Source organism: Zhongshania sp., assembly GCF_041584495.1.
In the GTDB taxonomy this organism is placed as follows: Bacteria; Pseudomonadota; Gammaproteobacteria; order Pseudomonadales; family Spongiibacteraceae; genus Spongiibacter.
In genome coordinates, this window is the sequence record NZ_JBFHDY010000001.1 from 1 (window position 1) to 57,671 (window position 57,671).

Annotated in this window: 53 protein-coding genes (1 of these 53 running past the window's edge); 26 read left to right on the top strand and 27 right to left on the bottom strand. The window is 52.6% G+C overall.

The genetic code is table 11. The features are described 5' to 3' along the window. Positions 1-352 precede the first annotated feature (352 nt). Positions 353-502: a DUF2986 domain-containing protein gene (locus ABYP33_RS00005; RefSeq protein WP_373086824.1), complete on the bottom strand. Its 150-nt coding sequence runs from the start codon at positions 500-502 to the stop codon at positions 353-355. A gap of 269 nt (positions 503-771) precedes the next feature. Between ABYP33_RS00005 and ABYP33_RS00010 the strand changes: the two genes are divergently transcribed. The 3 genes from ABYP33_RS00010 to cynS all read left to right on the top strand — a co-directional run bounded on the left by ABYP33_RS00010 (position 772) and on the right by cynS (position 3,462). After that, the gene (locus ABYP33_RS00010) at positions 772-1,908 is read left to right on the top strand and encodes a methionine aminotransferase (protein ID WP_373086825.1); all 1,137 of its coding nucleotides are present in this window, start codon (positions 772-774) and stop codon (positions 1,906-1,908) included. 28 nt (positions 1,909-1,936) lie between these two features. Continuing rightward, a complete protein-coding gene (locus tag ABYP33_RS00015) occupies positions 1,937-2,698 on the top strand; it encodes an amidohydrolase (RefSeq protein WP_373086827.1) in 762 nt (253 codons plus the stop codon). Positions 2,699-3,021: 323 nt separating this feature from the next. Next, on the top strand, positions 3,022-3,462 hold the full coding sequence (cynS, locus tag ABYP33_RS00020) for a cyanase (protein ID WP_373086829.1): 441 nt from the start codon (positions 3,022-3,024) through the stop codon (positions 3,460-3,462). Positions 3,463-3,542: 80 nt separating this feature from the next. Here the strand turns inward: cynS and ABYP33_RS00025 are convergent, their stop codons facing one another. The 5 genes from ABYP33_RS00025 to ABYP33_RS00045 all read right to left on the bottom strand — a co-directional run bounded on the left by ABYP33_RS00025 (position 3,543) and on the right by ABYP33_RS00045 (position 8,203). Further along, positions 3,543-5,261 carry a protein kinase gene (locus ABYP33_RS00025; RefSeq protein WP_373086831.1) on the bottom strand — a complete coding sequence of 573 codons (1,719 nt, stop codon included), beginning with the start codon at positions 5,259-5,261 and terminating at the stop codon, positions 3,543-3,545. A gap of 55 nt (positions 5,262-5,316) precedes the next feature. After that, the gene (locus ABYP33_RS00030) at positions 5,317-6,129 is read right to left on the bottom strand and encodes a formate/nitrite transporter family protein (protein ID WP_373086832.1); all 813 of its coding nucleotides are present in this window, start codon (positions 6,127-6,129) and stop codon (positions 5,317-5,319) included. Positions 6,130-6,420: 291 nt separating this feature from the next. Next, entirely contained in the window at positions 6,421-6,681 is a 261-nt protein-coding gene (locus ABYP33_RS00035; protein ID WP_373086835.1) for a hypothetical protein, read from the bottom strand. Positions 6,682-6,818: 137 nt separating this feature from the next. Further along, positions 6,819-6,956 (bottom strand): TetR family transcriptional regulator, encoded by a 138-nt coding sequence (locus tag ABYP33_RS00040; RefSeq protein ID WP_373087007.1) that lies wholly within the window; start codon positions 6,954-6,956, stop codon positions 6,819-6,821. Positions 6,957-7,303: 347 nt separating this feature from the next. Continuing rightward, positions 7,304-8,203, bottom strand: coding sequence for a LysR family transcriptional regulator (locus ABYP33_RS00045; protein WP_373086837.1), 900 nt, complete (start codon positions 8,201-8,203; stop codon positions 7,304-7,306). A 117-nt stretch (positions 8,204-8,320) separates the two neighbouring features. Here ABYP33_RS00045 and ABYP33_RS00050 point away from each other — a divergent pair, with 117 nt between their 5' ends. From ABYP33_RS00050 to selD, 10 genes are all read left to right on the top strand, one after another. Further along, positions 8,321-9,418: an NADH:flavin oxidoreductase gene (locus ABYP33_RS00050; protein ID WP_373086840.1), complete on the top strand. Its 1,098-nt coding sequence runs from the start codon at positions 8,321-8,323 to the stop codon at positions 9,416-9,418. 201 nt (positions 9,419-9,619) lie between these two features. Then, complete coding sequence (locus ABYP33_RS00055) at positions 9,620-9,742, top strand: DUF3185 family protein (RefSeq protein WP_373087010.1); 123 nt, start codon at positions 9,620-9,622, stop codon at positions 9,740-9,742. A 61-nt stretch (positions 9,743-9,803) separates the two neighbouring features. Continuing rightward, on the top strand, positions 9,804-11,072 hold the full coding sequence (locus tag ABYP33_RS00060) for a DUF2254 domain-containing protein (RefSeq protein WP_373086843.1): 1,269 nt from the start codon (positions 9,804-9,806) through the stop codon (positions 11,070-11,072). An 85-nt stretch (positions 11,073-11,157) separates the two neighbouring features. After that, positions 11,158-11,691: a (2Fe-2S)-binding protein gene (locus ABYP33_RS00065; protein WP_373086845.1), complete on the top strand. Its 534-nt coding sequence runs from the start codon at positions 11,158-11,160 to the stop codon at positions 11,689-11,691. Position 11,692: 1 nt separating this feature from the next. After that, positions 11,693-13,978 (top strand): molybdopterin cofactor-binding domain-containing protein, encoded by a 2,286-nt coding sequence (locus ABYP33_RS00070; protein ID WP_373086847.1) that lies wholly within the window; start codon positions 11,693-11,695, stop codon positions 13,976-13,978. A gap of 145 nt (positions 13,979-14,123) precedes the next feature. Further along, on the top strand, positions 14,124-15,245 hold the full coding sequence (gene mnmH, locus ABYP33_RS00075) for a tRNA 2-selenouridine(34) synthase MnmH (RefSeq protein ID WP_373086849.1): 1,122 nt from the start codon (positions 14,124-14,126) through the stop codon (positions 15,243-15,245). 32 nt (positions 15,246-15,277) lie between these two features. Next, on the top strand, positions 15,278-16,144 hold the full coding sequence (locus tag ABYP33_RS00080; RefSeq protein WP_373086851.1) for a putative selenate ABC transporter substrate-binding protein: 867 nt from the start codon (positions 15,278-15,280) through the stop codon (positions 16,142-16,144). Then, a complete protein-coding gene (locus tag ABYP33_RS00085) occupies positions 16,134-16,808 on the top strand; it encodes an ATP-binding cassette domain-containing protein (protein WP_373086853.1) in 675 nt (224 codons plus the stop codon). Before ABYP33_RS00080 ends, ABYP33_RS00085 begins: the two co-directional genes overlap by 11 nt. Continuing rightward, positions 16,808-18,298, top strand: coding sequence for a PhnE/PtxC family ABC transporter permease (locus ABYP33_RS00090; protein ID WP_373086855.1), 1,491 nt, complete (start codon positions 16,808-16,810; stop codon positions 18,296-18,298). Before ABYP33_RS00085 ends, ABYP33_RS00090 begins: the two co-directional genes overlap by 1 nt. A 36-nt stretch (positions 18,299-18,334) precedes the next feature. Next, positions 18,335-20,626 carry a selenide, water dikinase SelD gene (gene selD / locus ABYP33_RS00095; protein ID WP_373086857.1) on the top strand — a complete coding sequence of 764 codons (2,292 nt, stop codon included), beginning with the start codon at positions 18,335-18,337 and terminating at the stop codon, positions 20,624-20,626. 24 nt (positions 20,627-20,650) lie between these two features. Here selD and ABYP33_RS00100 read toward each other — a convergent pair whose 3' ends face one another. Next, positions 20,651-21,190, bottom strand: a complete 540-nt coding sequence (locus tag ABYP33_RS00100; RefSeq protein WP_373086860.1) for a PepSY-associated TM helix domain-containing protein — start codon at positions 21,188-21,190, stop codon at positions 20,651-20,653. An 84-nt stretch (positions 21,191-21,274) separates the two neighbouring features. After that, a complete protein-coding gene (locus ABYP33_RS00105; RefSeq protein ID WP_373086862.1) occupies positions 21,275-22,303 on the bottom strand; it encodes a transporter in 1,029 nt (342 codons plus the stop codon). Positions 22,304-22,469: 166 nt separating this feature from the next. On the opposite strand from ABYP33_RS00105, the gene ABYP33_RS00110 reads away from it, so the two are divergent. Together ABYP33_RS00110 and ABYP33_RS00115 are read left to right on the top strand one after the other, a co-directional pair. Next, positions 22,470-23,720, top strand: a complete 1,251-nt coding sequence (locus tag ABYP33_RS00110; RefSeq protein WP_373086864.1) for an ATP-binding protein — start codon at positions 22,470-22,472, stop codon at positions 23,718-23,720. After that, complete coding sequence (locus tag ABYP33_RS00115; RefSeq protein WP_373087012.1) at positions 23,711-24,256, top strand: response regulator transcription factor; 546 nt, start codon at positions 23,711-23,713, stop codon at positions 24,254-24,256. Before ABYP33_RS00110 ends, ABYP33_RS00115 begins: the two co-directional genes overlap by 10 nt. Positions 24,257-24,309: 53 nt before the next feature. On the opposite strand, the gene ABYP33_RS00120 is transcribed toward ABYP33_RS00115, so the two are convergent. Together ABYP33_RS00120 and ABYP33_RS00125 are read right to left on the bottom strand one after the other, a co-directional pair. Beyond that, entirely contained in the window at positions 24,310-27,207 is a 2,898-nt protein-coding gene (locus ABYP33_RS00120) for a choice-of-anchor I family protein (RefSeq protein WP_373086866.1), read from the bottom strand. A gap of 176 nt (positions 27,208-27,383) precedes the next feature. After that, positions 27,384-28,604, bottom strand: a complete 1,221-nt coding sequence (locus tag ABYP33_RS00125) for an argininosuccinate synthase (RefSeq protein WP_373086868.1) — start codon at positions 28,602-28,604, stop codon at positions 27,384-27,386. 228 nt (positions 28,605-28,832) lie between these two features. On the opposite strand from ABYP33_RS00125, the gene ABYP33_RS00130 reads away from it, so the two are divergent. From ABYP33_RS00130 to ABYP33_RS00165, 8 genes are all read left to right on the top strand, one after another. After that, on the top strand, positions 28,833-29,915 hold the full coding sequence (locus ABYP33_RS00130) for an ABC transporter ATP-binding protein (RefSeq protein ID WP_373086870.1): 1,083 nt from the start codon (positions 28,833-28,835) through the stop codon (positions 29,913-29,915). Then, positions 29,866-30,831 (top strand): ABC transporter permease, encoded by a 966-nt coding sequence (locus ABYP33_RS00135; protein WP_373086872.1) that lies wholly within the window; start codon positions 29,866-29,868, stop codon positions 30,829-30,831. Before ABYP33_RS00130 ends, ABYP33_RS00135 begins: the two co-directional genes overlap by 50 nt. Then, positions 30,821-31,597 carry an ABC transporter permease gene (locus ABYP33_RS00140; RefSeq protein WP_373086874.1) on the top strand — a complete coding sequence of 259 codons (777 nt, stop codon included), beginning with the start codon at positions 30,821-30,823 and terminating at the stop codon, positions 31,595-31,597. The genes ABYP33_RS00135 and ABYP33_RS00140 overlap by 11 nt, the downstream gene beginning before the upstream one ends. Before the next feature lie 29 nt (positions 31,598-31,626). Then, entirely contained in the window at positions 31,627-32,685 is a 1,059-nt protein-coding gene (locus tag ABYP33_RS00145; protein ID WP_373086877.1) for a spermidine/putrescine ABC transporter substrate-binding protein, read from the top strand. A gap of 114 nt (positions 32,686-32,799) precedes the next feature. Further along, the gene (locus ABYP33_RS00150) at positions 32,800-33,084 is read left to right on the top strand and encodes a ComEA family DNA-binding protein (RefSeq protein ID WP_373086879.1); all 285 of its coding nucleotides are present in this window, start codon (positions 32,800-32,802) and stop codon (positions 33,082-33,084) included. 181 nt (positions 33,085-33,265) lie between these two features. Then, on the top strand, positions 33,266-34,300 hold the full coding sequence (gene pyrC, locus ABYP33_RS00155; RefSeq protein ID WP_373086881.1) for a dihydroorotase: 1,035 nt from the start codon (positions 33,266-33,268) through the stop codon (positions 34,298-34,300). A gap of 7 nt (positions 34,301-34,307) precedes the next feature. Further along, complete coding sequence (gene rnt, locus ABYP33_RS00160) at positions 34,308-34,940, top strand: ribonuclease T (RefSeq protein WP_373086884.1); 633 nt, start codon at positions 34,308-34,310, stop codon at positions 34,938-34,940. 99 nt (positions 34,941-35,039) lie between these two features. After that, positions 35,040-35,624, top strand: coding sequence for a superoxide dismutase (locus ABYP33_RS00165; RefSeq protein ID WP_373086887.1), 585 nt, complete (start codon positions 35,040-35,042; stop codon positions 35,622-35,624). 161 nt (positions 35,625-35,785) lie between these two features. Here the strand turns inward: ABYP33_RS00165 and ABYP33_RS00170 are convergent, their stop codons facing one another. After that, complete coding sequence (locus ABYP33_RS00170; RefSeq protein ID WP_008251881.1) at positions 35,786-36,388, bottom strand: peroxiredoxin; 603 nt, start codon at positions 36,386-36,388, stop codon at positions 35,786-35,788. A gap of 235 nt (positions 36,389-36,623) precedes the next feature. On the opposite strand from ABYP33_RS00170, the gene ABYP33_RS00175 reads away from it, so the two are divergent. Together ABYP33_RS00175 and bfr are read left to right on the top strand one after the other, a co-directional pair. Then, on the top strand, positions 36,624-36,821 hold the full coding sequence (locus tag ABYP33_RS00175) for a bacterioferritin-associated ferredoxin (protein ID WP_008251883.1): 198 nt from the start codon (positions 36,624-36,626) through the stop codon (positions 36,819-36,821). A 412-nt stretch (positions 36,822-37,233) separates the two neighbouring features. After that, positions 37,234-37,710: a bacterioferritin gene (gene bfr, locus ABYP33_RS00180; RefSeq protein WP_373086890.1), complete on the top strand. Its 477-nt coding sequence runs from the start codon at positions 37,234-37,236 to the stop codon at positions 37,708-37,710. 133 nt (positions 37,711-37,843) lie between these two features. Here the strand turns inward: bfr and ABYP33_RS00185 are convergent, their stop codons facing one another. From ABYP33_RS00185 to ABYP33_RS00220, 8 genes are all read right to left on the bottom strand, one after another. Continuing rightward, positions 37,844-38,212, bottom strand: a complete 369-nt coding sequence (locus ABYP33_RS00185) for a cupin domain-containing protein (RefSeq protein WP_373086892.1) — start codon at positions 38,210-38,212, stop codon at positions 37,844-37,846. Then, positions 38,205-38,882: a cysteine hydrolase family protein gene (locus ABYP33_RS00190; protein WP_373086894.1), complete on the bottom strand. Its 678-nt coding sequence runs from the start codon at positions 38,880-38,882 to the stop codon at positions 38,205-38,207. The genes ABYP33_RS00185 and ABYP33_RS00190 overlap by 8 nt, the downstream gene beginning before the upstream one ends. Positions 38,883-38,904: 22 nt before the next feature. Then, positions 38,905-40,416, bottom strand: a complete 1,512-nt coding sequence (locus ABYP33_RS00195; protein WP_373086896.1) for an ABC transporter ATP-binding protein — start codon at positions 40,414-40,416, stop codon at positions 38,905-38,907. Further along, positions 40,413-41,099 (bottom strand): cysteine hydrolase family protein, encoded by a 687-nt coding sequence (locus ABYP33_RS00200; protein WP_373086899.1) that lies wholly within the window; start codon positions 41,097-41,099, stop codon positions 40,413-40,415. The genes ABYP33_RS00195 and ABYP33_RS00200 overlap by 4 nt, the downstream gene beginning before the upstream one ends. 33 nt (positions 41,100-41,132) lie before the next feature. Then, on the bottom strand, positions 41,133-42,050 hold the full coding sequence (locus ABYP33_RS00205; RefSeq protein WP_373086901.1) for an ABC transporter permease: 918 nt from the start codon (positions 42,048-42,050) through the stop codon (positions 41,133-41,135). A 61-nt stretch (positions 42,051-42,111) separates the two neighbouring features. Then, the gene (locus ABYP33_RS00210) at positions 42,112-43,155 is read right to left on the bottom strand and encodes an ABC transporter permease (RefSeq protein ID WP_373086903.1); all 1,044 of its coding nucleotides are present in this window, start codon (positions 43,153-43,155) and stop codon (positions 42,112-42,114) included. A gap of 29 nt (positions 43,156-43,184) precedes the next feature. Beyond that, complete coding sequence (locus ABYP33_RS00215) at positions 43,185-44,318, bottom strand: BMP family ABC transporter substrate-binding protein (RefSeq protein WP_373086905.1); 1,134 nt, start codon at positions 44,316-44,318, stop codon at positions 43,185-43,187. Between the two features lie 43 nt (positions 44,319-44,361). After that, complete coding sequence (locus tag ABYP33_RS00220) at positions 44,362-45,180, bottom strand: outer membrane protein OmpK (RefSeq protein WP_373086908.1); 819 nt, start codon at positions 45,178-45,180, stop codon at positions 44,362-44,364. A gap of 392 nt (positions 45,181-45,572) precedes the next feature. On the opposite strand from ABYP33_RS00220, the gene ABYP33_RS00225 reads away from it, so the two are divergent. Further along, the gene (locus tag ABYP33_RS00225) at positions 45,573-46,244 is read left to right on the top strand and encodes a GntR family transcriptional regulator (RefSeq protein ID WP_373086911.1); all 672 of its coding nucleotides are present in this window, start codon (positions 45,573-45,575) and stop codon (positions 46,242-46,244) included. 105 nt (positions 46,245-46,349) lie between these two features. On the opposite strand, the gene atzF is transcribed toward ABYP33_RS00225, so the two are convergent. The 8 genes from atzF to ABYP33_RS00265 form a co-directional block, all read right to left on the bottom strand. Next, positions 46,350-48,086 (bottom strand): allophanate hydrolase, encoded by a 1,737-nt coding sequence (gene atzF, locus ABYP33_RS00230; protein WP_373086913.1) that lies wholly within the window; start codon positions 48,084-48,086, stop codon positions 46,350-46,352. 86 nt (positions 48,087-48,172) lie between these two features. Next, a complete protein-coding gene (locus ABYP33_RS00235) occupies positions 48,173-49,588 on the bottom strand; it encodes a sigma-54-dependent transcriptional regulator (protein WP_373086915.1) in 1,416 nt (471 codons plus the stop codon). Then, positions 49,585-52,563 carry a CHASE domain-containing protein gene (locus tag ABYP33_RS00240; RefSeq protein ID WP_373086917.1) on the bottom strand — a complete coding sequence of 993 codons (2,979 nt, stop codon included), beginning with the start codon at positions 52,561-52,563 and terminating at the stop codon, positions 49,585-49,587. The genes ABYP33_RS00235 and ABYP33_RS00240 overlap by 4 nt, the downstream gene beginning before the upstream one ends. Positions 52,564-52,573: 10 nt before the next feature. Beyond that, positions 52,574-53,443 (bottom strand): ABC transporter ATP-binding protein, encoded by an 870-nt coding sequence (locus ABYP33_RS00245; RefSeq protein WP_373086920.1) that lies wholly within the window; start codon positions 53,441-53,443, stop codon positions 52,574-52,576. Beyond that, entirely contained in the window at positions 53,440-54,297 is an 858-nt protein-coding gene (locus tag ABYP33_RS00250; protein WP_373086922.1) for an ABC transporter ATP-binding protein, read from the bottom strand. The genes ABYP33_RS00245 and ABYP33_RS00250 overlap by 4 nt, the downstream gene beginning before the upstream one ends. After that, complete coding sequence (locus ABYP33_RS00255) at positions 54,294-55,139, bottom strand: ABC transporter permease (RefSeq protein ID WP_373086925.1); 846 nt, start codon at positions 55,137-55,139, stop codon at positions 54,294-54,296. The genes ABYP33_RS00250 and ABYP33_RS00255 overlap by 4 nt, the downstream gene beginning before the upstream one ends. Continuing rightward, the gene (locus ABYP33_RS00260; protein ID WP_373086927.1) at positions 55,136-56,149 is read right to left on the bottom strand and encodes an ABC transporter permease; all 1,014 of its coding nucleotides are present in this window, start codon (positions 56,147-56,149) and stop codon (positions 55,136-55,138) included. The genes ABYP33_RS00255 and ABYP33_RS00260 overlap by 4 nt, the downstream gene beginning before the upstream one ends. Positions 56,150-56,160: 11 nt before the next feature. Next, positions 56,161-57,671: the 3' portion of an ABC transporter substrate-binding protein gene (locus ABYP33_RS00265; protein WP_373086929.1), read on the bottom strand. 109 nt of this gene lie beyond the right edge of the window; 1,511 of the gene's 1,620 nt are visible here — the last part of the coding sequence; its start codon lies off the right edge, out of view — the gene reads right to left on this strand; it ends in the stop codon at positions 56,161-56,163.

Genomic DNA, 57,671 nt, shown 5'->3' on the forward strand with positions numbered 1-57,671 from the left:
AATATTCAAAGGTAATTTTGATCTGAAATCAGATCGATTAGGCTGGAAGTGATTCTATTACTTATGAAGTACAGGACGAAAACTACAGACAGGACTTCGAAATGGTGTACATAAATATAGGTCGAACTTTCTAGCTGCGATTGAGTATATAGAGATTTCAGGCCGTGTCTACCCCCTATTACCAGTTATTCACTAGGGAATAAACCTATAAGCTCTGGATATTCATCGTTTTATCTATGCTTCCACCGACTTAAACTGGAGCAAAGCATCGCACGCAGCCACTCGAGTCGCAGTACTCGAGTGACAGACCATAAAACGCCCGCCGCAGCCGCCGAGAGCTGCCCAAAGCAGCTCACTCAATGCCTGATTCGGTTTCGCGCTCAGCTGCGGCGGCCCGCTCGGCTTTTGAAATATAGCGCGGTTTATTATTGGGCTGATTCTTCGCCTTCGCCTTCTTAAGCTTTTGATTTAATACCTTATTCATTTTCTTTTTGCGGTTCATAACAACACATGAGCGTATACAGCAGAAATAAAACTCGAATCCACGACATCAGCCTAAAATGCTGAGTACCCAGTCATTGAATTAGTGCGGCAATAGCGCGGGCGGCGCCATCATACGTTGAATTCAATTCCGCCAAAAGCAGTTAAAGCACCGTAATTCGTAGCTTTTAGCCCCGCCCCCAACCTGCCACTCCCCCCCTTTCTACCCGCCTAGGGAAATGTAGTAAACTCGGCTAGCAAGCAATCGTTCTCAGCACCAAGGACTCAATATTGAAAAGTAAACTTCCCGACGTTGGCACCACCATATTTTCAGTGATGTCGGCCATGGCCAGCGAGTGCGGCGCCATCAACCTGTCCCAAGGCTTTCCTGATTTCACGCCCAACGAGTACTTGCTAGATCGGCTTAGCCACCACGCCCACAACGGCAAAAACCAATACGCGCCCATGAACGGCATTCCCGAGTTGCGCCAAGCCATTGCCACACTGACCCAGGAATGCTACGGCCGCGCAATAAACCCAGACACTGAAGTCACTTTGGCCTCGGGCGCCACCGAGGCACTATTCGTTGCCATTCAAGCCGTGGTTAATCCCGGCTATGAAGTGATACTGCTCGACCCCGCCTACGACAGCTACGCGCCAGCCGTGACCTTGGCGGGGGGCAGCTGCAAACACATCAGCCTGCTGCCGCCAAGCTACCAACCTGATTGGCAGCAAATAGAAGCGGCAGTGTCGCCTAAGACGCGGCTGATTATCATCAATAGCCCCCACAACCCCACCGCCACGGTATTTAATGACGGTGATTGGCAAGCTCTCGCGAACTTGGCCGACAAACACGATCTATACGTGATTAGCGACGAGGTTTATGAACACATTGTGTTCGACCAGGCCCGCAATAGCGCCCACCGCTATCCGGCCCTGCATGACCGCACCTTTATCGTTTCTTCCTTTGGCAAAACCTTTCACGCCACCGGTTGGAAGCTGGGCTATTGCATTGCCCCACCAGCCTTGAGCGTGGAGTTTCGCAAAATACACCAGTTCGTCACCTTCACCAGCTTTACACCAGCCCAATACGCTGTGGCCGACATGCTCAATGAATACAGCCACGAGATTCACGGCCTGGGGAATTTTTACCGCAGCAAACGCGACTGCTTTATTAACGCGCTGCAGGCATCGCGCTTTAGCATGCTGCCCAGCGCGGGCACTTATTTTGCCCTTGCCGACTACAGCGCCATTAGCGACAAAAACGACGTGGAATTTTGCGAAGAGCTCACCCGCGAGCACGGCGTTGCCGCCATTCCGCTGTCAGTTTTTTATAAAACTCCGCCGAATAGCTGCATCATCCGCTTCTGTTTTGCCAAGCGAGAACAGACGCTATTTGACGCTGCCACCAAACTCTGCGCCCTGTAATTAAACAACTATACAAAGAAGCACTACGATGAAAATAGCCGCGCTACAATCGCCCCTGTACTGGCAAGACCGCGACGCCAACCTCACCTACTTCAGCGACCTTATTAGCAGTCTTGGGGAAGTTAACCTATTAGTCTTACCTGAAATGTTCACCACTGGCTTCTCTATGTCGCCAGAACAAATCGCCGAACCAGCCGACGGCCCTAGTCTGCGCTGGCTGCGTGACATGAGCCAGCTGCACAATATCGCCATAACAGGCTCCGTTGCCGTCGAAGAAAATGGCAACCACTACAACCGCCTGTACTGGGTAAGCCCAGAGGGCGAAAGCCACTACGACAAACACCACCTATTCCGCATGGCCGATGAACACCTGCACTACGCCGCTGGCAGCACGCGCAAAATAGTCGAATACCAAGGCTTTAGACTGTGCCTGCAAATCTGTTACGACCTACGTTTTCCCGTGTTCTGCCGCAATCGCAACGACTACGACGTATTGATTTTTGTCGCCAATTGGCCAGAAGCCCGCCGCCACGCTTGGTCATCCCTACTCACCGCAAGAGCCATCGAAAACCAAAGCTATGTTATTGGCGTGAACCGTGTTGGTGAAGACGGCAACGGCATCAACTACAGCGGCGACAGCGTCATCCTCGACTACCTCGGCCAACCACTGGCGCAGACCACCGCTCATACTCCAGCCATACTCAAAGCGGAAATATCGCTGGCAGAATTGCATGGCTTTAGGGAAAAATTTCCGGCGCACTTAGATGCGGACGAGTTTGAGCTGCGCTAGAGATGGTCAGACGTCTGATGGAAAGGCATTCGCTTCGCTCATATGGATTCTTACGCAAGCATGACGCTGAGCTTTTTGTTTCGCCCCTCCTGCATCTCTTTGTCACGCCAGCGAAGGCCGAGCATCGCCCCTGCAAAGGCAGGGGGGCCACTCCAGCAAGGACGCACTCGACAAATATATCGAAACCGTCACGGATTCAAAATTATTAAATAATTGAGCGCACCATACGTAACCAAAAGCGTAAGTATTAATTGAAAAGTCTCGACCACTGGCATATATCTTGAATGGCTTATAGACCAAAATAAACCAACTGAGGTATGTACATGAACCGTGAGGAACTGACCGAAGCCATCGTACTGGCAAAGAAAGCCAAAAGCCTTACATGGGAAGCGATGGCTGATGAGCTTGGCGTAGGTAAAGTGTGGCTCACATCCGCTTGTTTAGGCATGAATAGCATGCCCGAGGTACCGGCAGATAAATTGTGCGCATTACTCGAATTACCGCCCCAGGCCAAAACCACCTTAATGAGCTATCCGACTAAAACCTGGGGCTGGGATGTGCCGCAAGATCCGCTGATTTATCGCCTTTATGAGATCGTTGGCGTTTATGGCGATACGTTGAAAGAGGTTATTCAGGAGCAGTTCGGTGACGGGATTATGAGCGCCATTGATTTTTCTATGGATGTTGATAAAGAGGAAAACCCGAAAGGCGACCGCGTAGTAATTACCATGAACGGAAAATTTTTGCCCTACAAAAGTTGGTAAGCCGCTGCACTTGGTAAGGCGGTTTTCGCCGCTTTACACTTTCCCCGACTCGCACCGTCACTCCCGCCCACACAATATTGCTAAGACATATTTTGAATGACAATCACCGCCAGTAAAGCCGCCGATATCACTTGCCAACATAATACTGGGTTGCGCTCCATAATCGGCGGTTTGGCCTTTTTTAAATAGCGGCTATTGGGGTTTTGTAAATCGTAAACAAACTCCGAGACTTCTTGATAGCGCTTTTCGGGCTGGATCTGAAGCGCTTGAGCAATTGCGTAGTCTACCCAGCTGGGCAAATCGGCGCGCGCTAAGGCCAAGGGCTTATACGTCAATCTTATCTGCGCCTGTCGCGTGCTCGCGCGACAGACCTCATTGCCATAGGGCAACTCGCCGCATAGCATTTGATAAACAATTACCCCTAGCGAAAAAATATCTGAGCGGCTACTTCCGTCAAAATTTAAAAAAAACTCTGGCGCGGAATACTGCATGGTGCCCACCACGCCTTGATTGCGGCGACAGGTTTCGGCAAGGCCGGCCACTTTAGCCGCGCCAAAGTCGATAATTTTTACTGTGCCCGCGCTGTCAATCATAATGTTCTGGGGGCGAAGATCTTGGTGCACTATTTCAAGGCGATGTAACGCGCGCAGGCCATTGGCAATTTGTTCGACAATACGGCGCACCTCATTTATGGCGGGTGTGGGGTTGTCTAGCATCCACTGAGAAAGACTTTTCCCGTCGACAAATTCCGTTACCGTATAGATATAGCGCTGACTGGAATGGGGCGCGATAGAGCGCAACACATTAACGCTGTCGATACGCCGCCCTATCCAATCTTCCAGCAACATGGTTTCTAGATGTTCGCGATTGTCGCGGGTTTCAGCTGCGGGAGTTTTGATTACCACGCTCTCGCCAGTCACCGTATCTGCGGCCAAAAATACATGACTTCGGCTACTGATGTGCAGCTGACGAATTATGGTGTAACCCTCAAAGCTCTGCCGTGGCGCCAGTATTGGCGGCGGGCTCAGGGTTTCCAATAATTGGCAAACTTCGTCACGTTGCTTATCTGGGACCTCGTCTATACGCACGATTTGCAGCGTTAAATTATCTGGGCTGCCGGCTTTTAAAGCCTCATCCACCAGTTGCGCGGCGAGGGCGTCTAAATCTCCCTCATTACTATTTATCGCTTGAGCAATTGACTTGTCGGATACATATTCGTATACGCCGTCGGTCGCTAAGACATAGATATCGCCCGGCTCTATTGGAAGTTCTAGGTAGTCCATTTCCAATCGGGACTGCATGCCCAGCGCACGGGACAAATAGCTCACGTCTTCCGACACCACTCTCCGATGATCTTGGCTTAACAATTCCAGGCAGTCGCCAAGGACGCGGTACAGCCGAGTATCACCGCAGTGAAACACATAGGCGGTATTCGATTTAAAAACCACCGCGCTAAAGGTGCAAATATAGCCTTTGTCTTTATCTAAACGGTAGGGACTGCTTTGGGTTTGCGCATAAAGCCAGGCATTACTGGCCGCCAAGACTTTTAAGGCCGAGGTTTTAACAGACCACGCATCGCTGGTGCAGTAATAATCACTTAAAAAGGTTTTTACTGCGGTTTCACTTGCAAGCTGACTGACTTGACTGCTGCTGATGCCATCGGCAATTGCAACAGCAATACCCTTGGCATTACGTTGCGCTTCTGCGGGAATCAGCAGGCCGTGAAAATCTTGGTTCACTGGCTTTCGCCCGGCACTGGAACACTGGCCCGCAGAAACATTTAGCAACTTAGCTTTCATAAAAAAATCCCCGCGGTGTTACGAGCGGGGACCTCCAGTGAATAAATAATGGTGGTTAAACCAGCTTACGCTCAGGGCTAGTTCTAACATGAGTCAGGTAAAGCGGTAAACCAACCAGTAAGAAACCGCCTGCAAGATTCCCTAATACCGTAGGAATTTCATTCCAAAACAAGTAGTCAGAGATAGTAAATTCACCACCCATAATCATCGAGAAGGGGAACAGGAACATGTTTACAATTGAGTGTTCAAAACCCATGTAAAAAAACAGCATAATGGGCATCCACATTGCCGCCATTTTACTAGAGGCCGAGGTGGAGATCATTGCGCCAACAACACCCATCGACACCATCCAGTTACACAGCATGCCGCGAATAAAGATCGTAAACCAGCCACCCTCGCCGTGCGCCTTGTAACCAAGGGTCCGCGACTCCCCAATGCTGCCGACCTTGGCCGCTAGGGCGCCGCCGTCAGTGTTGTACCCGTAGGTTAGAATGAAGGATGCAAAGAAGGCAACCGACAAAGCACCTGCGAAATTACCAATAAACACCAGTCCCCAGTTGCGCAACATTTGCTTGACGGTGCAGCCCGCGCGCTTATCAATAATTGCTAAAGGAACGAGGGTAAACACGCCGGTAAGTAGATCGAATTTCATTAGGTAGAGCATAATAAAACCAACAGGGAAGAGCAGTGCCCCTAGCAAGGGATTCCCTGTTTTAACGGTTACGGTTATTGCAAAAAAGGCCGCGAGGGCCAAAATAGCGCCGGCCATATAGGCCCTCACCAACGTATCTCTGGCCGACATGAAAATTTTAGATTCGCCAGCGTCAACCATCTTTGTCGCAAATTCATTGGGTTCGATATAAGCCACTGAGTACATCCTCACACAAGTTTTTGTTAGCAGTGACACAGCAAATAACGAACCAACTTATAAACAAACGGATAAGCTAATGTTTTAATAAAGAAAAAAGGCGGGGAAATAAAAAGCCGAAGTAAAAGGCACCAAAAAAATACACATCTACTCACGCCACATAAAATACGAACGATTGCGACGCGCACATTTAAAGTGCGCCGGCAATGTCCAGTGAGTGCTTAGGGTGCAGTATAACAGCAACTGCGCTCGCGGGCCCACAATACCGTCGCCCTTGTGAAGGCGAGAACCTTAATATGCTACCGCCCTAAGCAAATGGCCCACCGGCTTGCGGCCAAACTGGCTAGCGAAGTCATCACGCGCCCAGGCGACATAACCCGCAATCATGACCAGCAGCACCACACCGCCGGAATGATTTACTAACTGCTCGTGGTTGTATTCGGCGCGGAACTGGCGAACTACGTGCTCTTCACCGTCGTAGTTCGCGAGCGCCTTTGGCCCGACCAAAGTCAAATAGGGGATGAAGCTCGGGCGCTTGCTCGTAAAAAGCATAGATTAGCTCCAGAACGTGAAGCAAAATCCGCTCAGTTGCACCCGGCTTTACACTGACTTTTGCACGCCACTACTGAGTTCGAGAAATTCAATCGCCGACGGCACTTGTTGATATAGATCTTCCATGCGCTGCTTTGCTATAACGCGCAGCATGTCTTCTTTATTTTCAAAATACTGTTAAAAGCACCCGTCGCGACACCCGCTTTGCTTGCCATGGTCTTTGCCTTGGTAGCGTGATAGCCCCGGCTAACAAAACACGCGCTTGCCGCGGTAATTAACGCGGCGCGTTTTTGTTTGGCGCTGGCTTGGTATGGCTTTCATTACGTGGCTCTAATTGGCGATTTGTACGGTGTATCAAACAGTCAATCTATGCAATGCAGGCAAAAACTAAACTAGGCGTCCAGTTCATATTTAATAGCAAAACAATAGTCCACGCTATTTGCATCACTGCCTGGTGATCTTGGGGTAAACATGGACACTCAAAATAACAGCAATGTAAATCTCACCATTTTTTTGTCGGCAAGAATAAGGCTTTTAAGTAGGCGTTGCACCTTTACGATGGCGGCCCCGTTATCGCACGCAGTGTTATGGCGGCGCCGAAGCGCGTAACCGAGCCACAACGCTACTGCAGATACTCCTTAAAATAATCCACCGCCACCTTAATCTTGGGCACGGTGTACTGCGGCTGCTGATACAGCATATAAATACTGCCCGCGGGGTGATTGGCCGTCGTCGACAAGGTTTCTGGCAGCGGTACCCACGCCAATCGACCATCGGCAATTTCTTCTGCAACGCTCCAACTCGGCAACATCGCCAAGCCCTGATCACTTAGGAGCGCCTGACGAATAACACGAATGCTATTGCTGATTTGCGCGGTGGTGATATCTATCCGCTGCCATGCACCCCGCGCCTCGGCATGCCAATGCCATATTTGCGCGGGGCTGCGATACACCAATGCGCGGTGATGACTCAACTCGGCAATAGTTTGCGGCATACCGTATTTATGAATATATGACCGCGAGGCGCACAGGCGGTGGGTGTTATCGACCAGGCGATGGGCAATAATTCGACCATCGGGTTCGCTGCCGCCGCGAATAGCAATATCGATGCCGTCGCGCTGAAGGTCGGCAGTGTGATTAGACAGTTCGAAATCAATGACAATTTGCGGGTAGCGCGATTGAAACGCCTCCAGCAACGGTAACAGTCGAACTTCACCATAATAAGGCAGCGCGCTAATGCGCAGCACCCCAGACGGCGCATTTTGATAATTGCCTACCCGGCCCTCTGCGCGATCTATCGCCGCCAATATGTCTTTTGATTCGCTGAGGTAAATTTTGCCGATCTCGGTGAGACCAACATGGCGGGTGCTGCGTTTGAGCAGTGCCGCCCCTAGCTCTGACTCCAGCGCTTGAATACTGCGCGATACCGCTGAGACCGGCACATTGGCGAGTTTGGCGGCCGCGCTGAAGCTCCCCACTTCGGCAATACAGCAGAGGTGGTGCATGGCTTTGAGCTTGTCCATTATTGCGATTCCAGCAAAAGTATTTCGTAATATTAGCTGATCATCTTCTATTTTTGAAAAAGTATACTAGTCGGCTAGTGATGAAATGCATTTAATTGTCTTACTCGAGGTAACCAGATGAACACCAGTGCTTTATTTACGCCATTCGAACTCGGCCAGCTTAAGCTCGCCAACCGCACCGTAATGGCCCCGATGACCCGTGGTTTTTCACCCAATGGCGTACCCACCGAGGCCGTTGCCGAGTATTACCGCAAGCGCGCCGAAGGCGGCGTTGGCTTAATCATTACCGAAGGCACGCTAATTAATCACCCCGCCGCCACCGACAACACCAGCTACCCATCCTTCTTCGGTGACGAGGCGCTGGCCGGCTGGAAAAAAGTCGTTGAGGCCGTGCACTCAGTTGGCGGCAAGATTATTCCGCAAATTTGGCATGTTGGCGCTACTCGTCGCGCGGGTAGCGGCCCGGTTCCAGACGCGCCCACGGCCTCCCCTTCGGGCCTCGTCTCTAAAGATAAAAAGGTGTTTGACGCACTCAGCACCGAAGAAGTCGAAGGCTTGGTAGCCGACTACGCGCAAGCGGCCTTTGACGCAAAGCAAATTGGCTTTGACGGCGTTGAGATTCACGGCGCTCATGGTTATTTGATCGATCAATTTTTTTGGGCAGACACCAATGTCCGCATCGACCGCTACGGTGGCAGTCTCGCGGCGCGCAGTCAATTTGCCATTGAGATTGTAAAAGCCGTGCGCGAACGCGTTGGCGAGGATTTTCCGATAGTGTTCCGCTGGTCGCAATGGAAGCAGCAAGATTACACGGCGCGGCTTTGCAATACTCCAGAGGAATTGACCGCATTCTTAACGCCCTTAAGCGACGCCGGTGTAGATATTTTTCACTGTAGCCAGCGCCGTTTCTGGGAGCCAGAGTTTGAGGGATCTGACCTTAATTTGGCGGGCTGGACCAAAAAGATCACCGGCAAACCCACCATCAGTGTCGGCAGTGTTGGTCTCAACCAAGAATTTATTTCTTCAATGCGTGGCGAAGGCGCTGAAGTTGCCAATATCGATAACTTGCTTGAAAAGATGGACAGTAATGAGTTCGACCTCATTGCGATTGGTCGCGCCTTACTCGCCAATGCTGACTGGGTGAACAAGGTAAAAAATGGTCAGCTTGATCAATTAAAACCCTTCACTCAAGAACATATTGGCCAGCTCCTTTAGATACCTTGCGGGGCAGGTCTTGGTGCGCATAGGTGCGTAGCACGACCTGTTTCTTTATTGGTGTTTTTAAAGACCAAAATGTGTTTATGTAAGCATCAAACTAATTCAATTTTTATACAGCGTGGTGCGAACATGAATAATAAAATTATTGGTATTGTGCTCGTTGTGGCCGGTGTGGCTTTGGCGATATAGGGCTACAACATCTATGATTCGGCAAGCGCTCAAATCGGCCGAGCATTAAATGGCGACACGCCAATTGAAGCTTGGGCTGGCATGGTTGGCGGTGTTATCAGTGTGTTAGTTGGTCTCACAAGATTAAAGTAAAACGGGTATTCCTAGGTATTACACACCTAATTGGAAGCTAAGCTGCGAGCGGGAGATTGGAATGGCCTCTTTTGTTTCAGCTGATCGCATACGATTTATCGTCAATCGATTTCGCGGACGCCTGTGGGTTAAACCCTTAGCGGTCTGCCTGCTTTCGATCGCAATCGCCTTCGTCGCCAAATTGGCTGACAGCACGGCGTTAACGCAGATATTGCCGGTGATTGCGGAGGACTCCGTTGAGTCTTTGCTGTCGGTGATGGCCGCGAGTATGCTGGTCATTGCGACTTTTTCGGTGGCATCGATGGTCTCGGCCTACGCCTCAGCGGCAAACACCGCAACGCCGCGGTCTTTTCCCTTGGTCGTCGCAGACGATGCGTCTCAGAACGCGCTCTCCACCTTTGTCGGCTCTTTTATTTTCAGTATTGTTGCGTTAACCGCGCTGAAGAATGACTATTTCGGGAGCGCGGGCCTGTTTATCCTTTTCGTGCTAACGGTGTTTGTCTTCAGTATTGTGATTCTGACCTTTGTTCGCTGGGTTGACCGCATTGCGCGCCTAGGCCGGATGGGATCAACCATTGGCAAAGTGGAAGACGCCACCGCTGGCGCCCTTGCGCGACGGCGGAATGCACCACGGCTGTGTGGCGTGGCAGTCCAGCCTGGTCGTCAAGGACAGTCGGTATTCGCCACGAGCGTGGGTTATGTGCAACACATCGATATCGCCGCGTTGCAGATATGGGCTGAGCAAAACCAAGCGCGAATTGTGGTGGCCGCCCTCCCCGGCACGTTCGCGTCGCCAGATCGGGCCCTCGCGCAGGTTATTACCACTACCGGTGATAAGCCCAAGATCGACTCCGCAGCTATCGGCAAGTCATTCCAAATCGGCAGCAGCCGCCTTTTTGATGACGATCCACGATTTGGCTTAATTGTACTGTCCGAAATTGCCAGCCGCGCCTTATCGCCAGCGGTGAATGATCCCGGTACGGCAATCGATGTGGTGGGCACACTGCTAAGGTTACTAACCCAGTGGAGCGAACCGGCAACAGCAAATCAAGACCAGCAGCCTGTTTACGATCGCGTCGAAGTAGCCGAAATATCCGTGCGTGATATGTTCGACGATGCATTCACCGCAATTGGCCGTGACGGCGCGGGCCTAGTGGAAGTATCAGTGCGCTTGCAGAAAGCCCTGCACTCGCTGGCATCAATCGGCGACGCCGAGATGCAAGCGGCTGCCGAGTACCATCGCCAGCTGGCACTAAAGCCCGCAAAAATTGCGCTAACCGTCGAAGAAGATTGGATCACTGTCCGCGACGCGGCGAAGCCGCCAGCATAGCGAACAAAACGCACCTCAACTCAAACTGACCTACACTGATTCACAGCGCTTAAAACGCCACTCAGTATTAATGAGGACGGAACGAATGACGACTTTCACACTTAACGGCAAAAAGATCTCCTCAAGTGCCCCGGGGGACACCCCGCTACTCTGGGTTATTCGCGATGAATTTGGCCTTAAGGGCACCAAGTTCGGTTGCGGCATTGCCATGTGCGGCGCCTGCACCGTGCATATGAACGGCAATCCAATGCGGTCTTGCTCGCTACCACTCGCCGCCGCGAGCAACGCCGACATCCGCACCATTGAAGGTTTGGAAGCCCGCCACCCGCTACAAAAAGCCTGGGTAGAGGAGCAAGTGCCGCAATGCGGTTACTGTCAGTCTGGTCAAATCATGCAGGCCGCAGCGCTGTTAGCGAACAAAGCCAATCCCAGCGATGATGAAATTGTTCAGTATATGTCGGGGAATTTGTGCCGCTGTATGTCGTATGTGCGCATTAAACGCGCCATCAAAAGTGCGGCTCAAAGCAGCGACGGCGTTATTCAAATATATGACCCCAAGCGGCAGACCGTGGTCGACGACAGCCTCTCGGCGCACGCTGACGAACAGGGAGTAAGCTAAGATGTCACGAATCACGAATGACAAAAACGCAGACTATAGTCGTCGTCAGTTTTTGATCGGCACTACAACCGCCGGACTAATGATGGCGTTCGCCCCGAGTGCCGCGCTAGCCGGCAATACACCCGCGTCTGAGCGCCTACAAAACAAACAGTTTAACCCCACGATCTGGTTCGAGATCGATCAAACTGGCGCCATTCTGGTGAACGTGACCCGCGCCGAAATGGGCCAGCATGTGGGCACAGCGCTAGCGCGCATTGTTGCCGACGAGCTCGGTGCAGATTGGAATCGTGTGAGTTTCAAGCATGTCGATACCGACCCTAAATGGGGCTATATGGTGACCGGCGGATCCTGGTCGGTTTTCCAGTCCTATGTACCCATGTCCCAAGCCGGGGCAGCGAGCCGCGAGGCGCTAATTGAAGCCGCTGCGGCATTACTCGGGGTTGCGGCCAAAGACTGTAAAACTGAGAACAGCCAAGTGATTTGTGGCAGCAAACGCATGGACTTTGCCGAGATTGTTAAACGCGGCAAGATCGATAAAACCTATAGCGACGAGAAGCTTGCCACGTTTTCGCCCAAGCCCGCAGCCAAACGCACGCTCATTGCCAAGCCGAGCAAGGCGCTGGATATTCCCGCCAAATCCACTGGCGCAGCGCGTTATGGCATCGACGCCGAACTCGACGGCATGATCTATGCGCGGCCGCTGATTCCACCTACGCGCTATGGTTCATCGGTGCTAAAAATCGACGACAGTGCCGCGAAAAAAGTGAAAGGTTATATCGGCTATAAAGTGCTGGAAGATCCCGCCGAGATATTACAAGGTTGGGTCTCGGTATTAGCCGACACCTACCACGGCGCGATCAAGGCCGCCGACGCGGTGAAGGTAAGCTATAAAGCTGGGGAAACCGCCGAGGTCAGTGAGCAAGACCTGATCGCTGAGGGCGAGCGACTGGTTGCCGACAAATCCTCTGGCGGGCTATTTGTTGAACACGGCAATATCGACACCGCCGCAAAACAAGCAAAAAAATCAATCGAAGGCTTATACCGCACCGCCTCTGTTTTGCACTTTGCACTAGAGCCGGTGAATGCCACCGTCAAGTTTAAAGACGGTATCTGCCATGTGTATACCGGCAATCAATGGCAATCACTGTTTCTGCCGGTGGTGGCCAAGTCAGTGGGCCTGAGTGAAGACCAAGTAATCATTCACCAGCACTATCTCGGTGGCGGTTTTGGCCGACGTTTGGCGGGTGACTATATGCTGCCCGCAGCACTCACCGCCAAAGCCACAGGCAAGCCGGTAAAATTGGTTTTCACCCGTGAAGACGACTCCCGTTTTGACTGTATTCGCTCGCCCTCGGTACAACATTTTGCCGCCTACTGGGACGCCGACAACGCCTTACAGGGCATTGAACACGCCGCTGCAGCGGGCTGGCCAACCCTCACCATGGCGCCCGGCTTTATGCCCGACAGCGTCGACAAAAAAACCAAGGTCGACAGTTTTTCTATCAGTGGCGCCGACCACTGGTATAGCTTAAACAACCATCGCGTGCGCGCCATCAATAATACCTTAGCCCAAAAAACCTTTGTGCCCGGCTGGTTGCGCGCCGTGGGGCCGGGCTGGATTGGCTGGGGCGTTGAATCGTTTATGGATGAAGTCGCGCACGCTCAGGGTGATGACCCCGCCAGCTTCCGCCTAAAACTCTTAGACGCCAAAGGCAAAAACGCCGGTAAAGCACCGGAAGCCGTCGGCGGCGCCAAGCGCTTAGCCCATGTTCTGCAAGAGGCCAAAACCAGAGCCAACTGGGGCCGCAAATTACCCAAAAATGAAGGTTTAGGACTCGCCATTGCGGCAGGACAAGAACGCGGCATGCCCACCTGGAGCGCCTGTATTGCCCACGTTAAAGTAGACCCTAGTTCCGGCAAAGTCAGCGTCATTAAGCTAACCAGCGTAATGGACTGCGGCATGGTGGTTCACCCCGACGGCGCCCTCGCGCAAACCGAAGGCGCGATGCTGTGGGGCTTGAGCATGGCACTGCACGAAGGCACCGCCATTAAAGAGGGCCAGGTCGCTGACCGCAACCTCAATACCTACACGCCACTGCGTATGAGCGACGTGCCCGAGCTGGACATTAGCTTTGTGCAGAACACCGAGTTCCCGACGGGGCTTGGCGAGCCGGGTGTTATTGCGGTGGCGCCAGCCATTGGCAACGCGATTTTCAATGCCGTTGGCGCCCGTCTACGCAATTTGCCGATAAAGCCGGCCGATGTTAAAGCGGCGATGAAAGCCTGAAAACAGCACACCTTCCCCGGCTGTGCTGCGCTAGATGACGATGTGGGCCTTTTGTAAGACCCACATCGTCACCCCCACACGCGTCCAACTTCTCTCCGTGAGCTATTCAGCGTAGACTGCTGCCCTCTCAATTAAATACAAGCTTATGACCAAGCGCAGCAATAGCGATGATTTCCGCACGCTCTTCCTCAAGGACATTCCCTTGTTGGACGTACGTGCGCCGGTGGAATTCAATAAAGGTGCCTTCCCCTGCGCCACTAATATTCCACTGCTCGACGATGAGCAGCGGCATGTTATTGGTACCCGCTATAAAGAGCAGGGCCAAGATGCCGCCATTGCACTTGGCTGGAAGCTGGCCACCCCCGCAATTCAAGCCCAGCGTATTGCAGACTGGACGCGCTATGTTCAGCAATATCCCGAGGGCTACTTATATTGTTTTCGCGGCGGTTTGCGCTCCAATCTCAGTAAAAAACTCATTGCCGAAGCCGGTATTGATTACCCCTTAATCACCGGCGGCTACAAAGCCATGCGCCGCTTTTTAATTGATGAGCTAGACATCCACAGTGCCGCCTTGCGCGAAGCTAACACGCCGCTAGTGCTCGTTTCAGGCCGCACCGGCAGCGGCAAAACACGGGTTATCCAACGCATTGCCCGCAGTTTTGATTTAGAGGGTTTCGCCAATCATCGCGGCTCGGCCTTTGGCCGTCAGGTTCAGCCTCAACCCGCACAGATTGATTTTGAAAACACCTTGAGCATTGCGGTTTTAAAGCTGCGCGACGCCCACCCCCAGTCGCCATTGTTCACCGAAGACGAGGGTCATATGATTGGCTCGGTGACCTTGCCGCTTGAGCTGCAGGCCACCATGCAACAGGCGCCACTGGCCGTATTGGAAACCCCGCTTGAAGAACGAATCGACATCGCCTTAGAGGAGTACGTGCTTAGCGCGCGGCCGGAATACATCCAAGCCTTTGGCGAAGAGCTGGGCAGCGAAAAATTCCGAGAGCAAATTCTTGGCAACCTCAACCGTATTCGCAAACGTCTCGGCGGTGACCGCCACAAAGCGCTAACGGCTATATTCAGCGCCGCGCTCAGCGAGTTCGAAAACACCGGCAATGCCGATAGCTTTCGCCCCGGCATAGAAGTATTACTAAGCAATTACTACGACCCCATGTACGACTACCAACAAAGCCGTCGCGATGGCCGCGAAATTTTTCGCGGCAACAAAGACGAGATCGTGGCTTGGGCACAACTTTACACGCCAACATAATTCCCTTTACTCACTCTCTACAGGAGAATCCCGTGCGGTTATTGACTGTTTTAACAGCGCTGCTCGTCTCAAGTTCGATTAGTCTTAGTGCCCTTGCTGAGACTTTTAGTTTTACGGCCATTCCTGATCAGGACGAGTCGCGCCTGCAAGAACGCTTTGATAAAGTTGCAGCTTACTTAGAGAAAGAACTGGGCGTAAAAGTAAAATACGTGCCGGTCAAAAGCTATGCCGCAGCGGTAACCGCATTTCGCAACAACCAAGTACAGCTCGCTTGGTTTGGCGGCTTGTCTGGGGTACAGGCGCGGGAACTCGTGGCAGGCAGTGAGGCCATTGCTCAAGGCTACGAAGATAAGTTTTTTGTGACCTACCTAATTGCCAATAAGCGCAGCGGCCTGAGCAAGTCTGACGATTTTCCAGCGGGTATCGCTAACAAGACATTTACCTTTGGCGCCAAGGGGTCTACCTCTGGCCGCTTAATGCCGGAATTTTATATTCGCGAGCATCTCAAAAAATCCCCAGAGCAAGTATTTACACGGGTGGGTTTTTCAGACGACCACAGCCGCACCATTGCGCTAGTACAGTCTGGCGCCTATGAACTTGGCGCGGTCAATTACAAAGTGTGGGAAGACGAACTCGCCGCGGGCATTATCGACCCAAGTGAAGTGAGTGTTATTTGGCAAACCCCCAGCTACCCCGATTATCAGTGGAGTATTCGCGGTGACGTGGACGCGCGCTGGGGCGCTGGCTTTAAGGCCAAAGTTAAACAGAGCTTATTGAATATTAGCGACGCTGAGATTCTCGCCGCGTTCCCCCGCCAGTCTTTTGTTGAAGCCACTAACGACGATTATCAGCCGATTAAAGACACCGCCATGGCCATTGGCTTGATGGATGCCGAATAGAGCTAAACCCGCTATGTTCGAGCTACACAATATTAGTTTAAAGTACCGTGAACAAACGGTACTCAAAGACGCGTCGCTGACTATTCGCCAAGGCGAAAGCGTGGCATTGGTCGGCCCCTCTGGGGCGGGCAAGTCTACCCTGCTTAAACATTTGCGCAGCCTGCAAGCGACGAAGGTCGCTTGGTGCCCGCAACATGCGGGGCTGGTGCCCATGCTCAGCGCCTATCACAACATGTATATGGGTGGCCTCAGTCGACGTTCCTCGCTCTACAACCTCGCTAATTTACTGCGGCCCTTCGCTGGGCCAAAGACCGAGATACAAGTATTGGCGGAAAGTGTTGAATTACGTGATGAACTGCACCGCAGGGTGGACGAACTCTCTGGCGGCCAGCAGCAACGCGTGGCTATTGGCCGCGCCCTGTATCAGCAGCAGACCATTTTTATTGGCGACGAGCCAGTGTCGGCAGTCGACGCCATACAGGCAGACAAAATGCTCAGTCTGATCTGCCAGCGCCATCAGACCATAGTGCTCGCCCTGCACGATACTCAACAAGCACTGCGCGTTTGTCAGCGGATTATCGGCTTAAAAGACGGCCGCATTGCCTTTGATTTGCCGAGTGCGCAGGTAACCGCCGAGCAACTAGCTGCGCTGTATCAAGCGTAATGAACGTTAAAACTCACTCCCACAACAATACCCGACTTAAATTAAGTTTATGGCTGGCCCTGACCGGCTTTATCGCCCTGCTGTTTGCCGACATCGACATTCACCGCGCCAGCCCCGGCCAAGAATTACTGCGCATGGGCCAAGGCCTAATGGCGCCCAATTTTTGGTCTTATCGCGAAATTGCCAGCAGCGCCTTTAACACCCTCGCCTTTGCCCTGCAGGGTATGGCGCTGGCCAGCACAGCGGGGTTTATACTGGCGCTTCTGTATCGCCACCCCCTAGTGCGCGGCTTTTGCGCTTTTATACGCGCAATTCATGAATTGTTTTGGGCGCTGATTTTTATTCAATTATTTGGGCTATCGCCGCTCACTGGCTTGCTCGCCATTGCCATTCCCTATGCCGGCACCCTAGCAAAAATTTACGGCGAATTATTTGAAGAGACCGAGGCCGCGCCGCGCAACAACCTATTGCAGAGCGCAGGGCTCAGCGCCTTTTTCTACACTACCCTGCCGCTGGCATGGCGACCACTGCTGCAATACACCAGCTACCGCTTTGAGTGCGCCATTCGCTCGAGCATTGTTTTAGGTTTTGTTGGCCTGCCCACCCTCGGCTACCATTTAGAAACTGCACTGGGCAACGGCCAGTATAATGACGCCGCCGCGCTGCTCTATGTGCTGCTGGCCATTGTGCTTAGCCTGCGCTGGTGGCTAAAAAAAGCGCCGCTGCCAGTGTATTTAATTGCCGCACTTATTTACTTGCCGCCCACCGCGCATTTCAGCTGGGCAAATATTGCGCGCTTTCTTAGCGAAGATATTATTCCTGCGCCACTGCGCAATAAAACGAATATTGATTATGTCGCCGTGTTCGACTGGTTGGCAATGCTGTGGCAACAACAAATTGTACCGGGCGTGACCAGCACCTTAATCCTCAGCCAAATCGTCCTACTGCTCACCGCCATACTCAGCCTAGCGTGGTTTCCGCTTAATTCACGGCAGTTTTTTAGCCCGCTTAAACGCAGCCTAGGTGATGGCTTTCTAATTATTGCTCGCACCCTGCCCGAGTATTTACTGGCCTTTATCGGCCTGTTGTTATTGGGGCCATCGATGCTGCCCGCCATACTGGCGTTGGGCATTCACAACGGGGCGATCATTGCCCATTTGCTGGGGCGCTACAGCGGCGAGCTAGTGTTACGCGAGGATGCCTGCACCGGCATCAATCGCTACAGCTATGAAATACTGCCTCGGGTTTATCGCCAATTTCTGGCCTTTTTGCTCTACCGCTGGGAGGTCATTATGCGCGAGACAGCCATTCTCGGAATGCTCGGCATTGGCACCTTGGGCTTTTATATTGACTCGGCCTTTGAAGAGTTTCGTTTTGATCGAGCGCTGCTCTTGATTCTCTGCGCCGCTATACTGAATATTATCGCCGATATGCTCGCCCGCAACCTCCGCCAGCGATTGCATCTGCGGCCGTCCCCTGAGACCCTGTAAGCCACCACCAATAACAGCCGATAACAATACATGAGCATGGCAATGTCCCCCGCAGTGAACTATCGCGACCTCGTGCTGATCGGCGGCGGCCACGCCCATGCCCAAGTCATAAAAATGTGGGGCATGCAGCCGCTGGCTGGCGTGCGGCTCACCGTGATCTCGCCGCAGGTGCAAACCCCTTACTCGGGTATGTTGCCGGGTCTGGTTGCCGGTCACTATCAATTTGACGACGCCCATATCGACTTAATGCGGCTCAGCCAATTTGCCGGTGCGCGCTTTATACAGGCCAGCGTGGTGGCTATTGATCTTGAGCAAAAGCAACTGCTGCTCAACGACAAAGACCGTCCGCCCATTGGCTTCGACCTGCTGTCGATCAATAGCGGCATTACCCCAGATTTGAGTATTGCCGGAGCCGAGCAATTCGCCACGCCGGTGAAACCGATCAGTGATTTTTATCCCCGCTGGCAACACACTCTTGCAGCGCTGCACAAAGCCAGCACACCCGCAGCCATCAGTGTGGTCGGTGGCGGCGCCGCGGGTGTTGAATTAATACTGGCCATGCAACACGCCATTAGCCAATACCCAGAGATTGTCACGCCCAGCTACCACTTGCTGTACTCCAGTGCCGAGTTACTCAAAACCTATCCCCAGCGTATCCGCAAGCGCGCGAAGACAGCCTTGCAGGCCAAGGGTATTCAACTGCACGCCGAGGCCAAGGTCGTCAATATCGCCGACCAGCGCATAGATATTGAAGGCGCAGATGATGGCCAAAATAAAAACTATTCATTGCACAGCGAGCATATGTTTTGGTGTACCAATGCCAAAGCCGCCAACTGGCCTAGGCACGCTGGCCTTGCCTGCGACGCCAATGGCTTTATCGCGATTAACGACAGCCTGCAATCACTCAGCCACGACTTTGTGTTTGCCGCTGGCGACACCGCCCAACAAGTGAATCACCCTCGCCCTGCTGCTGGCGTGTTCGCAGTGCGCCAAGGGCCGGTATTATTCGCTAATTTGCAGCGCAAGCTTTTGGGCCAGCCCTTAAAGCAACATCGTCCGCAACAAGACTTTTTAAGTATTTTGGCCTTGGGCGGAAAAACCGCCATTGCCCACCGGCCCTTATGGCCAACACTGAGCGGCGACTGGGTGTGGCGTTGGAAAGACAACATTGATCGCCGCTTTATGGCCATGTTTAGCGAACTCAGCATGAGCACTAATCAGCCTAGGGCGCAGCTTGTCGATCCCTTCATTAGCGGCGACGAAACCCCGAGCGATGCACAGGCAATGCGCTGCGGCGGCTGTGGCGCCAAGGTCGGCGCCAGCACCCTCAGCAAAGTGATTAAGCAGTTAAGCCCTGTGCAGCGCGACGATATCGCCTGGGGCCTAGACGCCCCCGACGATGCCGCCGCTATCTGGGTAAATCAAGATCAGAACACGGCGACACAATTGCTATTACAAAGCGTCGACCATTTTCGGGCCTTTATCGACGAGCCGTATTTACTCGGCCAAATTGCCGCCCAGCACGCCTTAAGTGACTTGTTTGCCATGAACGCCCAGCCCCAAAGCGCAATGGCCATCGCCAGCCTGCCCTTTGCTGGCAACAAACTAACCGAGCGCGATTTACTGCAATTAATGAGTGGCGCGGTAAAAGTGCTTAACGACAATCAGTGCAGCCTGACTGGCGGCCACACCAGTGAAGCCGCTGAATTCAGCATTGGATTTGTGGTAAATGGATTGGCCGCGGAGAACGCGGTACTCACCAAAGCTAATTTACACGAGGGCGAGGTATTAATTCTAAGCCAAGCCCTTGGCACCGGCACTTTGTTTGCAGCCCACGGCCAATTACAGGCTCAAGGCAAATGGTTAGAAGGCGCCTTGGCCGCCATGCTCAGCAGTAACCGCAGCGCGGGCAAGATATTCCACGATCACGGCGCCACCGCCTGTACCGATGTAACTGGCTTTGGTTTGCTCGGCCACTTAGTTGAAATGTTAAAGCCCAGCGGCCTGTCTGCCCAGCTAAAGCTCGGCAGCATCCCCGCCCTAGACGGCGCGCTGGCGTGTTTAGCAAATGGCATAAGCAGCAGCTTACAGGCTCAAAATCAGCGGATTGGCGCTGCCGTCAAAAATGCTGAGGCATGGCGCAATCACCCGGTGTACCCATTATTATTCGACCCCCAAACATCCGGTGGTATGTTAGCGAGCGTACCGCAAGCGCAGGCAACGACATGTGTTCAGGCCTTGCGCGAGGCGGGTTACCCTGCGGCGTGCATTGTTGGTGGGGTCTATCGAGATGAGGCGGCGGCGAGCGCCATTGAACTAACAGTGTAATTCAATGGCATTAAAGAGCGGACTTTACAAAAACCCGAGCGCCAAAAATAACAGCAGGCCAACACTGCACAACACCAAAGTTTGACGCCGATAGGCTGCGCTCATTAAGCCCAAGTAGAGGCCACTGATCATAATAATAATCAGGCCCAGTGCAAACGCCGTCTCAAACCACTTATACCAGCGCGGGCCGTGGCCCATGTGTAATTCCATCAGCGCCGCCTGCCAGTTTGGCGATACCGTCGTAATCGCCACACCGTCGGCTTGCTGGCTTAAACGATAATGTTCACGACTGCTTGGCCGCGTTGAAAATTCACCGCCTCTGCCCTTCACGTATTCAAAGCGCGCATCTACGCCGAGACTTTGCAGCGCCGTGCGCACATCGCTGCTTAAACTGGGGCTGTCGGCATCGAGCTTAAGGCCACTCACATAGCCCAATTCGGTACTGGTCATCACTTCTTTAACACCCAGCAAGTGCAAGCCGCCCGATACCGCCATGATAATGACCATGGGCGAAAAAAAAGCAGCGAGGTACAAATGAATAGAAACTAGCAAACGGCGAGACATACGCTAAACCCTTTAATTACAAATACCTTGAAGTCGATTTGTATTAGACACAGCCCAGCCTACTTTCCCTCGGTGAAATATTCATTAAAGTGCGTACTGCCAGCCTAAGGTCAAACTGTCTTGCATTTCCATTTGCGGGCCATCTAATTCTTGATAAAAAGGTACGCCGTACTCCAAGGCAAGGCGGTGACCTTTTAAGGCACCAGCACGGAACTGATAATTAGTGCTGAGTAGCAACTCGCTGCGCTCGCCGCCCTGCACGTCGGTATCGGCGGTGGGCACCATCATTGGGTTTAAGTCGGGGTCGGCGCCGTGAATATCAGCCCAGCTCGTGTGCTTTAATCGCACAGCACTACTCAGAACTGGCGACCAGCTCCGCGCCAGCCAGGCGCTCACTTCATAGCGATTGCCCAAGCGGTAGTCATTGTCATTTTTGCCACTGCGCAAAGTCGCCTGGGCCTGTCCGCCCCAGTTGTATAGCGCAGAGTAGGCTTGATAAGTCACTCCTGGCGTTAAGTCATAGGTACCTGAGCCCAATTGCATACCGTAGGGCAGCTTGGCATTGGCCATCGCTGGCGTGTCGTCGCGCTCATCAATTGAGCCGGTCGCTAGGCTGACACCGAGATTTAAATGCACGCCAGCCGATTTATCTGCGGCTTGATAAACACGCAGCAAGGCAGCTAGCGATACGTCGCCAACACCGTCAGTTTCGGTCGTAAATTCCGCGCCCATGCGGCTGCGGTGATCCATACTTTTATTTAGCAGCGGCAGCATCGCCATAAGGGTAAGGGTATCACTAGGCGCATACATTGCACCTAGCATATGCATTTCCATGGTCATTTTAAGCGGCGCCACCATATACGGGCCGGGGTCCATCATGCTACCGGTAATTTCGGCAGGGGAAATCGAATCGCTGCCGTCTAAATTGCCAGCCATTTCCATACGCATAAAACGGTAGGAGAACATCCATTCGCCAGTGTTATGCACGTGGTCACCCATCACGCCGAGTGGCGCGTGACGAATTGCGCCACTGGCCAGTGCGGACGTTAAATCTTGATGAGCAAGAACCGGCGCAGCGGCCAGTAGCGACAGAGTAAAAGCAAGCTTGCGCATAATAGTGTCCTATCTAGGTTGGGCGTGGTTACGGCAAATTTAGCGCAGGCGCAGTTTAACAAGGGAGATTAGCTGTGGCCTGCGACACTTTGTCGCAGCACCTGCCCGCCGCTACCGTGTAAACGCTATACTGAGGTCTTTATTCTTCTTGATGTGGGGAGCAACGTTGAATCCCAATACCGCTAATTTGCGCGGCCTATGCCTAATTCGCAGCCTGGTAATTGCCAGTCAATTTGGCGCGGTATTTTATGCCGAAGGCCAGCTCGGCTGGATGCTGCCCTACGTCACCTTAAAACTGTTATTAAGTGCACTTTCTGGCTTTGCGGTATTCAGCTGGTGGCGGAGCTACCAAAGCTGGCCAGTAACCGACGTCGAATTATTTATTCACTTGTGCGTTGATACACTGGGCTTTAGTGCGGTTTTGTATTTTTCTGGTGGCGCGAATAATCCATTTATATCTTATTTATTGGTGCCCTTGTGTATCTCTGCCGCAACCCTGCCCTGGGCTTATACGTGGCTACTTGGCGCGATCGGTTTTGGCGCCTACAGCTTGCTGCTGTTTAATTTTATTCCGCTAGAAGCAGTCGCGCCCAACCAACACCAACACGGCGGCGCGCCAAACACCCATATTTTAGGAATGTGGGCCAATTTTTTGGTGAGCACTGTGCTAATTACCTATTTTGTTTTTAAGATGGCGCACAGCCTGCGCCAGCGCGAAGCTGAATTGGCCAGCAGCCGAGAACACCGCCTGCAAGACGAGCAACTGCTGGCCGTAGCCAGCCTTGCTGCGGGCACTGCCCACGAGTTGGGCACGCCACTCTCGACGATGAAGGTAGTGCTAGAAGATTTAACAGAGCAAGATTTTGATGCCGAGACCCGTACCGACCTCGCCACCCTCGGCCAGCAACTCGATCACTGCCGCGACATTCTCACCAATCTCGTTAGCACGGCGAGAGACCTCAGCGCAGACAACACAGTAACCACCCCCGCGCCCCAGTATTTAGCCCTGCTCCAAGAGCGCTGGCAGGTACTGCGGCCAGATTGCGATTTGCACAGCTCACTCAGCCCCGCGCTTTGCAAAATAACGCTGAAACTTGATGGCACGGTGAGCCAGGCTATTTTAAATTTACTCAGTAATGGCGCCGACACCAGCACCGACGAGCTACGTTTAGACGTGCTGGAGCAGGATCACTGCATTATTTTTGCCATCAGCGATCGCGGCCCAGGCCTAAGTGCTGAGCAAGCGGCGATGATGAGCAAGGCCTTTGTCAGCAGCAAAGGCAAGGGGCGGGGACTCGGACTCTTTTTGAGCAATGCCACGGCCATTCGTTACGGTGGCGAGCTGCGCTGGCGACGGCGCGCTGGCGGCGGCAGCCGTGTGGAATTGTGTTTACCAATCGCCAAGGTATGCCCGTGAACCATAATGAAAAAATCTTGCTGGTCGATGATGACCAGAGTTTCTGTGCCTCACTGCGTCGTTCATTAGAACGTCGAGGTTATATGGTGAATGTCGCCCACAGTGTCGACCATGCAATTACGCTGTGCGAGCAATTCACACCCGAAATGGCGGTTGTCGATTTAAAATTAGAGACTCGCTCTGGTCTGAATTTAATACCCGTGTTGCGCCAGCGCTTTCCCAATATAAAAATGCTGATGCTCACCGGCTATTCGAGCATTGCGACCACGGTAGAAGCGATTAAGCTCGGCGCCGACAATTATTTACAAAAACCGGCAAGCACCACCGAGATACTTGCAGCACTGGAAGATCAAACCAGCCCAGCCAGCGCGAGCGACGCCGAGCTCAGCCCACCCTCCTTAGACCGCATAGAGTGGGAACACATCCAGCGCGTGCTAGCAGAGAACGAGGGAAATATTTCAGAAACTGCACGCCAGCTCGGCATGCACCGCCGCACCTTACAACGTAAATTACAAAAGCGACCCGCAAAAAAATAAGGCCATCATCTGCTGCGGATAATGGCCTTATCTGTACCTTTTTTTGCTAAAACTTAGTCGGTGCTGACACCCGAGCTCAGCTCAAATATCCGCACGTTATCACTCTCGGCGTTTGCCACACCAAGATAGGCTTTGCTATTGATAAAGAAAGTCGCGATGCCATCCGCTCCCTTATCCGCCGCACCGCTATCACGATTATTCACGTACTGCACAAACTGAACGCCCATTGGTGAGGTAATATCGTAAATCGCAATACCGCCGGCACGCTGCAAACTCACAAAGGCATAAACCCGGTTGAGGCTAGACACCAGCGCAATGCTCTTGGGTGCAGCACCATTGAAGGGACTTGCCGTGTCGGCATCATTAAAGTTAGCACCTAAACTAGCCGCCGTTACCATAGCTAGATCATTACCTGAATCAAACAACAGTTCGCCCTGCTCATTCCAGATTGCAAACGAGCGCGCACCAAAGGCAGTGATTTCGTCAACATCGTTGTCTTTGTCCGTATCGCCGTCTTCGTTACTGACTTTGAGGCCACCCAGCATGGCAGGGTCTGCAGCAGCGGTTGCGCTTGGGTTGCCATTATCAACCGCGAGGTCACTTGCAGCGACCTGATCGCTATACGCTGAATAGATACGCGGGCGACCTTCGTTGGCAGTAATAAAATAGTTTTGATTCGCGAAGCGATAGGCACCAACCCCATCTGGCTGGTACAGACCGTAAACCCCAGGCCAACTGCGAATATCAACCGTATTATCCGCTTTTACATCCAACTCATTGCCTTTGACGCCGAAGTCTTTACTGCCCAAGGCCACAATACGATCAATGCTATTATCAGCCAAATTGATAATGGCCACCGCGTTGTTTTCTTGCAGGGTAACAAACAATTTGGTGTTATCTAGCGTGACGGCAATGTGCTCTGGTTCAAGATCTTGCGCGACCGTGGCCCCCGCGTGCACTCTCACACCAGCGGGCAATTCTTGGGCACGAATACCGCTGACATTAAACTCTGCAAAGCTAATTTCTTCAACTTCTGCGACATTAACGCCATCCCTGAGGTCGATAACCGAAATACTGCCCTCGGGGTCATTACTAAAATCATCACTTGGCTGGCCTTCATTGGCGACCAAAATGCGACTGCCAAGCAAATCAAAAATCGCCATTTTGGGCGACGCGCCAACCTCAAAGGTCGCCGCTAGGCTAAGGTCAGATAATAAATAGAGCGCGACGATGCCCTTTGCTTGCGGATCGTCATTATCCAGGGCCACTGCAATATGGGAGCCCGACGTGGTCACCCATTTCGGCGCGCCAAGCGTAACACCCGCGTCAGTCGCCGCTGCGGCTAGGTCGAGGGTCGCCGGCGTCGCCGATACCGGTGCGAGCGGATCAGTAACGTCTAAAACATCTACGCTATTGTTCTGAGCATTCACCACAAATAAATGCTTATTTGTGGTGTCGTCGGCCAGGGTAATTGCATTGCCCACGGCAAAAGATGCCGATTTAGTGTAATCCAAATTTGGCTCTATCGGCGCAGAGGAAATCACAACAAAAGCGCCAATCGGCAGTACCTTTACTGTGCTGCTAAGCCCGGTAATACCGTAGTTACTGTCGTTCAGCACCACCGCAAAATTGACGTCCAGCAGTGCAAAACCTTCAATATTTTCAGCCAGCGGACTAATACCCTTAGGCAGCGGCATAGTCAGCGAATCAAAACCGAGCTGTTTGGTAATAAATTTGACGTCTGTCGGGAAACTCGTCTGCTCCAAGCTTGGGCTTGTTGCCTCTTGATCCCAAGGGCCACCTAAGATATTGGTCGCATTGGCAAGGTTGAGGCGGTAAAACTTACTCACCGTCTTGGCCTGCTCAACCACCACCACGTAGTCAGTACCGATTGCTATAGCTTCATTTATGGTCACTTCGCTTTGCGCTACAAAATGATCGCCGTCGAGATCACCCTTGTTCTCGCTTCGCGACTTGATCGCAAATTGCGATGGCGCATCTAAACGATAAAGGTATTCGCCAACCATTTCTTTCGCCGTGCCATCAGCATTTAATTCAACTTTAGCAACCCGCACAATACGCGATTCAGCTGCGCCATTAGCGGGGTTATCCAAGGGCCCCTGCATAAAGAAATACAAGTATTTGTTATCTGGACTCAGCGCTAAGGCCTCAATGCCGCGGTCTATTGCGCGCCGTTCAAAAATGGCGGGAATAATATTGCCGCTGACAGGGTAGTTTGCACCAGCTAATTGATCCGTTAAGCCTGCGGGCACTTGCCGCTCTATAATTTCGCCCGTGCTGCTTACCAGCAGTAAGCTCGGGCCGTATTCCTCGGCAATCCAAAAATTACCATTATCCAAGCGCACCAATGCCTCAGGATCAATACCGTTGGCACTGCGTGGCAGTACATTGCCTTGATTATCGTAAGGCGTCTCGACAGCGGCACTGGTAAAGGGGTTAGGCAGGCCATTGATTGCGGCGCCATCGCTGCCAGTCAGCGTAATAACCTCGGACTGCTCCAATGTTAAACCAGTACCAATACCGCTAAGCTGCCATTTAATAATTTGCGGCGAATAATCACTAATAGCAAAGACAGTGCCGGGATTACCATCACAAAAATTAGCAATGCCCGTCACCGCCTCACTGTCGGCGCAATCAATCGTCGGACCGCGATCAGTGATGCTATAAAATACGTCGTTGGATTCGTTCGGTGCTCGAAACGCGCCACTGCCAATAGCCACGCTGAGGCTCTTGCTATTACCGATTGTGGCACCCTTTGAAAATTCAACACTGCCCAAAGATTCGTTGATCGTAAATTGCCGAGAATTAGGCTCGGTACCCCAGAAGCCCCGACTATCGCTTTTACCACTGCACGCACTGGTGGCAAGGATGCCGATGGCGAGCGACAACGCCCAGAATTTACGTCCGTACATCTGCGATTCAAAAATCATCAATAGCATCCCAATTTACAATTCGGGCCAGCGCCAACAATACCGGCATTTTGACAGCGCGACTGAATATGTACATCAGGCACCATCACGATAGTCATCATTAAAATAGAAGCTCTAAAGCAAAAGCCAATTAAATCAAAAAGGGGCTGTAACGCCCCCTTTTTCTAACGAATAAATTACAGCTGAGAGCGGCCTTTATTCGCGGCAATACGCAAGCGCAGGGCATTTAGTTTAATAAAGCCTTCTGCATCTTTTTGGTCATATGCGCCAGCGTCATCTTCAAAGGTGGCAATTTTCTCATCAAAGAGCGAATTGTCAGACTTGCGACCCACTACGACCACATTTCCTTTATAGAGTTTCAAGCGTACCACGCCGTTAACAAAACCCTGAGACTCATCTATGGCCGCCTGTAGCATACGGCGTTCTGGGCTGAACCAATAGCCGTTATAAATGAGTTTTGCATAACGGGGCATTAACTCATCTTTTAAGTGTGCCGCTTCGCGGTCGAGGGTAATCGACTCAATGGCGCGGTGAGCGCGCAGCATAATGGTGCCGCCTGGGGTTTCGTAACAGCCTCGAGACTTCATGCCCACATAGCGGTTTTCGACTAAATCCAAACGACCAACACCGTTGTCGCCGCCGATTTTATTTAGCGTAGCCAGCATAGTAGCAGGGCTAAGCGCCTCGCCATTTAATGTGACCGGGTCGCCGCTTTTGTAGCCGATTTCGATATAAGTCGGGGTGTCTGGCGCTGCTTCGGGACTAACTGACCAACGCCACATGTCTTCTTCTGGCTCCCAGTATGGGTCTTCCAGATTGCCGCCCTCGTAGGAGATGTGTAGCAGGTTAGCGTCCATGGAGTAAGGTGATTTTTTCTTCTTGCCAGCAAAATCAACCGGAATATTGCGCTCGGCGCAATAGGCCATCAAGGTTTCGCGGGAAGTTAGATCCCATTCACGCCAAGGCGCAATGACTTTAATGCCGGGCTTCAGCGAGTAAGCACCCAGCTCAAAGCGGACTTGGTCATTGCCTTTGCCGGTCGCGCCATGGGAGATCGCGTCGGCACCAGTTTCATTGGCTATTTCAATTAAACGCTTGGCGATCAGCGGGCGGGCAATCGAGGTGCCCAGCAAATACTCGCCCTCGTAAATCGCATTAGCGCGGAACATGGGATATACGAAATCACGTACATATTCTTCGCGCAAGTCGTCGATGTAAATTTCTTGCACACCCAGCGCCTTGGCTTTAGCGCGGGCGGGCTCCACTTCTTCACCCTGACCAATATCGGCGGTAAAGGTCACCACTTCACAGTTGTAGGTATCTTGCAGCCACCTGACAATCACTGAGGTGTCTAGGCCACCTGAATAAGCCAAGACTACTTTATTGATATCCGACATTTATCACTCCGCTGAAGCCCTCGCAAAACGGCTATGCCTGCGAGATTAAAAAAGACCGTCATTTTAGCGGTCTTTGCCCCGCTACGCCATGCCAGCTTGCGCCTTCTGCCCAGATCAGCAAAAAAGCGGTAAAACTATTGAAATGAATGCGCTCTGGGCTATTGACGGCAAGGCTATTGCTGACAAAAAATAGCGCAAATTCAACATCCCGACGGAAGCCCCCTCGCCGTGCTTGAGATTAACGCTGTTTCCCGTAGCTTCGGCGATTTTGTCGCGCTCAATAATGTCAGCTTACACATCCAAGCCGGGGAGTTTTTCACCCTGCTTGGCCCCTCAGGCTGCGGCAAAACTACCTTACTGCGGCTCATTGCTGGTTTTGACCAAGCCGATAGTGGGCAAATACTACTCGATGGCAAACCCCTGTGTGCGCTACCACCTGAGCTGCGCCCGGTGCACACGGTATTTCAAAGCTATGCGTTGTTCCCCCACATGACCGTGGCCGAGAATATCGCTTTCCCCTTGCGCATGGCCAAAATGAGCAAGTCCGAAATTGCCCACCGCGTTGCCGAAGTACTCGACGATGTGCGCCTGCCCGACAAGGCCAATCATTACCCCGATGCGCTGTCCGGCGGCCAGAAGCAGCGCATTGCCATCGCCCGCGCCTTAGTAAACCGGCCCCGCCTACTGCTATTGGACGAACCCCTGTCGGCGCTGGACGCCAAACTGCGCGAGCAAATGCAAATTGAACTAATCAACCTGCAAAAGGAAGTGGGCATTACCTTTGTATACGTGACCCACGACCAGGGCGAAGCGCTAGCCCTATCCCACCGCATCGCGGTAATGAACAAGGGCGAGATCAGTCAAATCGACGAGCCCTCGGTACTCTATAGCTATCCCGACAATCGTTTTGTGGCGGATTTTATCGGCCAGTGCAATATTCTCGACGCCAAAGTGGTCAGCAGCGACAGCCAAAAGGTAAATATCGCGATAACCGGACTTGGCGAATTGGCCACCATTGCTAACCCTGAAATCACCTTTAATCGTGGCGATAGCTGCGCGCTTACCCTGCGCCCCGAAAAAATTCGCCTCGCCGCCATCCTGGAGGCAGGCTCCAATGAAGTCCTGTTCAGCGGCAAGGTCCACGACATGCTGTATTTAGGTGACGTGACCGTCTACATCATTGAACTCGCCAACGATGTGTTGATCGAGGCGATGCTGGCTAACGATGCCCCGGGTCGCACCCGCTTGTTCGATACCGGCGATGCCGTACAAATTTCCTGGCGTATCGACGCCGGCCACTTGGTCCCGTAAGCCAGTGCCGACCTTAATGAATCGCGCCGAACGCATCCGCAATCACTTAATGGCGCTGCCACCGGCGCTCTATCTATTACTGTTCTTTGCCGTGCCCAGCGTAATGATGCTCTTTGCCTCATTCCGCTATCCCGGCGAATACGGCGGCCTAGCGCCGTGGTATTACATTGAACACGGCCAATTTAGCCTCGATTTCACCCTAGAAAATTGGCTGCGCCTGTTCGAGTCGGGAATTTACCTCGGCCTACTATTTAAATCTTTGGGCTATGCGATACTGACCACCCTTATTTGCACGATCATGGCCTACCCCTTGGCGCTGATGATTGCCCGCAGCCAAAAGCGGTTTCGGGATCTGCTGCTACTTTTAGTTATTCTGCCGTTTTGGAGTAATTTCCTGGTACGCATCTACGCGTGGATGATTATTTTCAGCCCCCAAGGTGCGCTAACCATAGGCCTTAACCACGTCACTGCCGCACTCGGCCTCGAGCCGATTAGCCTGATGTTTAGCAGTACCGCCGTCATTACCTGCCTAGTTTATGTGCATCTACCCTTTATGATTTTGCCGCTGTACGCCAATTTGGAGAAGCACGATAGCCGCCTGCTCGATGCCGCCCAAGACCTTGGCGCCAATCGCTTTCAGTGCTTTTGGCTAATTACTTGGCCACAGTCACTGCCCGGCATCTATGCTGGCGCGATTTTAGTATTTATTCCCTCGCTGGGTATTTTCGCGATACCCGACCTGCTCGGCGGCACCAATGGCATTATGATTGGCAACGTCATTAAGCAGCAATTTGTCGAATCTCGGGACTGGCCGTTTGGCAGCGTGTTATCGCTCGTTCTCACTGGCATCACCCTCTTATTAGTCTTACTCGCCGCGAAACTCGGCAAAACTGGGAGTGCCAACAATGGTACATAATCGCCCCAGTAAAACCCTCGTCAGCGCTGGTATTTTGGTTTATCTATTCCTCTACATCCCGCTCGCGGTGGTCGTGATTTTTTCTTTTAACGACTCCAAGCTCAATGCCGAGTGGGTGGGCTTTACATGGAAATGGTATGAAAAACTCATCCATAACGAAAATATTTTGCGGGCGGCGGGCAACTCACTAATCATTGCCATCATCAGCGCCGCCCTGGCCACGGTACTCGGTACCTTAGCCGGTCTGGCGATCCATCGCGGGCGCCAGAAATGGCTGCCGGCACTGGTGCTTGGCCCCATTGCCATGCCCGATATTTTAATCGGTGTTAGCCTGCTGCTAATGTTTATTTTGCTTAATATCAGCCTTGGCAGCGTGTCGATTATTCTTGCTCACGTTAGTTTTTGCATTGGTTTTGTGGCACTGGCAGTGCAATCGCGCTTGGCGGGCATGGATCAAAGTTTAATTGAGGCGGCTCGCGACCTCGGCGCCAGTCCCTGGCAAAGTTTTAGGCTCATCAGTTTGCCCTTGCTGATGCCCGGCATTATTGCCGGGGCATTAATGGCCTTCACATTATCTATTGACGACTTTGTTATTACCTTCTTTACTGCCGGGGTGGGCAGTTCGACCTTACCACTGGAGATTTATTCAATGGTTAAAATTGCCGTCACCCCAGAAGTGAACGCTGTATCAACCCTGTTGATGTTGGTCACTCTGACCTTGATTACCCTGCTGTCCAAAATCTCGCCTGCAGTTTTGCGGCAATAACCCACTCCCCCCTTTAGAAGGACGCTATCGTGAAAAAGTTACTGTGCTGTTTTGTGCTGTGCCTTTCGCAATTTGCTATGGCTGAAAAGGCCTTACATCTGTTCAATTGGAACGATTATATTGCCGAAGATACCGTCACCCGTTTTGAAGCCCTGTGCGACTGTAAAGTGGTGCAGGATTATTTCTCAGCCACTGAAGAAATGATGGCCAAACTCCTCGCGGGTGGCGGTGATTACGACGTGGTTATTCCCACCCAAAACGCCGTCGAAGCACTGATCAAGCAGGGCTTTTTGATGCCCTTAAACAAAAGCAAGCTCAGCAATATTGGCAATAGCGCGGCGGGCTACATGAACAAGGCTTACGACCCCGGCAATGTTTACTCCCTGCCCTACGCCTTTACCACAACGCTAATAGGCTACAACGAAAACAAAATTGCCGAGCTGGGTATCGACCCCGCCGACTGGTCGATTATTTTTGATCCTGCCGTGTTAGCTAAAATCAAAGGCAAGGTCACGGTAATGGACGACGCAGAAGAGTTATTCGGCGCGGCGCTGAAATACCTAGGCTACTCCATCAACGACAATAACGAGAAGCACCTGAAGGAAGCTCAAGCGGTGATTCTCAAAGCCAAGCCTTATTGGGCGGCATTTAACTCTTCTAGCTACATCAAAGAACTGACCGTTGGCAATATCTGGGTAGCCCACGGCTATTCCAGCGATATGTTCCAAGCCCGCGCCGACGCGGCCGACGCCGGACGTGATTTCACTGTTAACTTTGTACTGCCTAAGCAAGGCGCGGTATTAGCACTGGATAATATGGTGATCCCCAAAAAGGCCCGCAACCCCGAGCTGGCCCATATGTTCATCAACTTTATGATGGATCCGCAAAACGCCGCGGAACTAACCACGATTATCGGCACCGGCAACCCCAATGCGGCAGCCACGCCCTTCATTGACGAGGACATCCTTAAAATTACAGCGATCTTCCCAACCCCAGAACTACAGGTAAAGCTCGAAACCGTCGCCGCCCGCAATGCCAAGGAGCGCCGTTTAGCCAACAAGCTGTGGACGGAGATCAAGGTTCGCTAAGAATGTATTAAAGGCCTTTGCAAACCCACACAGCTGTTCTACTATTTTAAGCGGCGTTATTGCGCCGCTTAAAAGAAACTGTCGCTGTACTCATCAACCAAAGGGAATTTGCTGATGAAAACCTATCTACGCCGCTGGTCGGCACAACTCGTAGTTTTATGCAGTCTGTTAATCATCTCTTTTTCTGGCCACGCCCTAGACGTGAATACCGCCAGCGCTGAAGAATTACAAACTCTCAAAGGCATTGGTGAAAAGCGGGCCGAGGCGATTATTACCTACCGCAACAATAATGGCCCGTTTAAATCCAGCGAGGACCTCTTGGCCGTTCCCGGCATTGGCAACAGTATTATTACCGCCAATAGCAAGGCGCTGGAATTTGGTCGCCGAGACCCAAATTGAGCCGAAGGTTTAGCCACATAAATTGGGGATAACTCCCCTTATCAGTCCCAAAACACCTGCGGCGAGATGCCGTGGGTGTTTATACAAACCCCGAATTCCTGTAGCATTCTGCGCCAAAGCCATTGCTTGCCGGTTCGATGCTAGCCAGTATCGCCGCCGCCGCCACTGATTAAGGCCCTCCATGCAAACCTTAAAGATTACCCGCCCCGACGACTGGCACATTCACCTGCGCGATGGCGAGGTATTAAGCCACACCGTCGCCGACGCCAGCCGCTACTTCGGTCGCGTTATAGTTATGCCCAATTTGACGCCGCCGGTGCGCAATCTGGCCGAAGCCAATGCCTACCGCCAGCGCATAGTGCAGGCTTTACCTGCTACGGGCCACCAATTAACACCGCTGATGGTTTTATACCTCACAGACAAAACCACCGTCGCCGATATCGCTGAAGCAGCCGCATCAGACACGGTATTTGCCGCCAAACTCTACCCCGCTGGTGCCACCACCAACTCTGACTCCGGCGTGACCAGTATCGAAAATCTCTATCCGGTTTTAGCCGCCATGGAAAAACACGGCCTGCCGCTGCTGGTTCACGGCGAAGTCACCGACGCCGATATTGACATTTTTGACCGCGAAGCGCGTTTTATAGAACGCCACCTGACACCTATCGCCGCGAATTTCCCTGCGCTAAAAATGGTGCTAGAACACATTACAACAGCTGACGCCGCACAATTCGTGAGTGCGGCCAGCGACAATATTGCCGCCACCATTACCGCTCATCACTTGCTGTACAACCGCAACCATATGCTCGCTGGTGGCATTCGTCCGCATTATTACTGTTTGCCGATATTAAAGCGCAACACCCATCAGCAAGCCTTAATTAGCGCCGCGACCTCGGGCAACCCCAAATTTTTCCTCGGCACCGATTCTGCGCCCCACGCCAAAAATCGCAAAGAAACCAGCTGTGGCTGCGCAGGCTGTTACACTGCTTACGCGGCAATTGAAATGTACGCCGAGGCCTTTGACGCCGCTGGCGCCCTCGATAAACTCGAAGCCTTCGCGAGTTTTTACGGCGCCGACTTTTACGGTCTGCCTCGCAATAGCGACAGCATTAGCTTGATCAAACAATCCTGGACCGCCCCGGAGCAACTCCCGCTGGGCAGCGATACTATTTACCCGCTGCGCGGCGGTGAGCAGCTGCACTGGCAGATAGGCTGAGACCAACATGGACTTTTGTGATGAGAAATCAATGATCTCGCAGCGGTTTCGCGGCTTCCTACCAGTGGTTATCGATGTTGAAACGGGTGGTTTTAACTGCCAAACCGACGCCGTATTGGAAATTGCCGCGACTTTTTTGCGTATGGACGACGCCGGCCAACTCGAACCCGATGACACCGTCAGCTACAACGTCGAGCCATTTGAAGGCGCCAATCTCGAACCCGCCGCCCTTGAATTTACCGGCATCGACCCCCATAACCCATTACGACAGGCACAAAAAGAAGTGACTGTCATGGGCGAGTTGATGAAGCGAATTCGCCAGCAGGTAAAAGCGAGTGGGTGCACCCGCGCGGTGCTAGTTGGGCACAATGCGCACTTTGATCTTGGTTTTGTATTGGCCGCGATTGAACGCAGCAGCATTAAGCGCAATCCCTTCCACCCTTTTTCGGTGATGGATACCGCCAGCCTTTCGGGACTAGCTTATGGCCACACCGTGCTCGCGAGAGCCTGCCAGCTAGCGGATATCGACTTCGACAACAACGAAGCCCACAGCGCCGCCTACGACGCACTTAAGACTGCCGAATTATTTTGCCAGATCGTCAATCGCTGGCAACAGCTTGGCGGCTGGCGTTGGTCTTGATCTTGCTTTTAAATATTTAAAAGCAGATCGCGGCGGAGCATAACCGCCTTAATACGGTCACAATTCAACCACGTAAACCAACTCTCAGGAGAGAATCCAATGGCTTTTGAATTACCTGCACTGCCCTATGCGAAAGACGCACTGCAACCGCATATCTCTGCAGAAACTCTCGATTTTCACCACGGCAAGCACCACAACGCCTACGTTACTAAACTCAACGAACTGCTTCCTGGTAGCGAGTTTGAAGGCAAAACGCTGGAAGAGATCATCAAAGCGTCTAGTGGCGTAATGTTCAACCAGGCCGCCCAGGTTTGGAACCACACCTTCTACTGGAACAGCCTTAGCCCCAACGGCGGCGGCGCACCAACAGGTGACCTAGCAGCAGCCATTGACAACGCTTTCGGTTCATTTGATGCATTCAAAACCGCGTTCAACGCCAAAGCAGTCGGCAACTTCGGCTCAGGCTGGACTTGGTTGGTTAAAAACAGCGACGGCAGCCTTGAAATCGTCAACACCGACGACGCCGACACCCCAATCGCCCGCGAAGGTCAAACGCCACTGATCACTGCCGATGTATGGGAACACGCTTACTACATTGACTACCGCAATGCCCGCCCTAAGTATTTGGAAGAAGGTTTCTGGAACTTGGTGAACTGGGAATTTGCAGCTAAGAACTTCGCTTAACAGCGAAGCTTAGTCGGGCGTCTGAGGTCGGACGTCTAACGCTACAAGCATAAAAAAAGCCCGGTGCGTTTACACGCACCGGGCTTTTTTTACGTCAGACGTCCGACTTCAGACATCCAACCTTCTTCTATCGTCCGATTTCAGACGTCAGACTTACCTCATTACAGCTTATCTGAATTCTCTGACAAGTAAGCAGCAACGCCGTCTGGCGAGGCATTCATACCTTTGTCGCCTTTGTTCCAGCCAGCTGGGCAAACTTCGCCGTGCTCTTCGTGGAATTGCAGGGCTTCAACCAAACGCACTAGCTCGTCGATGTTACGACCTAGTGGCAGGTCGTTGATCAGCTGTGAACGCACCTGACCTTCTTTGTCGATCAGGAAAGCACCGCGGAAAGCAACGCCGCCTTCCGCTTCAACGTCGTAGGCACGGCAGATGTCGTGACGCACGTCAGCAGCCATAGTGTAAGTCACAGGACCAATGCCGCCGTCTTTAATAGCGGTGTTGCGCCAGGCGTTGTGCGTGAACTGTGAATCGATAGAAACACTGATTACTTCTACACCCAGCTCACGAAATTTGTCCATACGGTGATCCAATGCGATCAGCTCAGAAGGACATACAAAGGTGAAATCCAATGGGTAAAAGAACAATAAAGCGTATTTGCCTTTGGTGGCTTCGCTCAGCGTGAAGCTGTCAACGATTTCGCCATTACCAAGTACTGCAGCACACGTAAAATCTGGCGCTGGCTTACCAACTAAAACACCCATGTTTATATACCTCCGGTTTTATATTTGATTTAATTTTTATACCTGAAAAAACAGGTATAAAAGCTCTATTCAGACCGGCAATCATACACCCGCCCCCCGCTCTATCCCATTGAATTTTCTAATCACCATCATAGAATTTCGCTATCGGCATTATATGCCCACACACAATTGACAAGCATTCTCATTTGCATTATCGTTGCTATTCAATAAAGTACTGCCCGAGATCGAGACCAGTATGTACGTTTGTCTTTGCAAAGGAATTACAGATAAGCATATTCGCGACAGCGTTGATGCCGGTGCTGGCAGCTTTAGAGAAGTGCGCCGTCAGCTCGATTTGGCCAGCCAATGCGGTAAATGCGGCATTGTCGCCCGCGAGGTTTATGAGAACTACTTAAACAGCTACGACGAAAACCTCTGTTACGCAGCGGCCTAAGCACCCTTTCATAATCTGTATTCTTACTTTCGCAAACATTACGCACCTCGTAATGCCAGCCTCCAGACCTTTTTGCACCCTTTGCACATGAATGCCTGCCCCTGCCTTCGCAGGGATGACGCGCAGATATGACGCGAATAAATTACTTTGTAATAAACACTGGAGCCCCGTCGTAATTCCTAGCGTGCCAGCGTCGCTCCTGCGAAGGCAGGAGCCCATCTCAGCAACGAAGGTACAAGCATGACACGATAGCAGGTCGCCAATAAAGTGCTGCGCCACCCAAAGCGAAATGCATTCTAAGCAACGGGGTTCCAAGTAACATTTGCATCCCCCATCGCGCGTTTCAACTTGAATACTCACTGTGCCCAGTCCACACTTATGAAAACAGCCAACCATGCAAAGGATCAAGCTCATGAAAGGTGACAGCAAAGTCATTGCCTATCTTAATAAAGCCCTAGGCAACGAACTCGTCGCAATAAACCAGTACTTTCTGCACTCACGCATGTACAAAGACTGGGGCCTAAAACAGCTAGCCGACCACGAATACCACGAATCCATCGACGAAATGAAGCACGCCGACAAACTCATTGAGCGAATATTGTTTCTCGAAGGCCTACCCAATCTGCAAGACCTCGGTAAATTGATGATTGGCGAGAACACCAAAGAAATGCTGGAATGCGATTTAGCCCTAGAACTAAAAGCCATTCCCGATTTAAAAGACGGTATTAAATACTGCGAGACCGTTAACGACTTTATTAGCCGCGAACTGTTTGAAGACATCTTGGAGTCAGAAGAAGAGCACGTAGACTGGTTAGAAACCCAGCTAGGCCTAATTGAAAAAGTCGGTATTCAGAATTACCAGCAGTCAATGATGGGTGGGGTGAGCTAAAAAGCTCACCGGCGGCCGTCGGCTATCTGACGGCCAACAATCATCCCCAGCCCCCTCGGCGAAACATCGCCCCTAGCCAAAATCCATGCACCTCATGACGGGCAGCTTGTCGCCTAACTTCAATTGCTAGCGCTCATTCTGGCGCGCCCAAAAACACCACAGGCTTCATCCAAATTGCCAGTGCGATACAGCCTTCGCTAGAGTGGATTTGATGCTGACTGTCCGGTGGGTTAATGACCAGACAGCCTTTGCCGTACAAAGCAGTGCCATCGCTCTGCGAGCCGTGCAAAATCAAAATATGTTCAAAATCGCTATGCTTGTGATAGGGCACCGAGGCGCCAGCTTGGTAGTGCAAAAAGGCCGCACTTGGGCCTTTGCTGCCGGTGCGATAAATATAGGAAATAGCCACACCAGGACGCAGTGGCTGCCAATCGCGACTGGCCAATAAGGCTTCAGCCTCCAGCACACCATCAATGGCTAATACGCTCGCTAACTTATCCATAGACCTGCTCCAGTCCGGCGATTACTTGTTCGCAGCTTGCGGCCCAGCCGACAATACCGCCTTGAGCGATAATCATATTGATGGCCGCTTGTTTAAACTCGGGAAAATAGCTTTCGGTTGCGTCCTCAACAATCAGGCATTCATAGCCACGGTCATTGGCCTCGCGCATAGAAGTTTGCACGCAGACTTCGGTGGTGACACCGGCAAACAGCAGATGGGTGATCGCCAAACCCTGAAGATAGTCTTGCAGTGGGGTGGCGTAAAACGCACCCTTGCCGGGTTTGGTCATTTCTAATTCATCGGATAGCGCGCGCAATTCCGGCAATAATTCATTACCGAGCTCACCGTCAATGAGGATACGCCCCATTGGCCCAAGGTCACCAATTTTTATACTGGCGCCACCGCGCTTAAGCTTGGCTGGTGGGCAGTCGCTGAGGTCGGCTTTGTGGGCTTCGCGGGTGTGAACAATGGGTAGATCTAGCGCCCGAAAGCAATCTAACAGTCGCTTTACCGTGGGCACAATGGCGGTCAGCAAGGACACATCATTGCCCAGTGCCTCGCCAAAACCACCGGCTTCGACAAAATCTCGCTGCATATCAATCACGATCAGGCAGGGCTTGCTACCCCTAGGCAGGGAATAAGGATAGGGTTTGGCGGCAATAGTGGACATCTCTTCTCCTTTAATTGGGGGCTTAATGCCCACCCATATAGCGGCCGATGGTTTGTAAGTCAGCCTCTTGCGGGGTGGTCTGGTAAACCAGCTGACCAGCCGAGATCACAAAGAAGCGATCGGATAATTCCAAAATTTCATCCAGATCTTCGCTGAGCAGCAGTACGGCGGTGCCTTGGTTACGGGCCTCAAGCAGGCGGGCGCGAATGTCAGCTACCGCCTTAAAATCCAAACCAAAGCAGGGGTTGGAAACCACCAGCACCGACAGCTCCTGGGCCAGCTCCCGCGCCAGCACGGCGCGCTGAACATTGCCGCCAGACAGCGCACCGATATTCTGCTCTGGGCCGGCGGTGCGAATTTTATATTGCTGGATGAGATCTAGGGCAAAGTCGCGTACCACTCTGCGCTTAACAATCCATTTCATTGAGGTAAACGTGGGGCTGTCGAATTTGCGTAGCGCAATATTGTCGGCCACGCTCAGATTGGCCACACAGGCATTGCGCAGGGGTTCTTCGGGCAGACAATAAAACTGGTGTCCTACCATCTCGCGACGGCTGGCGCCAAAGGCTTGGCCGTTAACGCGAAGCTGACCGGACAGCGGCGCGCGCTGCCCACCCAAGACTTCGGTGAGTTGCTTTTGGCCATTGCCAGAGACACCGGCGATGCCGATGATTTCTCCCGCATACAACTCTAAATCGAGATCGCTAATGGCGGCTAAGCCCTGCTCATTGTTCACGGTGAGCTTGTCTATTTGCACTACACAGCGGCGATTTTTATGGCTGGCGCGAGACGGCGCTTGGGTCAGGGTCTCTTCGCCCACCATCATCTTGGCCAGCTTCTCCGGGTCGACATCGGCCACCTTGGCCGAGCCAATATATTCGCCTTTGCGCAGCACGGTCACGTCGTCGGCGTATTTCATGACTTCGCGGAATTTGTGGGTAATAATTAAAACGCTGAGCTTGCCGTCGCGGGTGAGTTGATAAATCTTGTCGAGCACTTCATCGGCTTCAGTGGGAGTGAGTACCGACGTGGGTTCGTCCAGAATTAAGACTTTGGCATTGAGTAACAATTGCTTAATGATCTCGACTTTTTGTTTTTCACCGGCCGACAGTGAATTGATTGAACGGCGCAGTTCAAACTGAAACGGCATCTCGCCCATGCGCTGTTCCAGTTGTGCAATCTCGGCGGGCCAGTTGATGACCGCCGGTAAATTGGGCCGCGACAGCACAATGTTCTCGGCAATACTCATATTGGGAATCAAGGTAAAGTGCTGGTATACCATACCAATGCCCAGCGCGGTGGCCTGCTCCGGACTGGCAATCTGCGCCTCGCGGCCCTCAAATAACAGCTGGCCGTCGTCGGGGCGGTAGTAGCCCATAATACATTTAACCAAGGTGCTTTTTCCGGCGCCATTCTCGCCCAGCAGCGCATGCACGGTGCCGCGTCCCAATTTTAGGGAAATATTATTCAGCACCCGCACATCGCCAAATTGCTTGCAGATCGACAGGGCTTCGAGAATCGGCTGCTCAGTCATTTGCTTAGCGCCTCCAGCAGCAAGGCAGATGGCGCGGTGGCACCAAACACGCCGCCCTGCATTTTCACCATATTGATGGCCGCTTGGTGGTTGGCGGGATCGGTGGCGGCGCAGCAGTCTTCCACCATTAAACATTCGTAGCCGCGGTCGTTGGCCTCGCGCATAGTGGTACTTACACAGACATCGGTGGTTATGCCGCAGATAATCAGATTTTCGATGCGGTTTTTAGCCAGAATCAAATCTAAATCGGTGGCGTAAAAAGAACCTTTGCCGGGCTTGTCGATAATTGGCTCTCCAGCTAGTGGCGCCAGTTCGTCGATAATATTCCAGCCGGGTTCACCGCGAACCAATATACGTCCGCAGGGCCCTGCATCGCCAATGCCGGCGCCAATGCGCTGACTACGCCAATACTTATTGGGCGGTAAATCACTGAGGTCGGGGCGGTGGCCCTCGCGGGTGTGTATAATATGAAAGCCCTTCGCGCGGAACAGCGCCAGCACTGCCTTAATGGGCTCTATCGGCGCACGGGTCAGCGACAGATCGTAGCCCATGCTGTCGACATAGCCCCCTACCCCGCAGAAATCGGTTTGCATATCGATAATCAGCAGTGCGGTATTTTGCGGTGTGAGTTTGCCGTTGTAGGGCCATGGGTAGGGCGTGGCATCAATAGTTATAGTGCTCATACGCATTTCCTTTGTAACGAGTCAAAATTGGCGTTATTTAACAAATTCACCCGGCATACCCGGCACTGCGCCCTTGGCGCTAGAGGCGGCAATCATAATGACCAAGGTCAGTACATAGGGCGTGGCATTAAATAAATAGTAACCCCAGTTAACGCCCACCGATTGCAGTGCTGGCCCCAGAGCCGCCGCGCCGCCAAACAATAAGCTGGCGTAGAGGCAGTTCATGGGATTCCAGCGCGCAAAAATAACCAGCGCTACCGCCATCAAACCCTGGCCACTAGACAGGCCCTCGCTCCAACTACCTGGATAATAGAGCGACAGATAGGAGCCGCCAATTCCCGCCAAGCCGCCACCGGCCATGGTGCTGAGCAGACGCACGCGATTGATATTCATGCCCAGCGACAAGGCGGCGTCGCTGCTCTCGCCCACCACGCGCACGGCATTTCCCCAGCGGGTGGTGCGCAGAAACCACGCCATTGCCGGCGCCAGCGCTACACCGAGAAAAAACAATACATTAATATCCAGCGCAGCTTTTATTACCGGCGAACTGGCCCAGCTGCCAAAACCTAGCGAGGGCAGCCGTGGCGCACTGGGTTGAATAAACGCCTTGCCGTAAAAGAAGGCGATACCGGTGGCAAACAGCATCATGGCAATGCCCACGGCAATATCATTTACCTGTTTGTTCTGACAAAGCAGAGCGTGCAGTATGCCCAGCACACAACCCGAGCAACCGGCGGCCAGTACCCCCAGCCACGGTGAGCCGCTGAGGTAAGACACCGCGTAGCCGGTCATGGCACCCATAATTAAATTGCCTTCGAGGCCGAGGTTAATTCGCCCCGCTTTTTCGGTTAGGCATTCACCAAGGCTGACAAAGATAAAGGGCGTACCCACGCGGATGGCGCCACCCAACACCGCAATCAGCACACTCCAAAGTCCGATATCGCTTTCCATTAGCGCTGTATCCTATTTCTGCTGTTCAGGGATAAAGGCGTTATATTTAGTCTGCTATGGCTCATGAAATCAGGCTCTTGGGCTGCAGAAATTTAATGCGTCCGTACAGCATTTCGCTGCTGAGAATCACTATAAAGATAATGCCCTGAAAAACCGCCACGGTGGCATCGGGTAGATCGTGGGCGCGCTGTAGCAAGCCCCCCGAGGCCTGAATGCCGCCAAGTAACAAGGCGTAAGGAATAATCGCCAGCGGATTGTGCCTAGCCAGAAACGCCACCAGAATACCGGCGTAGCCATAGCCTGCATTCAGTGAACTATTGGCGCGGCCCTGGATGGCGGCAATCTCAATGACCCCAGCCAGCCCGGCCGCCGCGCCACCCAGAAAGCACGACAGCAATACAATTTTGGCCACCGGCAAACCCACCAAACGCGCAGCACGAATATTGCCGCCGGTCACATCGGCGGCAAAGCCAAAGGTGGTGCGGCGCATCACAAACCACATGGCTAAACAAACCACTAAGCCGTAAAGCAAACCCCAATGCACCGAACTGTCGCCGATGCTAGTGATCATATTTTTCTCGCCAATCGAATAGGTGGAGGGGTTATTCAACGTTGCTGGATCTTTTAATACGCCCACTACCAAAAAATTTAAAACCGCAATAGCAATATAGTTAAGCAGCAGCGAGCTGATGGTTTCATTCACATTGCGGTAGTGGCGAAGTGCCCCCACAGCAATAATCCACAGACCGGCGCAGCCGCCACCGAGGATCATCATGGCGCTAATCACTATAAACGAGGGCGCGCTTTGCAGAGCAATGCCGGTCATTGCTGCCGTTAGGCCGCCAACTACCATGGCACCCTCACCGCCAATCACAATTAAACCCACCCTAGCGGGCAGGGCCGTACATAGCGCAGTGAGCATTAGCGGTGCAGCCCTAACCAAGGTGTTTTGCCAAGAAAACCAGCTGCCAAATGCACCTCGATACAGGCTGTGAAATACCTCGCCGGGCGAGTTGCCCGTCGTAAAAATAAAGGCAGTAATCAGCAGCATCGACAGCAGCAAGGCCCCCAGTGACAAACACCATATTTCGACAGTTTTTAGCATGCCTGCGCCTCGTTTAGGTTCAACTCGGTTTAGCTCTGCGTTGAGCCAACCACGCCTTCAACTAGCCAATCCATGCTCTCTAACCAGGTGTCAGTTTGTGCATAAGATTTACCTTCGGGAATGACGGTATTGCCCTGGTTGTCTTTGATTGGGCCTTTGTAGACCACCATAGAGCCATCCATAAATGCAGCCAAAACCTTGTCGGCATCGACCTTGGCGGCCGCGCTTACTGCAGCACCGTAGGGTGATACTTTGACAATGCCGTCTTTTAGGCCGCCACGCACCAGATTAGGAATAGGCTGTTTGCGTTTAATTAACTCAGCGTAGTTTTTATAGACTGTGGCCCAGCTCCATTCGGCGCCGGTCAAAAATCCTTTGGGGGCCAACACCGCGTTATTGGTGTGGTAGCCACAGGAGTAAATGCCGCGTTTCTCGGCGGTTTCTACCACCACTTTGGGGCTGTCCACGTGGCAGGTCAGTACGTCGATGCCCTGATCCACCAAGCTATTCGCCGCCTCAGCTTCTTTTACTGGATCGGACCAGCCGCCGGTAAACACCACGGTAGTGGTAATAGACGAGTCAATACTGCGCGCCGCCATGGTGAAATTATTGATATTGCGCAGCACCTGCGGAATCGGTATTGCGGCGATAAAACCGAGCTTTTTGGATTTACTCATATGCCCGGCAACAATGCCGGAAACATAGACCGGCTCATCAATATAACCAAAATAACTGCCGACATTTTCAGGGTGTTTTTCGGCGTCCCACAGGCCGCCGCAGTGCAGAAAGGTGGTGTCAGGATAGCGCTTGGCAATTTTAAGAATATGGGGGTCAAAATAACCAAACGAGGTTGGGAACAATATCTGAGCACCGTCGAGCTGAATCATGCTCTCCATCGTTTTTTGCACTTCAATGGTTTCGGGCACGTTTTCTTCGTCTACCGCTTTTACCCAGTCCAGTGCGGCGAGCGCGGACTTACCCTCAAAATGGGCCTGGTTGTAACCGTAGTCGTCGCGGGGGCCAACATAAACAAAACCCATTTTCACCTTGGCGGTCGCCAGCGCGAGGGGCGCCTTAATCACCATGCTTAAACCGGCGGCCGCGATCGAGGCGGCTTTAACAAACTTTCTACGGCTGAGAGCCAACTGACTTTTTTCTTTCATCCTTGCATCTCCAAATCATTGTGCGTTGTTGTTGGTGCTGGAATTACCAGATCCACTTGACCATAGCCTGGGCAACATCTTCATCAATGCCGTCGATACCAAATTTATTGCGCCAGATTTGGTATTCAACGCCAGCTTGCAGCACACCCGGTGCGCCCCACACTTTACCGAGGTCTAGCAGTAGGCGTGGGCCAGTAATGATGTTGTCTTCGGCGTGATCCATATCAAAGGCGTAGTCAAAAAAGCCCTCAAACGAGAACGATAATGCCCCCAAATCAAAGGGCTTGAGCCACACCAGAGTCACTTGGCTGCCGGTGTCTGCACCGTACGAGGTTTCATTGCGCACGTAGTAGTTGATCTGAAAAACGGGCATGTTGAAGATGTCCAAATCCACTGCCAGTCCGTATAAATAAGTGTGAAACCCTTGGCCGATTTCGGCGGTAGTAGTGATTAATACATCCTTGATAATGCCCGCGCTTAAATCTTTGCCGCTCATCTTGCTAAAGCTAAGCCGCGGTGAAATTTCGCCGTAATAGCCGGTTGGCGCCCCGGCATCGTTGCTATCGGGGTTGGTGATATCGACGAACAAAAAATTGTCGCCGTATTTCCAGCCATTGACGTGCTCAATGGTGATAATCGAGTTGGAGTCCTCTTTTGAACTCAGTTTGCCGGCACCGCTGTCGAAGTAAATCGACTCGTAAGTGCTGCCAGCCAAATATTGAATATTGGTCGAGCTCCACTGCGCCGCGCCAGCCATTGCCTGGGTGGCAAGCACTAAACTTGCCAAAAGCGCGGCAATAGTGCGAATGCTGGGCGAGTGGAAGGGGGCGAATAACGAAATATGCAGATTCGTTCGGGACATGTTTGCAGCTCTCCTAGCAGGGTATATAGTGCGCATAAGTTTGGATACAATGTTGAGTACAATGTTGAATCCCTTGTTGTATACAACAAAGCAAATCCCAGACCAGTTCAGCAGCCCATTTAGTTGAGATCTATTAATTACTATTTAATCAGTGACTTAAAAAATATGGCGGTGGGTGTATACGGGGCTGAACGAAGCCAATAGCTATCGCGGATAGCGCCAACTACGTGCATATTGCGCGCATGCGCACTGAAATGAAGCCGGCGTGTGCAGGATTTCTACAGCTTGCAAAGACTGCGAGAATACTAAAGACTTATGGCCTGTTTGCATTGTCCACTTTCATCAACCAAAGCCGTACACCATAGCCAATGAGCGTCAAAGCCAACACACAAGTGAAGCCAAATGCCCAACTGGTTTACGATCAGTTGCGAGAGATGATTATTGCACTAAAAATCATCCCGGGGTCGCGGGTAACTGAAACCCAGCTGGCCGATTATTTTCAAGTGAGTCGCACCCCGATTCGCGCCGCGTTGCAGCGTTTAGAAAGCGAAGGGTTTTTGTCAATTCGCGCCAAACAGGGTTGCTTTATTCGCAATATCGATCTACTCCAGATCAGTCAATATTACGATGTGCGGGTGAGTATCGAGGCCATGGTGTTGGCCGAAATTGCCAAGCTTAGCGATCACTCCGAGCTTAACGCCATTGCTGAACTCTGGCACCCGGAAAAGCTACACTTTGGCATTACTGTTAACGATGCCATAAAAAAAGCCGAAGAAAATTTCCACCAAGATTTGGCGCAGATTTCCAAAAACACGGTTCTGCAGCACTATCTTCGCGACATCAACAGCCAAATTCGCTCGGTGCGACAGCTGGGGTTTCCCGATGCACAAAGCATTATCGACACTTATGAAGAACACTACCGCATCTGCCAGCTGCTATTGTCACGAGATCTCGACGTGGCCGTCGATGAAATGAGCAACCATATTCGCAAAAGTCAGGACTGCGCCAGTCGCGTTACCTTGCATCAGCTTTATGGCAGTCGCAAAAGTGTTGCTTTTGAGTAAAGGTCGAGATCCACTCTGCAAAAATACTTAACGGTTACTTGCCTGCCGCAAGACCATTAGGCCATGCTGAGCCGTTTGTCCTTACCCCACGTCAAGGCACCAACGCTAACGGCCCGAATAACGAATGTCTTCACTACCTTCCAGCCTTGAGGTTTCACAAATAATTCCGTTCACCCAGCGCCCGTCCGCGAGTTCCAATTCGCCTAATCCTAATGGTGCGGGGATACCGTTAATAAAGCGACCAAAAGAATCAGCAGGCAAAGTCCATAGCTCTAGCTCAATAGCGGCACCCGTTTGATTGACGCGGGACAGCCCTACCAGCGATGACGAGATATCGCTAAAGGTTGAAAGCCGATATTTGGCGGCTGTCTGAGTATGTTCAATAAATACCGCCTTAAGCGCCTGAAACCGATGGTTCAAGCTCTGACGATTAAGATCGCTACCAACTACCGCAAGCGCTAGCCAATCTTGACTCTCCGGCCCGGCCAGCGACTCGCCATTGAATTTACTCGCCACCCGCAACAGCGCGCGATCTGAACCACTGGGACCAAAAAAGCTCACCCCCCAAGGCAGGCCAGACGACAAAAACCCCGCCGGTGCCGCCACCGCCGCCAGATCCAGCAAATTCATAAAATTGGTGTAATGGCCCAGATTACTATTCAACGCAACGGGGTCTGCCAGCACATCGGCTATCCGATATATCGTTCCCGCCGTGGGCATGAGCGCAATATCCGTGTCGGTAAAAAAAGCCTGAGCAAGACGTCGATAGCCCTGCATTTGATACTCGCCTTCAAAGGCCATTACTGCCCCCATCTGCGCCGCTGGGGAGATAATATTTTTCACCACGGGGTGGATCGCCTCGGGCTGCGCCTGCATAAACTCAGCTACCGTAATATAGCGCTCAGCCAGCCACGGCCCATTATACAAGAGCCGAGCAGCAGCAAAGAAAGCGCTAAAATCCTTGTAAATAATGTCGTAACCTAAACGCGCTAGCCTCGCCACCACACTATAGAACAGCGCCGCTGCATCACCGTCGCCAAAAAACTGCAGTTGCTCCTTATGCGGAATAGCAATGCGCATCGTTTTACAGTCGGCCAAACCCGGCCAAAGGCTGTCGGAATGGGGTTTTGCGTAATCGTCCAAGGCGTCAAACGCCACGCTCTGATTAAATATTAACTCCGCATCAACACCGCTAAGTGCAAAAATGCATACACAGTCGATACTCCGACAAGCCGGTAGTACGCCCCGTGTACTGAGTGCGCCGCAACTGGGTTTAAGGCCAACAATATTATTAAATGACGCTGGCACTCGGCCCGATCCGGCGGTATCAGTACCAAGGGCAAAGCTCACCAAGCCCAAAGCCACCGCGACTGCCGAGCCGGAGCTGGACCCACCAGAAATATAGTCGTCGCGATAGGCATTGTGACACGCTCCGTAGGGCGAACGTGTGCCCACCAAACCGGTGGCAAATTGATCGAGATTGGTCTTGCCCAGCGGGATCGCACCGGCGACGATTAAACGCTGCACCACGGTGGCGTGGGCGTCGGGGGTGTAAGCGTATTCTGGACAGGCGGCAGTCGTTGGCAGCCCGGCCAGATCAATATTATCCTTAATCGCAAATGGTACACCGTACAGGGGAAGCTCCTCATCCGACTGATTTTCCAGCGCCGCTAAATAAGGTGCTAATTCAAGCTCATCCAATAGCCTAATCCAAATATTCTTATGGCGGTATTGCTGGGACGTATCCAATAGGTGGCGGCATAGCTGCGCGGGCGTAAAATCGTGTTGGCGGTAATGTTGTCGCAATCCAGAAAGTGATAAATCGAGCTGCTGCCAATCCATAGTGAGCCTCTAACAATTAAATTTAGAAATAATCCAAGAATATTTTTCGGCGTTACCCAAACAACACAACATAGATCCCAAGAGCGCTACTCCTGCCGATAAAACCAGCTCCGATGCACGCCGAGTAATTTTGCCGCCGCAGTAATATTGCCCTCGCACTGGCGCAGTGCGGTGTCGGCCAACTGTGTTTTGACGTCTTTCAGCGACAAACTGGTTAGCTCATCGCTCACACTGCGTGGGGCTTGCGCTAACGCACTAGAAAATTGGATATGCTCCGCATCGATGACGCCGTGGCTAAGAATAATCGCCCGCTCCATAATGTTTTTCAGCTCGCGGATATTGCCAGGGAAATGATAAGCACGGAGCTTGCTCATCGCCGCCTCGCTAATACTGCGCGACGAGGTTTTCATCTCCTGCGCAAACGCCAAGGCAAAATGCCCAGCCAGCAAACTTATGTCGGCGCGGCGTTCGCGCAGTGGCGGCACTCGCAAACTAAACTGGGCAAGGCGGAAATAAAGGTCTTCACGAAACGCTTTCTGGCTAATCTTGCTGTCGAGATCGTTATTGGTCGCGCTAATCACCCGCACTTTCACGCGGCGCTCGCACTGCCCGCCCACTGGGTAAAAGCTGCCATCCTCTAGGGTACGCAAGAGCTTGGCCTGTAAATTCAAGGGCAAATCACCAACCTCATCAAGAAACAAGGTGCCGCCATCGGCCAATTCAAAAAAGCCCTTGCGATTCGTATTGGCACCGGTAAACGCGCCTTTCACACTGCCAAAAAACTCGGCCTCCGCCAATTGTTCGCTAATTGCTGAGCAGTTAATCGCAATAAACGGCCGATCCTGTAATTCACTGCCAAAATGCAGGGCTCTGGCAACCAACTCTTTGCCGGAACCACTCTCACCAAGTACCACGACATTGGTTTGCGCAAAGCCCTGCAGCTGTCGAATTTGTTCGGCGATACTGCAAAACTGTTCACTGTTGCCAATAAAGGCCGGCAAGCCCCAGTGCGCAGCCTCCTGCCGACTGATCAAACTGAGGGTTTCACTGGCTATCGACAGTGCCTGTTCGGCCGAGTTGGTCCGTGCAATTTGCGCCTCCAACTCGGCATTGCGCTGCTGCAAATCACCTTGCAACTGATGTATTCTCAGCTGATTGTCCACCCTCGCCAGTACTTCACTATTGCGAAAGGGCTTGGTGATATAGTCCACGCCGCCCACATCAAAGGCCTCGCCCAATTGGCTGTGGCGGTCACTTGCGGAGATAAAGATAATTGGCGGCGGCTGAGCCACTGCCGCCAAAATCGCTTTACAGGTGTCGATGCCATCGAGTTCTGGCATCATAATATCCAGTAAAATAAGATCCACCTCGATACCAGAAAGAATTTCCAGTGCAATACGTCCCGACGGCGCGGCCAGCACTTCATGGCCCCGCACTTCGAGCAGTTCAGTGAGCAAATTCAGATTGGCGGAAACGTCGTCCACCACCAGAATACGACTCATACTTGTTCCCCTTCCGCGCTCAGCCGCGTTACTACCGCCATAAACTCACCGAGACGATGCTGCTGGGCTAAAGTGCGCAAGCTAGCCACTAGGTTGGGCTGGGCAGGCTTAAGCAGGGCCAGCTGGTCAATACCTGCCCGCAGTTTAGTAACATTGTAATAGCGAGCCGCCACCATCATCGTTTCGGCTATCTCGCTAGGTATATTGCCCTGCAACGCGACCAGCGCCCCACTCGTCTCACTCAGCAAACCGATCTCCTCAAATTTCAGTGCCAGTATGTCTCGCAAACAGCCATGCAACTGCTCTATGCGGAAGGGCTTGGAGATCACCGCATCAAAGCCGGCGTCGAGATAAGTCTTGCGCTGCTGCTCATAGACCGAGGCTGAAAACGCGACAAAGCGCGCCGCTAAATTGGGCTGCTGCTCCAGCATCGCGTGGCGGGTTTTCACCCCATTCATCCCGGGCATAAAAATATCCATAAAGACCACATCTGGGCTCTGAGCGGCGAGATATTCGAGTGCCGTTTGGCCGCTACCGGCGCAAAACACACTGCAACCAATCGCCTCCAATAACTGTTGCAGAATATCCCGATTGTGTTCGATATCGTCGACCACCAAGGCGCGGCACTGCTGGCCCGGCTGTAAGCGCAATGACGTTAGCTCGCCGCCGCTCACAATTTGATGGTGGTCACTAGGGGCGAAATTGAGGTAAAAAAAGAAATTACTGCCCAAGCCTGGCGTGGATTTTACCTGTAGCGTCGCACCCAAGGCGGTGGCCAGTCGACTAGCGATAGCCAAGCCCAAACCGCTACCTTCTTGCCATGCACTACGCTGATAAAACTGCTCGAATATCGTTTCCAGCTCCGCTGCTGGAATACCAGGGCCAGAGTCAATCACCTCAAAGCGGTAGCGATAAGTGTCCTCGGGAATCACCCGCAGTATGACTTCCCCTTGGGCGGTGTACTTAATGGCATTATTCAGTAAATTGAGCAAAATCTGCCGCAATTTGCCCTCGTCGCCATTGAGTAAAACAGGGACTTTACCCAAGCCCTCTACTTTAAGTAGCAGGCCTTTTTCCTCGCATTTTTTGTGCAGAATATACGCCACATGATAGATCAGTGCCGACAGGTCAAAATCGCCCCGCTGCGGCTCGGTATGACCCGATTCAATTTTTGCAAGATCAAGAATGTCGTCAATCAGGCCCAGCAGATGATTGCCGCTCTGGGCGATGGTCGCCACTGTGCGCTGCTGTTTGTCACTGAAACCCGCCTGCTGCTGCAGTATTTGGGAATAGCCAATAATGGCATTTAGCGGGGTGCGGATTTCGTGACTAATACTGGCCAGAAATTGGGTTTTGGCCGCATTAGCGGCCTCGGCCAGCTGCTCGGCGGCCTTGCGGGTTTTCACCTCGTCCTGCAATTCGGTATTGGTCTTGGCCAATTCTGCCGTGCGCTGAAAAACGCGCTCCTCTAGCAATTCATTCGCTTGCTGCAGGGCTTTCTCGGCGTGAATACGATCGCTGACATCTTGCACATTGCCCTCGTAATAGCGAAAACGACCAGTTTCGTCATAGACCGAGATCGCCTTTTCTAAGATATGAATCCGGCTGCCATCGCGCCGGTAAACTTCTGAGACAAAATCGGAAACGTGGCCATCGCGCTGGATTGCGGCCATAAATTGCCGGCGGCGTTGCGGCTTAACATATATCTGATCGCCAATATTACTGACCTCAGCCATAAAGGCCGCTCGAGAGGGGTAACCATAGATCTTGGCCAGTGCGGTATTCGCCCGCAAATAACGGCCATCGGCGGTCGATTGAAAGATTCCGTCTATCGCATTTTCAAAAATACTTCGGTATTGCTGCTCAGCCTTATGCGCGGCCGCCTCCGCCTCTCGGCGCTGGACAATTTCTCGGCTTAGGTCGCGAGTGCGCTTGTCCACCTCGCGTTCCACTTCAACTAAATAGCGGTTTTTAATGGCCGCATAAACAGCAAAAGACAGCACTAATAATGCGGTAATCAAGGGATAAATAAATACCCAGTACTGATCCTGCTGCGAAAAATAGGCCTTTTCCGGCTGAAAACTGACCTGCCAGACTCGGTGACCGAGGCGGAATTCGCGCTGTACCCGCAGTTCAGAGAGCGCACTTGGCGCATTTGCTGCCAGTGGTGCATACAGCGCCAACTCGGGCTTATCCCTGTCGCGCACTTCAATATGAACGCCCTCGGCCCGCAGCTCGGCAAACACCTCATTGAGCAAATCGACACTGCGATACACCGCTAGGGCGAAACCCTCGATACGAGCCGGATTGTCTTGGGCGTACACCGGCGCAAAAATCAATATACCGTAGACCGCTTCAACCTTTTCTTGCGCTAAGCGCAGGGGCGCCGTGGCAACAAGTGAGCCGCTGCTCAGGCTCTGCTCTAGCGCTGCCCGACGCTCTGTGTGCGAGGCCAAATCCAAGCCGATCGCCTCGCGATTGATCGTTTCAGGCAAGGCGTACAAAACCGGAAAATAGCGCGGTCGCTCACCCGCACGGCGAAGTTGGTCTTGACCATCAAACTCAATAATTTGGTAACCAGCAATGCCTTGCTGGCGAGCTTGCGCTTCAAAGGCCAGGCGCTGCTGGCTGTCTACCAGCGGTATCCACTCTAGCGCTTGCAACTCTGGCAGACGGCTCAAACTGCCACTGACGTAGCTGCGAAAATGCGTCCAATCTCGGTTGTGGCTAATTTGTAAAAACGCCGCCAAGTCATATAAGACTTCGAGAGAGCGGTATACATGATTCGCCAGAACCTGCATGCGGCGCTCGCTGAGATTATGAAAGTCATGGTGCAGGGCATTTTGCTGGCGCTCATCTAAAAATACATACAGCCATACGGACAGCAGCAAACCGCTGACCACAAAGGCGCCAATAAAAAACCACGCCCGCAGGGGCATCAGCAGGCGACTGCCCAAGCTCGTTCGCCCCGTCATTACACCACCCTCACATGGTTTGCCACGTGGCAAGCGGCGAGGGATTTGGCGCAGTAGTCCTCGCAGCCATTTCAGGAATCGCGGCAATCAACTCCCGCGTATATTCATGCTGGGGCCGCGCAAAAACCTCGGCTACCTGCCCCTCTTCAACAACCACCCCTTTCTTCATGACCATCAAGCGGTCACAGAGAATACGCACCACACTGAGATCGTGGGAGACAAAAATATAGGACAGTTGCAGTTTGCTGCGCAGCTCATCTAATAGCAGCAGAATATGCCCCTGCACCGACACGTCGAGCGCAGTGGTGGGCTCGTCCAGTAAAATAACATCGGGTTCGGCGGCCAATGCTCGGGCGATACCCACTCGCGCTTTTTGCCCACCTGAAAGCTGATGGGGGTAGCGGTCTAATAGCGCCAACGGCAGATGCACTAAGCTGGCTAAGGCCTCCACTCTGCGCCGCAGTTCGGCAGCGTCGCGAATACCCAGAATACAGCGCAGAGGATCGGCAATGACCTGCATAATCGTAAAGCTGGGGTTGAGGCTTTCGGTAGGGTCTTGAAACACCATTTGCACCCGCGCAATATCGCGCTTTAGGCTGAGATCGGTATTGTTCAGGCGAATCTGCCCGCCACTGATTGCTAACAGGCCTGCAATCATCCGAATTAAGGTGGTTTTGCCCGAACCGGACTCACCCACCACCCCTAAACACTCGCCCTTCTCCAGACTAAAGCTGAGACCGCCAACAGCGTAGAATCGCTGGCGCTCAATCTCGTCAATACAAAACTCAAACACCCGATTGCGATCCAGCAGCTGCGCCCAAAACTTAATATTGCGCACGGGATAGTGTTTTTCCAGATCAATCACGTCCATCAGGCTCATCGCGTTTGCTCCATGCTTGCTTCTTCCTCGGCGTACACCGCCCGCAACTCGGCAAGGTTTTTCATCAGCGCGGGCGTCGCCGCAATGAGCGAGCGGGTATAGCGTTCGCGAGGCCGCGCAAACAACTCAGCGGCGGGCGCCGACTCCACCACACGGCCGTTCTGCATCACCACAATGCGCTGACAATGCTTGGCTGCCAAGCCTAGATCGTGGGTAATAAACAAGGTCGCCATTTGCCGCCGCCGCGCTGCGTTGGCAATCAAGGCCAGAATCGCCTCTTGAGTGACCACATCGAGGCCGGTACTTGGTTCGTCTGCCACCAGTAAATCCGGCGAGCGGGCCAGCGCCATGGCGATTAAAATGCGCTGGCACATGCCCCCTGACAATTCAAAGGGATAAGCGTAAAAGCGCTGCTCGGGACTGCTAATTTGCACCTCGTCAAGCAGCGCGATGGCCCGCGCCTTAAGAGCATTACAGTTACCGGGGTCCCCAATCACCTTGAGCACGTCAATAATTTGCTGCCCCACTCGGCGAATCGGATTCAACGCCAAGCGCGGGTATTGAAATATCATCGCCATGCGACTGCGCAGCCGATGGTCGCTGGCGGCGTCGCAGCCGAGCAGTTGGCCGCGGTAGCGCATCTGGCCGCTAGCGATAAAGCCGTTGGCATCCAACAGGCCCATTAGCGCGAGGGTGCTAACCGATTTTCCGGAGCCACTTTCGCCGACAATCCCCAATATTTCACCCGGCATTAACAACCAGCTAACCTCCTCCACCGCTTGCACAATGCCGTGGCGAGTCGTAAAGCTAATAGCGAGCTTGTCGATTTCGAGCAGGGGTTTCTCCGTATTCATGTGCGTTTCCTCGGGTCCATCATGTCGCGTAAACCGTCGCCAATGAAATTGAAGCACAGCACACAAAGCATCAAGGCCATACCCGGAAAGAAGGATATCCACCATTCACCCGAGACTATATATTGAGCACCTTCAGCAACCATAATCCCCCATTCTGCGGCTGGCGGCCGCACTCCAAGACCGATAAAAGAAAGACCTGCCGCGTTCAAAATTGCCCACCCCATATTAAGCGAAATCTGTACCATCATTGGCGGCAAGATATTGGGGAGTAGATGCAGGGTGATAATCCGCGTATCGCTGTTACCCGCCAAAATCGCGGCATCGATATAGGCACTGCTGCGCCGCACATTTACTTCAGCGCGGGCCAGCCGAATATAAAAAGGCAAATTGATAATGGCGGTAGCATAAATAATATTAACCACCGAATTACCAAGCGCGGCAACGATGCCCATGGCCAACACAAACAGTGGAAAAGCCATAATAGTATCGACCAGCCGCCCGCAAAGCCGGTCGAACCACCCGCCGTAGTATCCAGCTATGCAACCCAAGGCCGTGCCCACCACCAGCGACAGGGCAACCGCCACCACCGAAATCAATAAATCTATCCGCGTGGCCACTACCGTGCGGCTAAAAATATCGCGCCCCACTTGGTCGGTGCCAAACCAATGCTGCCAAGACGGCGGTGAAAACTGATTTGCGGCCTCAATAGCCAGCGGGTCGTAAGGCACCAGTAACGCGCCAAATACCGCCACTAAAACAATAAGCCCAAAGGCGATAAACGCGACCGCCGTTACTGGGTTACTGCGAAACACATACAGCGCGTGATTCAAAAAATCCTTCATGTCGCAATCCTCACACGGGGATCGACGAGGCCGTAGACGATGTCGATCAGTAAATTGAGAAACACATAGAAAATCCCCATGGCCAGCACAAAGCCCTGTACCGCTGCGTAGTCGGAAATCACCACCGCCTCCAGCGCAAACGATCCAACCCCCGGCCAGGAGAACACCTTTTCGACCAGTACATTGGCACCCAGCAAAAAAGAAAACACCATGCCCAAGGTAGTGATGACCGGCAACATCGCATTGTGCAGCGCGTAGCCATAGAGAATTTTACGCGGCGGCAATTGATGGGCTTTGGCGGTGCGGACAAAATCGCTGGAAAGCACGCCTAACATTGAGGCGCGGGTCATTCGCGCAATTGGCGCCAGCGCAAAAATGCCGAGATTGATCGCGGGCAGCGCAATATGCTGCAAGGCTTCTACAAAGGTGGCCCACTGACCGGCCAATAGGCTGTCGAGCAGAAAGAAACCCGTGACACTGGGCGGTGCGTCGGCAAACAGCGACAAACGGCCCATCGGCGCAGGTGCCCAGCCCAACAAAAAATAAAACACATACACTAACAGCAGACCGGTAAAAAAGATGGGCAGCGACACCCCCGCGGTGGTTAGTAATCGGCAACCGTGGTCTATCCAAGAACCAGGGCGGGTGGCGCTGAGCACCCCCAGCGGCACCGCCACGGCAATAGCGAAGCTCAGCCCTAAAAGAGTGAGTTCAATCGAGGCGGGCATGCGGCTGACCAGCTCACTTAGCACCGGCTGACCGGTAGACCAAGAACTGCCCAAATCGCCGTTGAACACGTTCCGAGTATAATCCACAAACTGAGCCATCAAGCCTTTATCCAGTTCTAGCGTGCTGCGAATTTCCTCAATGGCCTCCTGACTCGCCGCGGGTCCAGCTAAAAAAGCGGCGGGATCACCAGGTAAAGCCCGAGTTAGCACAAAGGCAATCACCAACACACCAAATAGGCTGGGGATGGCGGCCGCGAAACGGCTGATCAACATTTTAAACATGTCGCCCTCACTTACTTTCGGTACAGCTGGCGATAGTCCAGCTGACGATGAAACCAATATTGATAGCCTTGAATATCAAGGCGCGTGGCGACGTCGAGATTGGACTGGAACAGTGGGATACGCGGCACGTCGGCAAACGCCTTGCCGATAAAGCCCTTCACATTTTCGATATAGCTAGCTTGATCTGGAGCGAAGCGGGCGGCATCAATATACGCATCCATCTCGGGGTTTTGATAGGACATGGTATTGAACACCCCGTTTTGGCTGTGATAATTCCAAAAGAAGAAATAGTCAGGATAATTCAGCCAGCCACCCATATCGTTTATCAGAAAGGGCATGGATTTCTTGCCCATCTCGCCCCGCCAGTTAGCACCGGGAATCTTTTCCAAGGTCAATTCAATACCGATCTGGCGCAAATTCTGCTGCACCTGCAAGGCGATGGGCTCACTCCAGGTGGCGAGCCCGAGGTTGTAATACAAAGACGTTTTGAAACCATCGGGGTAACCCGCCTCGGTGAGCAAGGCTTTGGCTTTCTTTAAATCGGTGTTATACGGATAGGCTTGGGGCCAGTCGATACTCGTCGGCTGCGCCTGCTCGCCGCCAAACAATTTTGCCGCTCGGCCGTAAGACACCGAGTCAAAAATAGCTTGGTAAGGAATGGCGGCAGCAATGGCCTGCCGCACCTTGAGTTTATCAAAAGGCGGCATGTTTACATTCATGTCCAGAAACCACATAAAATTCTCCACCGGAATCCCCTGCACCTTAACCTTGGGATTGTCGATCAGCTGGGCGAAGTCTTTGGGAGGTAAGTCGAAGGACACGTCGACATCGCCACGCTCACTCATCGCCCGTCGAGTCGAGCTTGAGGGCACAACCCGCTCCACTACTTTTTCCATTTTTGGCAATGGGCCGCTCCGCCACGCATCAAAGCGGGACAGCACCACCTGCACCCCCGGTTCAAATTTTTCCACTTGATAGGCACCGCTGCCTGCATCATTAGTCTTCAGCCATTCCAGCGCCCACGGGTCCGCGTCGGTGGCGTGTTGCTTGGCTAAACTGGCGTTGTAAATTGCCGCCACCGGCACCGCAAGGTCGGGCAAGGTCAGCTTGTCGTCACGCAATAAGTGGAGCCGAAAAGTGTGCTTGTCCACCACCTCAAACTGCTCGGCAGATTCGATGGAGCCAGCTTTCATCTGAAACGTGGGAAAGCCGCCCACCGCGAGCGCCCGCGCAAATGACCACTGCACGTCGGCAGCGGTCACCGAGCTGCCATCGTGAAATACCGCGTCTTTACGTAGCATAAAGTCGATGTACTTGCCGTCTTCCGACACCCGCCAACTTGCTGCCAACTCCGGTTTTAAACTTTGATAGTCATAGCTCAGATCGCCATTGGCCGCGGTTTTCACACCAAAACTCAATAGCCGATCATAGACATTCCACGAGGTTCCGTAAGCGGGTCGATTGGTGCCGAGGCCTTGGATATCTAAACTATTAGCACCCTGCTCGCGCACCACAATCAGTG

Coding starts and splice junctions, on each gene's coding strand:
- ABYP33_RS00185 (WP_373086892.1), bottom strand. CDS start 38,212: ATGGATAAGTTAGCGAGCGTATTAGCCATTGATGGTGTGCTGGAGGCT.
- ABYP33_RS00050 (WP_373086840.1), top strand. CDS start 8,321: ATGAACACCAGTGCTTTATTTACGCCATTCGAACTCGGCCAGCTTAAG.
- ABYP33_RS00065 (WP_373086845.1), top strand. CDS start 11,158: ATGACGACTTTCACACTTAACGGCAAAAAGATCTCCTCAAGTGCCCCG.
- bfr (WP_373086890.1), top strand. CDS start 37,234: ATGAAAGGTGACAGCAAAGTCATTGCCTATCTTAATAAAGCCCTAGGC.
- ABYP33_RS00210 (WP_373086903.1), bottom strand. CDS start 43,155: ATGCTAAAAACTGTCGAAATATGGTGTTTGTCACTGGGGGCCTTGCTG.
- ABYP33_RS00140 (WP_373086874.1), top strand. CDS start 30,821: ATGGTACATAATCGCCCCAGTAAAACCCTCGTCAGCGCTGGTATTTTG.
- ABYP33_RS00215 (WP_373086905.1), bottom strand. CDS start 44,318: ATGAAAGAAAAAAGTCAGTTGGCTCTCAGCCGTAGAAAGTTTGTTAAA.
- ABYP33_RS00120 (WP_373086866.1), bottom strand. CDS start 27,207: ATGATTTTTGAATCGCAGATGTACGGACGTAAATTCTGGGCGTTGTCG.
- ABYP33_RS00245 (WP_373086920.1), bottom strand. CDS start 53,443: ATGAGCCTGATGGACGTGATTGATCTGGAAAAACACTATCCCGTGCGC.
- ABYP33_RS00115 (WP_373087012.1), top strand. CDS start 23,711: ATGCCCGTGAACCATAATGAAAAAATCTTGCTGGTCGATGATGACCAG.
- rnt (WP_373086884.1), top strand. CDS start 34,308: ATGGACTTTTGTGATGAGAAATCAATGATCTCGCAGCGGTTTCGCGGC.
- ABYP33_RS00105 (WP_373086862.1), bottom strand. CDS start 22,303: ATGCGCAAGCTTGCTTTTACTCTGTCGCTACTGGCCGCTGCGCCGGTT.
- ABYP33_RS00070 (WP_373086847.1), top strand. CDS start 11,693: ATGTCACGAATCACGAATGACAAAAACGCAGACTATAGTCGTCGTCAG.
- ABYP33_RS00255 (WP_373086925.1), bottom strand. CDS start 55,139: ATGAAGGATTTTTTGAATCACGCGCTGTATGTGTTTCGCAGTAACCCA.
- ABYP33_RS00165 (WP_373086887.1), top strand. CDS start 35,040: ATGGCTTTTGAATTACCTGCACTGCCCTATGCGAAAGACGCACTGCAA.
- ABYP33_RS00195 (WP_373086896.1), bottom strand. CDS start 40,416: ATGACTGAGCAGCCGATTCTCGAAGCCCTGTCGATCTGCAAGCAATTT.
- ABYP33_RS00035 (WP_373086835.1), bottom strand. CDS start 6,681: ATGCTTTTTACGAGCAAGCGCCCGAGCTTCATCCCCTATTTGACTTTG.
- ABYP33_RS00005 (WP_373086824.1), bottom strand. CDS start 502: ATGAACCGCAAAAAGAAAATGAATAAGGTATTAAATCAAAAGCTTAAG.
- ABYP33_RS00125 (WP_373086868.1), bottom strand. CDS start 28,604: ATGTCGGATATCAATAAAGTAGTCTTGGCTTATTCAGGTGGCCTAGAC.
- ABYP33_RS00135 (WP_373086872.1), top strand. CDS start 29,866: ATGCCGTACAAATTTCCTGGCGTATCGACGCCGGCCACTTGGTCCCGT.
- ABYP33_RS00235 (WP_373086915.1), bottom strand. CDS start 49,588: ATGAGTCGTATTCTGGTGGTGGACGACGTTTCCGCCAATCTGAATTTG.
- ABYP33_RS00170 (WP_008251881.1), bottom strand. CDS start 36,388: ATGGGTGTTTTAGTTGGTAAGCCAGCGCCAGATTTTACGTGTGCTGCA.
- atzF (WP_373086913.1), bottom strand. CDS start 48,086: ATGGATTGGCAGCAGCTCGATTTATCACTTTCTGGATTGCGACAACAT.
- ABYP33_RS00200 (WP_373086899.1), bottom strand. CDS start 41,099: ATGAGCACTATAACTATTGATGCCACGCCCTACCCATGGCCCTACAAC.
- ABYP33_RS00100 (WP_373086860.1), bottom strand. CDS start 21,190: ATGTCTCGCCGTTTGCTAGTTTCTATTCATTTGTACCTCGCTGCTTTT.
- ABYP33_RS00060 (WP_373086843.1), top strand. CDS start 9,804: ATGGCCTCTTTTGTTTCAGCTGATCGCATACGATTTATCGTCAATCGA.
- ABYP33_RS00240 (WP_373086917.1), bottom strand. CDS start 52,563: ATGACGGGGCGAACGAGCTTGGGCAGTCGCCTGCTGATGCCCCTGCGG.
- selD (WP_373086857.1), top strand. CDS start 18,335: ATGGCAATGTCCCCCGCAGTGAACTATCGCGACCTCGTGCTGATCGGC.
- ABYP33_RS00260 (WP_373086927.1), bottom strand. CDS start 56,149: ATGTTTAAAATGTTGATCAGCCGTTTCGCGGCCGCCATCCCCAGCCTA.
- mnmH (WP_373086849.1), top strand. CDS start 14,124: ATGACCAAGCGCAGCAATAGCGATGATTTCCGCACGCTCTTCCTCAAG.
- pyrC (WP_373086881.1), top strand. CDS start 33,266: ATGCAAACCTTAAAGATTACCCGCCCCGACGACTGGCACATTCACCTG.
- ABYP33_RS00150 (WP_373086879.1), top strand. CDS start 32,800: ATGAAAACCTATCTACGCCGCTGGTCGGCACAACTCGTAGTTTTATGC.
- ABYP33_RS00045 (WP_373086837.1), bottom strand. CDS start 8,203: ATGGACAAGCTCAAAGCCATGCACCACCTCTGCTGTATTGCCGAAGTG.
- ABYP33_RS00205 (WP_373086901.1), bottom strand. CDS start 42,050: ATGGAAAGCGATATCGGACTTTGGAGTGTGCTGATTGCGGTGTTGGGT.
- ABYP33_RS00220 (WP_373086908.1), bottom strand. CDS start 45,180: ATGTCCCGAACGAATCTGCATATTTCGTTATTCGCCCCCTTCCACTCG.
- ABYP33_RS00025 (WP_373086831.1), bottom strand. CDS start 5,261: ATGAAAGCTAAGTTGCTAAATGTTTCTGCGGGCCAGTGTTCCAGTGCC.
- ABYP33_RS00175 (WP_008251883.1), top strand. CDS start 36,624: ATGTACGTTTGTCTTTGCAAAGGAATTACAGATAAGCATATTCGCGAC.
- cynS (WP_373086829.1), top strand. CDS start 3,022: ATGAACCGTGAGGAACTGACCGAAGCCATCGTACTGGCAAAGAAAGCC.
- ABYP33_RS00015 (WP_373086827.1), top strand. CDS start 1,937: ATGAAAATAGCCGCGCTACAATCGCCCCTGTACTGGCAAGACCGCGAC.
- ABYP33_RS00085 (WP_373086853.1), top strand. CDS start 16,134: ATGCCGAATAGAGCTAAACCCGCTATGTTCGAGCTACACAATATTAGT.
- ABYP33_RS00250 (WP_373086922.1), bottom strand. CDS start 54,297: ATGAATACGGAGAAACCCCTGCTCGAAATCGACAAGCTCGCTATTAGC.
- ABYP33_RS00090 (WP_373086855.1), top strand. CDS start 16,808: ATGAACGTTAAAACTCACTCCCACAACAATACCCGACTTAAATTAAGT.
- ABYP33_RS00190 (WP_373086894.1), bottom strand. CDS start 38,882: ATGTCCACTATTGCCGCCAAACCCTATCCTTATTCCCTGCCTAGGGGT.